The organism is Oikeobacillus pervagus (assembly GCF_030813365.1).
Taxonomy (GTDB): domain Bacteria; phylum Bacillota; class Bacilli; order Bacillales; family DSM-23947; genus Oikeobacillus; species Oikeobacillus pervagus.
Genome location: NZ_JAUSUC010000021.1, coordinates 1 through 57,671 on the forward strand (window position 1 = coordinate 1; position 57,671 = coordinate 57,671).

53 protein-coding genes, 1 pseudogene and 1 riboswitch (1 of these 55 running past the window's edge) are annotated in these 57,671 nt (G+C 37.9%); of the genes and pseudogenes, 46 read left to right on the forward strand and 8 right to left on the reverse strand.

The window, feature by feature from the left end:
* Positions 1-531: 531 nt before the first annotated feature.
* From J2S13_RS09360 to J2S13_RS09375, 4 genes are all read left to right on the forward strand, one after another.
* On the forward strand, positions 532-969 hold the full coding sequence (locus J2S13_RS09360) for an FAS1-like dehydratase domain-containing protein (RefSeq protein ID WP_307257486.1): 438 nt from the start codon (positions 532-534) through the stop codon (positions 967-969).
* Between the two features lie 17 nt (positions 970-986).
* Complete coding sequence (locus J2S13_RS09365) at positions 987-1,370, forward strand: MaoC/PaaZ C-terminal domain-containing protein (RefSeq protein ID WP_307257487.1); 384 nt, start codon at positions 987-989, stop codon at positions 1,368-1,370.
* A 129-nt stretch (positions 1,371-1,499) separates the two neighbouring features.
* A complete protein-coding gene (locus J2S13_RS09370) occupies positions 1,500-2,561 on the forward strand; it encodes a CaiB/BaiF CoA transferase family protein (protein WP_307257488.1) in 1,062 nt (353 codons plus the stop codon).
* A 126-nt stretch (positions 2,562-2,687) separates the two neighbouring features.
* The gene (locus J2S13_RS09375) at positions 2,688-4,304 is read left to right on the forward strand and encodes a long-chain fatty acid--CoA ligase (protein ID WP_307257489.1); all 1,617 of its coding nucleotides are present in this window, start codon (positions 2,688-2,690) and stop codon (positions 4,302-4,304) included.
* 49 nt (positions 4,305-4,353) lie between these two features.
* On the opposite strand, the gene J2S13_RS09380 is transcribed toward J2S13_RS09375, so the two are convergent.
* On the reverse strand, positions 4,354-4,599 hold the full coding sequence (locus tag J2S13_RS09380) for a YkuS family protein (RefSeq protein ID WP_307257490.1): 246 nt from the start codon (positions 4,597-4,599) through the stop codon (positions 4,354-4,356).
* A 252-nt stretch (positions 4,600-4,851) separates the two neighbouring features.
* Between J2S13_RS09380 and J2S13_RS09385 the strand changes: the two genes are divergently transcribed.
* The 21 genes from J2S13_RS09385 to J2S13_RS09485 all read left to right on the forward strand — a co-directional run bounded on the left by J2S13_RS09385 (position 4,852) and on the right by J2S13_RS09485 (position 28,048).
* A complete protein-coding gene (locus tag J2S13_RS09385) occupies positions 4,852-5,244 on the forward strand; it encodes a CidA/LrgA family protein (RefSeq protein ID WP_307257491.1) in 393 nt (130 codons plus the stop codon).
* Positions 5,219-5,905, forward strand: coding sequence for an LrgB family protein (locus J2S13_RS09390; RefSeq protein ID WP_307257492.1), 687 nt, complete (start codon positions 5,219-5,221; stop codon positions 5,903-5,905). Before J2S13_RS09385 ends, J2S13_RS09390 begins: the two co-directional genes overlap by 26 nt.
* Positions 5,906-5,958: 53 nt before the next feature.
* Positions 5,959-6,090, forward strand: coding sequence for a YuzL family protein (locus J2S13_RS09395; protein ID WP_307257493.1), 132 nt, complete (start codon positions 5,959-5,961; stop codon positions 6,088-6,090).
* A 348-nt stretch (positions 6,091-6,438) separates the two neighbouring features.
* A complete protein-coding gene (locus J2S13_RS09400) occupies positions 6,439-7,665 on the forward strand; it encodes an acyl-CoA dehydrogenase (protein WP_307257494.1) in 1,227 nt (408 codons plus the stop codon).
* Between the two features lie 35 nt (positions 7,666-7,700).
* Entirely contained in the window at positions 7,701-8,480 is a 780-nt protein-coding gene (locus J2S13_RS09405) for an SDR family oxidoreductase (RefSeq protein WP_307257541.1), read from the forward strand.
* A 141-nt stretch (positions 8,481-8,621) separates the two neighbouring features.
* Complete coding sequence (locus tag J2S13_RS09410) at positions 8,622-9,191, forward strand: TetR/AcrR family transcriptional regulator (protein ID WP_307257495.1); 570 nt, start codon at positions 8,622-8,624, stop codon at positions 9,189-9,191.
* 116 nt (positions 9,192-9,307) lie between these two features.
* On the forward strand, positions 9,308-10,366 hold the full coding sequence (locus J2S13_RS09415; protein ID WP_307257496.1) for a phosphotransferase family protein: 1,059 nt from the start codon (positions 9,308-9,310) through the stop codon (positions 10,364-10,366).
* A gap of 10 nt (positions 10,367-10,376) precedes the next feature.
* Positions 10,377-11,117 (forward strand): 2-phosphosulfolactate phosphatase, encoded by a 741-nt coding sequence (locus J2S13_RS09420; protein WP_307257497.1) that lies wholly within the window; start codon positions 10,377-10,379, stop codon positions 11,115-11,117.
* Positions 11,118-11,358: 241 nt separating this feature from the next.
* Positions 11,359-13,707, forward strand: coding sequence for a nitric-oxide reductase large subunit (locus J2S13_RS09425; RefSeq protein WP_307257498.1), 2,349 nt, complete (start codon positions 11,359-11,361; stop codon positions 13,705-13,707).
* A 117-nt stretch (positions 13,708-13,824) separates the two neighbouring features.
* Positions 13,825-15,324, forward strand: a complete 1,500-nt coding sequence (locus tag J2S13_RS09430) for a nitrate/nitrite transporter (protein WP_307257499.1) — start codon at positions 13,825-13,827, stop codon at positions 15,322-15,324.
* A gap of 133 nt (positions 15,325-15,457) precedes the next feature.
* The gene (locus tag J2S13_RS09435) at positions 15,458-19,141 is read left to right on the forward strand and encodes a nitrate reductase subunit alpha (protein WP_307257500.1); all 3,684 of its coding nucleotides are present in this window, start codon (positions 15,458-15,460) and stop codon (positions 19,139-19,141) included.
* The gene (narH, locus tag J2S13_RS09440) at positions 19,131-20,681 is read left to right on the forward strand and encodes a nitrate reductase subunit beta (RefSeq protein WP_307257501.1); all 1,551 of its coding nucleotides are present in this window, start codon (positions 19,131-19,133) and stop codon (positions 20,679-20,681) included. The genes J2S13_RS09435 and narH overlap by 11 nt, the downstream gene beginning before the upstream one ends.
* Positions 20,656-21,186: a nitrate reductase molybdenum cofactor assembly chaperone gene (narJ, locus tag J2S13_RS09445; protein ID WP_307257502.1), complete on the forward strand. Its 531-nt coding sequence runs from the start codon at positions 20,656-20,658 to the stop codon at positions 21,184-21,186. The genes narH and narJ overlap by 26 nt, the downstream gene beginning before the upstream one ends.
* 27 nt (positions 21,187-21,213) lie before the next feature.
* Positions 21,214-21,918: a respiratory nitrate reductase subunit gamma gene (gene narI / locus J2S13_RS09450; protein WP_307257503.1), complete on the forward strand. Its 705-nt coding sequence runs from the start codon at positions 21,214-21,216 to the stop codon at positions 21,916-21,918.
* 86 nt (positions 21,919-22,004) lie between these two features.
* On the forward strand, positions 22,005-22,433 hold the full coding sequence (locus J2S13_RS09455; RefSeq protein ID WP_307257504.1) for a hemerythrin domain-containing protein: 429 nt from the start codon (positions 22,005-22,007) through the stop codon (positions 22,431-22,433).
* Positions 22,434-22,493: 60 nt separating this feature from the next.
* A riboswitch (TPP riboswitch) is annotated at positions 22,494-22,603 on the forward strand.
* A gap of 73 nt (positions 22,604-22,676) precedes the next feature.
* Positions 22,677-23,282, forward strand: coding sequence for a thiamine phosphate synthase (locus tag J2S13_RS09460; RefSeq protein ID WP_307257505.1), 606 nt, complete (start codon positions 22,677-22,679; stop codon positions 23,280-23,282).
* A 4-nt stretch (positions 23,283-23,286) separates the two neighbouring features.
* On the forward strand, positions 23,287-24,417 hold the full coding sequence (thiO, locus tag J2S13_RS09465; RefSeq protein ID WP_307257506.1) for a glycine oxidase ThiO: 1,131 nt from the start codon (positions 23,287-23,289) through the stop codon (positions 24,415-24,417).
* A 5-nt stretch (positions 24,418-24,422) separates the two neighbouring features.
* On the forward strand, positions 24,423-24,617 hold the full coding sequence (gene thiS, locus J2S13_RS09470; RefSeq protein ID WP_307257542.1) for a sulfur carrier protein ThiS: 195 nt from the start codon (positions 24,423-24,425) through the stop codon (positions 24,615-24,617).
* Positions 24,618-24,621: 4 nt separating this feature from the next.
* Entirely contained in the window at positions 24,622-25,389 is a 768-nt protein-coding gene (locus J2S13_RS09475; RefSeq protein ID WP_307257507.1) for a thiazole synthase, read from the forward strand.
* The gene (locus J2S13_RS09480) at positions 25,386-26,411 is read left to right on the forward strand and encodes a thiazole biosynthesis adenylyltransferase ThiF (RefSeq protein WP_307257508.1); all 1,026 of its coding nucleotides are present in this window, start codon (positions 25,386-25,388) and stop codon (positions 26,409-26,411) included. Before J2S13_RS09475 ends, J2S13_RS09480 begins: the two co-directional genes overlap by 4 nt.
* A 236-nt stretch (positions 26,412-26,647) precedes the next feature.
* Positions 26,648-28,048 (forward strand): PAS domain S-box protein, encoded by a 1,401-nt coding sequence (locus J2S13_RS09485; RefSeq protein ID WP_307257509.1) that lies wholly within the window; start codon positions 26,648-26,650, stop codon positions 28,046-28,048.
* Between the two features lie 58 nt (positions 28,049-28,106).
* On the opposite strand, the gene J2S13_RS09490 is transcribed toward J2S13_RS09485, so the two are convergent.
* Positions 28,107-29,288, reverse strand: a complete 1,182-nt coding sequence (locus tag J2S13_RS09490; protein WP_307257510.1) for an LL-diaminopimelate aminotransferase — start codon at positions 29,286-29,288, stop codon at positions 28,107-28,109.
* Positions 29,289-29,895: 607 nt separating this feature from the next.
* Between J2S13_RS09490 and J2S13_RS09495 the strand changes: the two genes are divergently transcribed.
* The 9 genes from J2S13_RS09495 (at position 29,896) to J2S13_RS09535 (ending at position 36,060) form a co-directional block, all read left to right on the forward strand.
* Positions 29,896-30,036, forward strand: coding sequence for a YrzI family small protein (locus J2S13_RS09495; RefSeq protein ID WP_307257511.1), 141 nt, complete (start codon positions 29,896-29,898; stop codon positions 30,034-30,036).
* A 647-nt stretch (positions 30,037-30,683) separates the two neighbouring features.
* Positions 30,684-32,135 carry a degradosome RNA helicase CshA gene (gene cshA, locus J2S13_RS09500; RefSeq protein WP_307257512.1) on the forward strand — a complete coding sequence of 484 codons (1,452 nt, stop codon included), beginning with the start codon at positions 30,684-30,686 and terminating at the stop codon, positions 32,133-32,135.
* A gap of 194 nt (positions 32,136-32,329) precedes the next feature.
* Positions 32,330-32,476: a hypothetical protein gene (locus tag J2S13_RS09505; RefSeq protein WP_307257513.1), complete on the forward strand. Its 147-nt coding sequence runs from the start codon at positions 32,330-32,332 to the stop codon at positions 32,474-32,476.
* A 192-nt stretch (positions 32,477-32,668) separates the two neighbouring features.
* The gene (locus J2S13_RS09510; RefSeq protein ID WP_307257514.1) at positions 32,669-32,872 is read left to right on the forward strand and encodes a DUF1657 domain-containing protein; all 204 of its coding nucleotides are present in this window, start codon (positions 32,669-32,671) and stop codon (positions 32,870-32,872) included.
* 85 nt (positions 32,873-32,957) lie between these two features.
* The gene (gene spoVAC / locus J2S13_RS09515; protein WP_307257515.1) at positions 32,958-33,434 is read left to right on the forward strand and encodes a stage V sporulation protein AC; all 477 of its coding nucleotides are present in this window, start codon (positions 32,958-32,960) and stop codon (positions 33,432-33,434) included.
* Between the two features lies 1 nt (position 33,435).
* Positions 33,436-34,455 carry a stage V sporulation protein AD gene (spoVAD, locus tag J2S13_RS09520; RefSeq protein ID WP_307257516.1) on the forward strand — a complete coding sequence of 340 codons (1,020 nt, stop codon included), beginning with the start codon at positions 33,436-33,438 and terminating at the stop codon, positions 34,453-34,455.
* Entirely contained in the window at positions 34,452-34,658 is a 207-nt protein-coding gene (locus J2S13_RS09525; RefSeq protein ID WP_307257517.1) for a DUF1657 domain-containing protein, read from the forward strand. Before spoVAD ends, J2S13_RS09525 begins: the two co-directional genes overlap by 4 nt.
* A gap of 17 nt (positions 34,659-34,675) precedes the next feature.
* A complete protein-coding gene (locus J2S13_RS09530) occupies positions 34,676-35,533 on the forward strand; it encodes a DUF421 domain-containing protein (protein WP_307257518.1) in 858 nt (285 codons plus the stop codon).
* Positions 35,534-35,700: 167 nt separating this feature from the next.
* Positions 35,701-36,060: a replication termination protein gene (locus J2S13_RS09535; protein ID WP_307257519.1), complete on the forward strand. Its 360-nt coding sequence runs from the start codon at positions 35,701-35,703 to the stop codon at positions 36,058-36,060.
* Between the two features lie 117 nt (positions 36,061-36,177).
* On the opposite strand, the gene J2S13_RS09540 is transcribed toward J2S13_RS09535, so the two are convergent.
* Positions 36,178-37,041: a cation diffusion facilitator family transporter gene (locus tag J2S13_RS09540; protein ID WP_307257520.1), complete on the reverse strand. Its 864-nt coding sequence runs from the start codon at positions 37,039-37,041 to the stop codon at positions 36,178-36,180.
* A 597-nt stretch (positions 37,042-37,638) separates the two neighbouring features.
* On the opposite strand from J2S13_RS09540, the gene J2S13_RS09545 reads away from it, so the two are divergent.
* From J2S13_RS09545 to J2S13_RS09570, 6 genes are all read left to right on the forward strand, one after another.
* Positions 37,639-39,201, forward strand: a complete 1,563-nt coding sequence (locus tag J2S13_RS09545) for a Na+/H+ antiporter NhaC family protein (RefSeq protein ID WP_307257521.1) — start codon at positions 37,639-37,641, stop codon at positions 39,199-39,201.
* A gap of 389 nt (positions 39,202-39,590) precedes the next feature.
* Entirely contained in the window at positions 39,591-40,745 is a 1,155-nt protein-coding gene (locus J2S13_RS09550; RefSeq protein WP_307257522.1) for a saccharopine dehydrogenase family protein, read from the forward strand.
* Positions 40,746-41,328: 583 nt separating this feature from the next.
* Positions 41,329-43,359: a hydantoinase/oxoprolinase family protein gene (locus tag J2S13_RS09555; RefSeq protein WP_307257523.1), complete on the forward strand. Its 2,031-nt coding sequence runs from the start codon at positions 41,329-41,331 to the stop codon at positions 43,357-43,359.
* Between the two features lie 15 nt (positions 43,360-43,374).
* Positions 43,375-45,348, forward strand: a complete 1,974-nt coding sequence (locus J2S13_RS09560; protein WP_307257543.1) for a hydantoinase B/oxoprolinase family protein — start codon at positions 43,375-43,377, stop codon at positions 45,346-45,348.
* 128 nt (positions 45,349-45,476) lie between these two features.
* Positions 45,477-45,641, forward strand: a complete 165-nt coding sequence (locus J2S13_RS09565; RefSeq protein WP_307257524.1) for a hypothetical protein — start codon at positions 45,477-45,479, stop codon at positions 45,639-45,641.
* 488 nt (positions 45,642-46,129) lie between these two features.
* Positions 46,130-46,786, forward strand: coding sequence for a nitrous oxide reductase accessory protein NosL (locus J2S13_RS09570; RefSeq protein ID WP_307257525.1), 657 nt, complete (start codon positions 46,130-46,132; stop codon positions 46,784-46,786).
* Positions 46,787-46,832: 46 nt separating this feature from the next.
* On the opposite strand, the gene J2S13_RS09575 is transcribed toward J2S13_RS09570, so the two are convergent.
* The 4 genes from J2S13_RS09575 to nosD are packed head-to-tail and all read right to left on the reverse strand — an operon-like array spanning position 46,833 to position 50,105.
* Positions 46,833-47,528, reverse strand: a complete 696-nt coding sequence (locus J2S13_RS09575) for an ABC transporter ATP-binding protein (RefSeq protein WP_307257526.1) — start codon at positions 47,526-47,528, stop codon at positions 46,833-46,835.
* Entirely contained in the window at positions 47,525-48,346 is an 822-nt protein-coding gene (locus J2S13_RS09580) for an ABC transporter permease (RefSeq protein ID WP_307257528.1), read from the reverse strand. The genes J2S13_RS09575 and J2S13_RS09580 overlap by 4 nt, the downstream gene beginning before the upstream one ends.
* A complete protein-coding gene (locus J2S13_RS09585) occupies positions 48,343-48,792 on the reverse strand; it encodes a nitrous oxide reductase accessory protein NosL (protein ID WP_307257529.1) in 450 nt (149 codons plus the stop codon). Before J2S13_RS09585 ends, J2S13_RS09580 begins: the two co-directional genes overlap by 4 nt.
* Positions 48,789-50,105 carry a nitrous oxide reductase family maturation protein NosD gene (gene nosD / locus J2S13_RS09590; protein WP_307257530.1) on the reverse strand — a complete coding sequence of 439 codons (1,317 nt, stop codon included), beginning with the start codon at positions 50,103-50,105 and terminating at the stop codon, positions 48,789-48,791. The genes J2S13_RS09585 and nosD overlap by 4 nt, the downstream gene beginning before the upstream one ends.
* Positions 50,106-50,544: 439 nt before the next feature.
* Here nosD and thiT point away from each other — a divergent pair, with 439 nt between their 5' ends.
* From thiT to J2S13_RS09615, 5 genes and pseudogenes are all read left to right on the forward strand, one after another.
* A complete protein-coding gene (gene thiT / locus J2S13_RS09595) occupies positions 50,545-51,105 on the forward strand; it encodes an energy-coupled thiamine transporter ThiT (RefSeq protein WP_307257531.1) in 561 nt (186 codons plus the stop codon).
* 129 nt (positions 51,106-51,234) lie between these two features.
* Positions 51,235-51,804, forward strand: coding sequence for a plasmid pRiA4b ORF-3 family protein (locus J2S13_RS09600; RefSeq protein WP_307257532.1), 570 nt, complete (start codon positions 51,235-51,237; stop codon positions 51,802-51,804).
* 15 nt (positions 51,805-51,819) lie between these two features.
* Positions 51,820-52,666, forward strand: a pseudogene (locus J2S13_RS09605) (MFS transporter).
* A gap of 343 nt (positions 52,667-53,009) precedes the next feature.
* On the forward strand, positions 53,010-53,591 hold the full coding sequence (locus tag J2S13_RS09610) for a YdcF family protein (RefSeq protein WP_307257533.1): 582 nt from the start codon (positions 53,010-53,012) through the stop codon (positions 53,589-53,591).
* Between the two features lie 106 nt (positions 53,592-53,697).
* A complete protein-coding gene (locus J2S13_RS09615) occupies positions 53,698-54,372 on the forward strand; it encodes a YetF domain-containing protein (protein ID WP_307257534.1) in 675 nt (224 codons plus the stop codon).
* Positions 54,373-54,692: 320 nt separating this feature from the next.
* Here the strand turns inward: J2S13_RS09615 and J2S13_RS09620 are convergent, their stop codons facing one another.
* Positions 54,693-56,312, reverse strand: coding sequence for an ABC-F family ATP-binding cassette domain-containing protein (locus J2S13_RS09620; RefSeq protein ID WP_307257535.1), 1,620 nt, complete (start codon positions 56,310-56,312; stop codon positions 54,693-54,695).
* 207 nt (positions 56,313-56,519) lie between these two features.
* Between J2S13_RS09620 and bcbE the strand changes: the two genes are divergently transcribed.
* A protein-coding gene (gene bcbE, locus J2S13_RS09625; protein WP_307257536.1) for a bacillibactin exporter BcbE crosses the window boundary here: on the forward strand, positions 56,520-57,671 show its 5' portion. The gene runs 108 nt beyond the window's last position; only the first 1,152 of its 1,260 coding nucleotides appear in the window; the start codon lies at positions 56,520-56,522; its stop codon lies beyond the right edge, outside the window.

The following is a 57,671-nucleotide window of genomic DNA, read 5'->3' on the forward strand; positions in this document are numbered from 1 at the left end:
AAAAATTTAATTCAAAGTCAACTTAAGCAGTGGATCTCTGGCCTTCCTAGTTATATCAAGGGTTATTTGTCGATTTCACTCTGCGAAAGTTGAGTAAATAATAAAAGGAAAAATTAAATTAATATATAAAAAGATAAATTAGCTAAAAGGAATTTAAATGTTCATGTCGAACTTATTTGCTTAGGAGATTCATCCCCTTCTTCACCCCAAATGATCCTTTTATCCCAAGAGTTCACAACATTGAATGATGATACTAACAAGGTATGAACCTTTCATACTGGATTTCCCATGCTTATCTCATTTACTAATCGATGCAAAGGATAGGTAAAATATAATATAACTGAAAATTCTGATTAGTTTATCTATTCATCTAGAAAGTGAAGGCATTCCTTTTGGTTTTGGAGATAGGGAAGTAGTTGGCTACTCTTTCTGATAAATTTAAATGAACACATTCAGTCATTGGGAGAAGAAGGTCATTCATTGGGAGGAAGGCTCCAATTTCAACAAAAATATTTGTAAGAGGTGATGTTTTTGAAAACGGATGCAGAAAAAGCCATCCAACCCATTCTGTCTTATTCATTTACCGTAGAAAAAGGCAAAATCAAAGAATTTGTCCAATCGATTGGGGATTCTCTTCCTATTTATTACGAGGAGGAAGAAGCGAACAAGGCAGGTTATAAAGGGATCCCTATTCCACCAACTTTTGCAACTGTCGTTGATTTTTGGGGTGGGTTGGATTTTGAGACTTTAATGAAGGCATTAAAGTTAAATCCATTAAAGGTGTTGCATGGAGAACAAGAATATCAATATTTTGCACAAATTTATGCAGGGGATCCATTGGATGTTACAGCAAAAGTGTTGAAACAAATTGAAAAAAAGAATATGAGGATGTTTGTCATAGAAACCGAATATGCCAGAGTTGGGGAGAAGGTGCTAGTCGCCCGCTCAACCATCATCGAAACAAAATAGATAGGGAGGGGAAGTTTTTGATTTTACAGCCTGTAAGGAAAGAGGAAATCACCCATACTCAATTGGTGAAATATGCAGGGGCTAGCGGAGATTTTAATCCCATTCATACCGTTGTTCCCATTGCTCAAAAAGCAGGATTTAAGGATGTGATTGCTCATGGTATGTTAATCATGGGAATAGCTGGAGAAGCATTGGGAAAATGGGGTTTACAAAAGCAGTTAAAGCAATTTAAAGTGAGATTCCAAGCGATGACATTTCCCGGCGAGAAACTGATTGTAGAAGGTAAATTAAATGATCCATTGATTGAAAATGGGGAAGTATTTAAAACCGGTGAAATCATCATCAAAAACGAACAAGATGAAGTGAAATTAAAAGGGTCATTTCGATTATCCCATATGTAAGGGAACAATAAACTTATGAGTAATAGAGGGCTATATAACGAGGAAGGAAGATCTGGCATCTTTTATTTAGCTCCCCGCTGTAAAATTTACAAATGATCAAGTACTTCATATTAATGGAGGTTAGTATACATGATGCTAGCGAATATTGTCATACTCGATTTTACTCAGTACTTACCTGGTCCATATGCCTCTTTACGGTTAGCAGATCTTGGGGCAGACGTCATTAAAATCGAAGGACCCAATGGTGATCCTGCCAGATATTTAAGTGGTGGAAAAGTATATGAGGCAAATAATCGTAATAAAAAAAGTCTTAGCTTTAACTTGAAAGATAAACAACAAGTGGAACAAGTATGTGAACTGATCAAGAAAGCGGATGTGATCATGGAGAGCTTTCGACCTGGTGTGATGGCGAAACTTGGTTTAGGCTATGACCAAGTTCGTACATTGAAAGAAGACATCATCTATTGCTCATTAACAGGGTTTGGCCAACAAGGACCATTGAGTACGCTAGGAAGTCATGATTTAAATTATATGGCTTTGGGTGGTGCCTTATCCCAATTGAAAGATGAAAATGGCAAACCTGTTCATCCATCGATTACATTTGCTGACTTAATTGGGGGAATGATGGCTTCAGAAGCGATATTAAGTGCATTAGTTCAAAGAGAAAGAACGGGTGAAGGGAAGTATATTGATTTAGCTTTGGCTGACTCTATTGTTTCATTAATGACAACACATGTTTTATATAAGGAAGGAAGGGGGATTCCTAGCTTGGATGGCTCTCTCATTTGCTACCATCTATATGAAACAAAGGATGGACGTTTCATCAGTTTAGCTGCCCTTGAATTGAAATTCTGGCAGCAGTTTTGTCAAGCAGTAGGTCATGAAGAATGGATCCCTCATCATGTTTCAAAAGCAGATCCACTTAACCCCATTTATAAAAATGTCAAAGAGCTTTTTCTTTCTAAAAGATTGACTGAATGGTCAGAATTTAGTAAAAAAGTCGATTGTTGTATGGCTCCAGTATTAGAAATGAATGAAGTCATTGACCACCCGTATATAAAGGAGAGAAATTTGATCAGGTCTTCACCATGGGATGAACTTCAAGTGATGACGACCAATCGTTCAGCAGAATTAAGAAAGCCCCCAGCACTAAACGAACACTCAGTACAAAATCTATCAACTAATCAATAAATGAAAATTTGAATATGGAACTTTGGACATTCATTCTATCAGAACGCTTTTTACCAAATGGATATGAATAAGTAATGGGTTGACTTAGTCAATGATAAAAAAACAAAATTGGGAGGACTGGTCCTTATGATGAATACGCCACTATTATTATCTTCTATGATTGAGAGAGCTGAGCAATATTTTCCAGGAAAACAAGTCATTTCACGTACTCTTGGAGGGATTCAACGTTTCACCTATAAGGAAATTGCTGAAAGAACAAGAAGATTAGCAAGCGCTTTAGAGAAGTTAGGTATGCAAAAAGGAGATAAGGTTGGGACGTTCGCATGGAATCATCACCGCCATTTAGAAGCCTACTTTGCGGTCCCATGCCGCGGTGCTTTACTTCATATGGTGAATATTCGATTGTCACCTGAACATTTAGTATATGTGATCAATCATGCTGAAGATAAAATATTATTAGTGGATGAAGATTTACTCCCTTTAATTGAAAGAATCCAGGAACAATTAGAAACGGTTGAATGCTATGTTATTATGAGTGATCAGAAAGAAGTTCCTAACACAACCCTACCAAATGCTTTTTCCTATGAAGCTTTATTAGATGTTGGGGATCCAACAATGCCTTTCCTTCACGATTTAGATGAAAACACACCTGCAGGTATGTGCTACACATCCGCAACGACGGGCATGCCAAAAGGAGTGATCTATACGCACCGAAGTCTTGTTCTTCATACATTATCATTAGGATTGGCGGATTCATTTGGAATTCGTGAAGAGGATGTCATCATGCCTGTAGTCCCAATGTTTCATGTAAATGCTTGGGGAATGCCTTATGCAGGGACGTGGTTCGGTGCAACACAAGTATATCCGGGACCAGGATTATCACCAGCTGTCATCGCCCAATTAATCGAAGAGGAAAAAGTGACTGTAACAGCTGGTGTCCCAACGATCTGGTTAGGTTTATTAAAAGAGTTAGAAGAAAATCCGCGGGATGTAAGCTCCATTCGAGGTCTTGTTTCAGGTGGATCGGCTGCACCAAAAGGAATGATACGTGCTTTTATTGAAAAACATCAAATTCCATTTTATCAAGGATACGGAATGACGGAAACAAGTCCACTTGTCAGTCTATCAAAACTAACAACCACTCGAGCTGAAAAGGAAAAGGACCAGGCAATCGATATTATTGCTACTCAAGGGTTGGTGGTGCCTGGTCTTGAGGTCAGGGTTGTAAATGAAGATGGAGATGTCCCTCGTGATAGCAAGACAATGGGGGAATTAATCATACGAGGGCCATGGATTGCGGACTCCTATTATCGCGATGATCGTTCAAAGAATACCTTTAAGGATGGCTGGTTATATACAGGGGACATTGCAGTTCAAGATGAACACGGGTATATTCAAATAACAGATCGAACAAAAGATTTAATTAAGAGTGGGGGAGAATGGATTTCTTCCGTTAATTTAGAAAATGCGCTTATGTCACATGAGGCAATTTTTGAAGCGGCCGTAATTGCGGTCCCTCATGAGAAGTGGCAAGAAAGACCAGTTGCGTGCATTGTATTAAAAGATGCCTATAAACAGAAGATCACGAAAGAGGAAATCATCGATTATTTAAAGCCTCAGTTTGCAAAATGGTGGTTACCGGATGAAATCATCTTTATGGATGAAATTCCGAAAACATCTGTGGGCAAATTTTTAAAGCGGGAATTAAGAGAACAGTTGAAAGATTTCTTTGTTAAGCCGTAATATATATGACTGAACGGGGATGTCCATTGGGACGATCCCCGTTTTTGCGTTAAGAATTCAATCTACTTTCCACTTCTTGACAGACTTCATCAGCATTTCTACCGCTTGCGTCGATAATAGAATTCGCTGAACTTGTATCATGGATCCCCATGAAATTGGAATCCATTCCAGTTACGACAAAACAGTCACATCCGTTCACATCAGACGCACTTTTTAATTCCACGACATCATGCCCTTTTTCCTTTAACACTTGAGCAACATTTTGTAATGATTGTTCTACTCCTACCTTTGCCATATGTAACACCTCCTGAGAATATTTTCTACATATTATTGGTTTTTATCCGAAAAAATAAAGAGAAAATATTTCGATTTCCGAATGAAATTCCGATTAGAACTTTCCTATCTTGTGATAATGTGATTAAATATACACTATATTTTAAATTTCCATCACCATGTATGATCAGGAAATGTTCTTTAATAGAGGTAGGTGGTCGAAGCCTAATGTTTATTAAAGACTGTTGCTAGATAGTCTAAAGGGGTGGTAACCATGAAAAAAATAGTTTTTTTTATTTTGCAAATTATAGGTTTATGTCTGATTAATAAGCTTGGGATGATCATCGCCGAGCGGTTTCATTTACCGTTACCTGGGAATGTATTAGGGATGTTGTTGCTATTTATTTTTTTACTCACAGGGGTGATCAAAATCCAATGGATCGAGGAAGGTGCCCAATTTTTAAATAAGCATTTGTCTTTTTTCTATATTCCTATTGCGGTTGGGTTAATGAACTATGGTGATTTTTTCTTAAAAAATGGAGTGGCATTAGCCGTTATATTGTTTGGCAGTTCCATTATCGGACTTTGTGTAACAGGTGGGGTCACCCAATTTTCAGCAAAAGGAAAGGAGGAAATGGTTCATGGAAAACATCATCACACCTTATAGTATCATCGTGACGATCGCGGTCTATATTTTTTCGCTATTCCTTTCGAAAAGATTTCCTTCTCCATTAACATCACCTGTATTTATTAGTACGGCCATTATTATATTCATTTTAATCAAGTCTGGCATCACTTTTGAGGAATATACACCAGCAAAAGATATTATGACCTTTTTATTAGGTCCTGCCACAGTCGCATTGGCTGTTCCTATTTATCATAATAAGGAAGTAATTATGAAAAAAATGTTTCCAGCTGTAACGGGTTTATTGCTAGGGACCATTTCGACCATTGTTTCTGCATTAATATTTGTCAAAGTCTTTCAATTATCAGATATGATTGCAGCTTCCGTTGCCACCAAATCGGTCACAACCCCGGTCGCGATTGAAGCGACAAAATTAATCGGTGGAGACCCAGCTCTTGCAGCAGCTTTTGTAATGGTAACCGGTCTTTTCGGTGCGATGTTAGGGCCATGGATCATGAATATATCAAGAATTACAGATCCATTTGCCCGCGGATTAGCGACAGGAACCGTCGCCCATGGGTTTGGAACAGCGCAAATTGCCATGGAAGGCCCTCTTCAAGGAGCTGTATCAGGAGCAGCGATGGGGTTTGCGGCCATTATTACATCCTTCATCTTACCTTGGCTATTTCCATTGATGTTTTGAACCAATGAATAAAAGGGTAAAAATAAGCCATAGTAAGTTTGAGGTGATCTCATATGGGCAAAAGAAAAAAAGATCCGACAACAATTGGCTTAAATTCTTCACAAGTAGAAGGACAAGGAACAACGGAACAAGAAACAGGTCATAAAAGCCGTTCGTCTTCTCAAAAAAAGCAAAATAGAATGTAAAATCAAGACCATGATAGGGACTATCCTAAAATCAGTTTTCACCGATTTTAGGATAGTCTTTTTATTGTGAAAAATGGTGCATATCCTGATGCGAGAGGGTAGATTTTGTCGAAAAATCGATATATGGCAAAAGTCGATGATAAATACCTGAAACCCGATCATATAAGGCAAAAGTTGATGATAAATCCTAAAAGTCATTCAAAATCGCTCATCAATAAATCCTGAAATTCTTTTACAGTACTTAAAATATTTAGAAAATTCAAAAACGGTATTGATTAATTACTTAACAAAGTTTATGATAGGAACATACCAACCGGTTAGTTAAATTTAAAAAGGGGGTAGTTCGAAATGGATTTTTCTTATTCAGACAAAGTGAAAGCACTTCAATTAAAATTGAAAGAATTTATGGATGAACATATTTACCCGAATGAAGGCAAATATGAAGGACAATTGAATGAACAACCATCACGGTGGTCCGCTGTTCCACCCATTATGGAAGAATTGAAGGAAAAGGCAAAGAAGGCTGGACTCTGGAACTTATTTTTGCCAGAAAGTGAATATGGTGCTGGGCTCACCAATCTAGAATATGCCCCATTGTGTGAAATTATGGGAAGAAGCATGATTGCCCCGGAAGTATTTAACTGTAATGCTCCAGATACAGGAAATATGGAGGTTTTAGTTCGTTATGGTAGCGAGAGTCAGAAACAACAATGGTTAGAGCCGTTACTTTCAGGAGAGATTCGTTCTTGCTTTTCGATGACAGAGCCAAATGTCGCAAGTTCAGATGCGACCAATATTGAGGCTAGTATTATACGAGATGGCGATGAGTATATCATTAATGGCACAAAATGGTGGTCATCAGGTGCGGGGGATCCCAGATGTAAAATAGCGATTGTAATGGGAAAAACGGATCCAAATGCAGAGCGACATGTCCAACAATCAATGATTCTTGTTCCCCTTGATACACCAGGAGTTAAGATCGTCAGAATGTTACCTGTATTTGGATATGATCATGCTCCACATGGTCATGCTGAGATTCAATATGATCATGTTCGGGTGCCAGCTGAAAATATCATTTGGGGCGAAGGGAAAGGTTTCGCTATTGCTCAAGGCCGACTTGGACCTGGAAGGATTCATCATTGCATGAGATTGATCGGTGCAGCAGAACGGGCGTTAGATGACCTTTGTGAGCGTGTTCAAGATCGAGTGGCTTTCGGAAAACCACTAGCGGAACAGGGGGTAATCCTTGAATGGATCGCTGAATCACGAATTGAAATTGAACAAGCAAGACTGTTAACTCTCAAGGCTGCCTATATGATGGATACAGTTGGAAATAAAGTGGCGAAAAAAGAAATTGCCATGATCAAAGCGGTTGCCCCAACGATGGCATTGCGTGTGTTAGATCGTGCCATCCAAGCATATGGTGCAGCGGGTGTCAGTAATGATACAACTTTAGCTTCTCACTGGGCGAATGCTCGTACTTTGCGATTGGCAGATGGTCCAGATGAAGTGCATAAAGCTCAAATTGGAAAGCTTGAATTGCGTGAACACCAGAAAAGACGAGCGATGGTATGAGTTCATTTAAGGGAGAGGAAAGGGGAATTGGAGAAATGCATGTAAAAGAATTATTTGATCTTACTAACAAAACAGCGGTTGTGTCAGGCGGGGGACGTGGCTTAGGGAAACAAATAGCAAAGGCTCTTGCAGAGGCAGGAGCGAACATCGTTTTATGTTCCCGTCGAGTTGAGAATTGTGAAGAAGTGGCGGAAGAACTACGATCCACATTAGGGACTAAGACACTAGCTTTAAAATGTGATATTAGTTGTCAGGAAGATGTGCAAGAGGTTGTCACACAAACGGTTCGAATGTTTGGAAGCATTGATATTTTAGTGAATAATAGTGGGGCCACATGGGGAGCACCGGCTGAAGAGATGCCATTAGAAGCATGGAATAAAGTCATAAATGTCAATGTCACGGGTACATTTCTAATGTCACAAGCTGTTGGAAAGCAAATGATGAAGCAAAAGTCAGGGAAAATTATTAATATGGCATCGATTGCAGGACTTGGAGGGACGGATCCCAATTATATGGATACGATTGGCTATAATACAAGCAAAGGGGCAGTATTGACCCTAACAAAAGATTTAGCTGTTAAATGGGGGCAGTATAATATACAAGTTAATGCGATCGCACCGGGCTTTTTCCCGACAAAGATGTCAGAAGTATTAATTGAGAATGGCAGGGACTTCTTTTTAGGTCTAACTCCTCTAAAAAGACTCGGCAATGAGAATGATTTAAAAGGGGCAGCTGTTTTCCTTGCGTCAAAGGCATCCGATTATATGACTGGGGATACGATCATCATCGACGGGGGGACACATGCTTCAATATAGAAATGTACTTAAAAAGTTCTAAACAGGATGAACACACGAAATAGGGGAAGTAATGGTGATAATCATTTTGCCATTCATGAGAATATCACTCTCGTTCGTATGGTATAATTTTCTTAAAAAAAGAACTGAGAGGGTTTTGAAATGAAAGGCGCTATTATGGAACAGAGCATCGAACTTTTTGCGAATAAGGGATTTAAAGAAACATCGATTCAAGATATCATGGATGTTCTAAACGTAACAAAAGGAACTTTTTATTATTATTATAAAAGTAAAGAAGAAGTACTGATGGATATTCAATATCAATATATTAATCGTCTTTTGGATAGTCAGGAAAAAATTATCCATGATGAAGAAACATCCTATCAAGAAAAATTACATGAAATTATTTTTAAATTACTCAATGATATTGAAAAAGAAGGTCTGCGAGCAAAAGTATTTTTCCGTGAAATGCGACATTTAACAAATGAGCACTTAAATCAAATCATGGAGAAACGTGATCAATTTAAAGAAAATATTCAACTTGTCGTGGAAGAAGGAATCAAGAAAGGGGAATTTCGTTCTGATTTACCCCCTAATATTGTGACGTTCGGCATTTTAGGCATGGCCAATTGGAGTTATTTTTGGTTTAAACCTGAAGGACCCATCCCAGATGTAGAGGTGGCTAAAATTTTTTACAAAATGTTACTCGAAGGGATCGAGAAGAAAGAATAATTGATCGTATTGTACGGTCTTGCTTTGGTTTGCCTCAGGGATATTATCAAATACTATCCAGTTAGTAGGACAGGAAGGAAACATCTACTAGCGAAATGACGGAAAGGTGTGGTCAAATGGCACATATGATCCCTGTGCGTAAAGGGGAAGAATTAAATATAGAAAGGTTACAAGCCTACTTGCATCAAACAATAGAAGATTTACCTAATGAACCGTTAATCATTCAACAGTTTGGCACAGGTGCGTCCAATCTTACCTATTCAATTTCCATAGGAGACTTTGAGGTGGTCCTTCGTCGTCCACCGATGGGACCTGTTGCCCCAAAAGCACATGATATGGAAAGGGAATATCGTATTTTGAAGACGATTTCTGAAGTTCTACCCATCGCCCCAACTCCTTATTGCTATTGTGAAGATGAAACGATTATCGGAAAACCATTTATTATCATGGAAAGAAAACATGGGGTGTTAGTTGATACATCTTTTCCAGAAGGAATTACTCCCACCCCATTACTAGGGAAGCAAATATCTGAAATAATGGTCAATACGTTAGTAGAACTGCATGAAATTCCATACAAAGGAAGCGCTTTAGAGAAGATGAGTAAACCAGACGGATTTTTGGAAAGGCAAGTTCACGGGTGGTTAAAACGATATGATAAAGCCAAGACCGACGACATCCCTGAAGTAGAGCTTTTGAAAAAATGGTTGCTCATGCATATTCCACTTTCTCCGAGACCAACCATCATACATTATGATTATAAATTAAACAATGCTCTCTTTTCAGAAGATTTATCGAAAATGATAGGTCTTTTTGATTGGGAGATGACAACCATTGGCGATCCCTTAGCAGATGTTGGGGCAGCCATGAGCTATTGGATAGAGAAGAATGATCCAGAAGTTTTAAAAATGGGGTTTGGCAAACCGCCTGTAACGGTATATGATGGATTTTATACGAGAAAAGAATTCATAGAATCGTATAGTAAAAAGAGCGGCCGGGATGTCTCGAACATTCATTTTTATGTTACGTTTGCCTATTTTAAATTGGCTGTCATTTGTCAGCAAATATATGCCAGATATAAAAAAGGACAAACAAATGATGAACGTTTTGCCCGATTTGGTTCATTTGTCAAAATGTTAATTCAACATTCCTTGCATATGGCTCATGAAAAGTTTTGAGGTGTTTTAATTGTCAACAAAAATACAAGTCGTCATGAAAAAGGAAGATTTGGATTCGAAAAAATTGTCAGGAAATATTGCCGTTGTTTTCGATGTATTGCTTGCTACTTCCACGATCACAGCTGTATTACAAGAGGGAGCAAATGAAGTCATCCCTGTGTTTAATTGGGAAGAAGCATTAGAACAATCCCGTGCTTTTTCAACAGACAGCATCATATTGGCCGGAGAAAAAGAAGGGGAAACAATCGAAGGGTTTATTGCACCATATCCAAGTCTTCTGCGAAATCAAGTTCAAGGAAAGACCGTATTTCTATCTACAACGAATGGAACAGTGGCCATTCGTAAATCACAGACGGCGAAGAAGATGTACATTGCATCATTATTAAATTGTCAAGCAGTAAGTGAAATGCTAGTTCAAAAGCATCAAAATGAAACCATTGTACTTATATGTTCAGGTTCCCGTGGGCAATTTTGTATAGAGGATTTCTATGGTGTAGGTTATATGATTCATTGTTTACTAGAAAAATTACAAGCTGATTTGACCGATTCTGCCTTAGCAGCCCATTTATTTTATAAGCAGTATGAAAATGATGGCTATGAAATTTTACGGAATTCGAAAATCGGAAACATGCTAGTCGAATATGATTTTGGACATGAAATCACTTTCGTATCAAAAAAAAGTGTGTATGATATCGTCCCGATTTGGCAAGATGGAAAGATGGTATTAAAGGATAGCCATCTACAGAGATGAAGCAAGAAGGATGTCTCAAGAGATTTTACTTTTGAGACATCCTTTTTCATTTCAGTGTAAGTGATCCGATTGCTTTCTTTCACATAGAAAGCGTTTTTGGTAAATAGGAAATATAGGAAACATCATCGTACTTTTGAATGATTTTAAAATATTTACGGCTTATGTGATATGGCTCACCTACTGGCTCTTCCTTTTGTTTTATTTTAAATATGTAGTCAGAATGAAAGGAGGAGCATAGGGCATGAACGGGAATCAAACAAAACATAACAAATCGAAGAACAGCTTCTTAAAAGGAGTTCTGGTCTTCACACTCATTGTTAGTTTTTCCGTCTTATTATTAGGGGGATATTGGATATTTAAAGAGTTGGCACCTCGGCCATTAGAAGTTCAAACTGAAAATGGTGAAGTGTTAATGACGAAGAAATCGATTCAAGGAGGGCAAGCCGTTTTCCAAAAATATGCCCTCATGGATTACGGTACTGTGCTGGGTCACGGATCTTATATGGGCCCTGATTATACAGCCGAATCATTAAAAATCTATACAGAAGGAATGCAAGATTTTAAAGCACAAGCAAAATATCACAAAGACTTTCGTAAACTATCAGATGATGAAAAAACAATCATCCGTAAAGTGGTTATCAAAGAAATGAAAAAGAACCGCTATGATAAGAAAATGGACCAACTCGTACTAACAGATGCACAAGTGAATGGATATAAAGAAGTTCAAAAATATTATCGCGACATTTTCACAAATGGTGATGGTTGGGGATTAAAAGCCGGCTTAATCGATGAGAAAGACATGCCAAAAAATAATCGAAGCTGGGTAGATAATCAAGACCAACTAAAACAGGTTTCAGATTTTATTTTCTGGACTGCATGGCTTTCTAGTACCAAACGACCGAATGATGATATTACGTATACAAACAACTGGCCATATTTTGAGGATGCCGGAAATTCGATGTCATTTTCAGCAGTATGGTGGAGTGGGGCTAGTGTAACTCTATTAATCTTCTTTATTGGAGTCATTTTATACTTTTTTAATCGTTATCGCTTGGGGATGGAGGAAGCCTATTCGAATGGACAGTTTCCATCCTTTAATTTAAATAACCAGCCTGTGACGATTTCGCAAGTGAAAACAGGGAAATACTTTGCGGTCATTGCCATCCTTTTCCTTGTGCAATCACTTCTAGGTGCTTTACTTGCACACTACTATATTGAGCCTGATAGCTTTTTCGGAATCCAATGGATCGCAGACTTATTACCATTTAGCATTGCGAAAGGTTATCATTTGCAATTAGCCATCTTTTGGATCGCCACTTCTTGGTTAGGGATGGGAATCTTTATCGCTCCACTTGTTGGTGGAAAAGAACCGAAAAAACAAGGGTTGCTTGTAGATATCTTATTCTGGGCATTAGTCTTTTTAGTAGGTGGAAGCCTTGTTGGTCAATGGTTAGGTGCTAACGGATATCTTGGAAATATGTGGTTCCTATTCGGTCACCAAGGAATGGAATATCTTGAACTTGGGCGTGTTTGGCAGTTTATTTTGGCAGCTGGAATGGGGATTTGGTTGTTCATCGTATTTAGAGGAATTAAGCGCAGTCTAAAAAAAGAAACTGATAAAGGTGGATTGGTCCATCTACTCTTCTATTCAGCCATTGCCGTACCAGCATTCTATTGTTTTGCTTTTCTATTTAACCCTGGAACAAACATTACAATGGCCGATTTCTGGCGCTGGTGGATCATTCACTTATGGGTAGAAGGAATTTTTGAAGTATTTGCTGTTGTTGTCATCGGTTTCCTACTCGTACAAATGAATTTAGTCACAAAGAGATCAACCGTTCGTTCTTTATACTTCCAACTTACCTTATTACTTGGAAGTGGTGTACTTGGAATTGGACACCATTATTACTATAATGGATCGGCAGAAGCTTGGATTGGTTTAGGGGCTGTGTTCTCTGCTTTAGAGGTTATTCCATTAACATTATTGATTTTAGAAGCCTATGAACAATACAAGATGATGCGCGACGGCGGTGTTCATTTCCCTTATAAATCTACTTTCTGGTTCTTAATTTCGACCGCTATTTGGAATCTAGTTGGAGCAGGTGTCTTAGGATTCTTAATCAACTTGCCTGCAGTAAGTTATTTTGAACATGGACAATTTTTAACTCCAGCACACGGACATGGATCAATGATGGGCGTATACGGAATGTTTGCGATCGCCGTTGTTTTGTTCTCCTTAAGAAATATTGTAAAGCCTGAAGCTTGGAACGATAAATTATTAAAGATTAGCTGCTGGTTATTAAATATCGGGTTGGCTGGAATGGTCTTTGTATCACTTTTACCAATCGGTTACCTACAATTGAAAGAAGGATTTAAAAACGGGTACTGGGCATCTAGAAGTCCTGAATTTTTGCAACAAGATATCGTGCAACATTTATTACTCCTTCGTTCAGTACCAGACACCATCTTTTTACTAGGAATAGTTCCATTCGTCTACTTTTGTGTGAAAGTGTTATTTAACTTAAGAAAACCGACACATAAAGAAAACGAAGAGCTACCTGTAAAAGATTTGACAAAAGACGAAGAATAACCATTCATTCTCCAGTTGAAATTGAGTTTTCAACTGGAGTTTTTTTGTCCTTTTTTTGAATGAAGGAACGTTTAAAGGGAAATGTATACATAAAAAATATCGCAGGAGGGGGATTAAGTGAATCGGCCAGGTTTACAGTTACTCTTACAAACAAGCAGTTTAGTTGTTGGATTTATGGTTTGGGTGATTTTATCGTCTTTAATGCCGTTTATTTCGAATGATATTCATTTAAATTCGGGGGATATTGCTTTAATAACAGCAGCTCCCGTGATTCTTGGATCTTTATTACGGGTCCCAATTGGCTATTGGACGAACCGCTTTGGAGCTAGAATTCTATTTTTCATTAGTTTCATCGTCTTGTTATTTCCAGTTTATTATGTGAGTAAAGCGAATTCAATGGCAGATTTAATGATAGGTGGATTATTAATTGGGGTTGGAGGGGCGGTTTTTTCGGTTGGAGTCACTTCATTACCTAAATATTATCCGAAAGAAAAGCATGGATTTGTGAATGGGATTTATGGAGCGGGAAATATTGGAACGGCGATCATATCTTTTGCGGCACCAGTCGTTGCTAATTTATATGGATGGAGAATCACTGTCAATCTTTTTTTAATTTTACTAGTGGCCTTTGCATTATTTAATTTTTTATTTGGAGATCGTAAAGAGCCTAAGGTGAACACTCCATTAATGGAACAGATCAAAGGCGTTTACCGTAACTCTACTTTATGGTTTCTTTGTTTGTTTTATTTTATAACATTCGGTGCATTTGTTGCGTTTACCATTTATTTACCGAATTTTCTCGTCAATCATTTTGAACTAGACAAAGTAGATGCAGGGATGAGAACAGCGGGGTTTATCGCAATCGCTACAATTCTCCGTCCTGTTGGGGGTTGGCTTGGGGATAAAATCAATGCCTTTTTCATTTTGATGCTCGTGTTTTTCGGTCTAACATTTTCTGGATTTTTATTATCATTTACTCCTTCCCTTACTATTTACACGATTGGTTGTTTGGCAGTGGCTATATGTTCAGGGATTGGAAATGGAGCGGTCTTTAAGCTTGTCCCGATGTATTTCTCGAAACAAGCAGGAATTGTCAATGGGATTGTCGCGGCCATGGGGGGTCTTGGTGGTTTTTTTCCACCCATTGTCCTTACGATTTTATTTGATTGGACAGGCCATTATGCGATTGGATTTATGGCTTTGTCCGAATTCTCCTTAGCAAGCCTAATTCTTGTCATCTGGATGTATTACAAAGAACGGCTATTTGTAGCAGATAATGTGTTGAATAATACAGCTGCTGGGCTAATACTGACGGATCCAAAAGGAAAAATCACTAGAATTAATCCAGCATTTACAGCTGTAACCGGATATACAGAGGAAGAGGTCATAGGGAAGACTCCTGGGGTCCTAAGATCAGGAAAACATCATAAAAGCTTTTATGATCATATGTGGAAAAATATTATGGAAAAAGGATTTTGGCAAGGGGAAATTTGGAATAAACGAAAAAATGGAGAGACGTATTTAGAATTGTTAACGATTAGCGCTATTAAAAATGAGGCGGGAGAGGTGAAATATTATGCTGGAATGTTTAATGATTTGTCCCGATCAGACGTGTAAGCAAGCAGGAGAAATTGTAAGTCTAATTTTTTGATCATTCCCGTACAAAAAATATTTACCATATTTAAGAATAAAGCCGTCATGATTAGTAAAAACCATACATAGTGGAAACAAAGAAAAGGAGAGGAAAAGGATGGGTAAAAACTTATCTCCATTTTGGAAAAAGTTCTCTTTTTTCGGAAAGACAGTGGATGAGACAGACCATAGTATCATTTCACCTGAAAATCGGGAAATGGAGAAAATTTATCGCAGACGCTGGCAACATGATAAAGTGGTGCGAACGACACACGGAGTCAATTGTACAGGTTCATGTAGTTGGAAAGTCCATGTGAAAGACGGGATTATTACATGGGAAACCCAGCAAACAGATTATCCGACAACAGGACCAGATATGCCAGAGTATGAGCCACGAGGATGCCCACGGGGCGCTACATTCTCTTGGTATACGTATAGCCCATTAAGGGTTAGATATCCATATATTCGAGGAACGTTGCTTCATTTATGGAGGGAAGCCCTTAATGAGACAAAAGATCCGGTTAAAGCTTGGAAATGGATCGTCGAGGATGAAGAAAGACAAAAGCAATTTAAAAAAACACGAGGAAAAGGTGGCTTTGTCCGATCCTCTTGGGATGAAATGTATACCCTCATTTCCGCATCACTTATTTATACTATTCAGGAATATGGTCCAGATCGTATTTTTGGCTTTTCACCAATCCCAGCTATGTCGATGATCAGTTATGCTGCGGGCAGCCGATTTTTAAATTTATTTGGCGGAAGTTTATTAAGTTTTTATGATTGGTATGCTGATTTACCACCAGCTTCCCCACAAGTTTGGGGCGAACAAACAGATGTACCGGAAAGTTCTGATTGGTACAATTCTAGCTATTTACTAGTTTGGGGGTCTAACTTACCTCAGACAAGAACACCAGATTCCCACTTCATGGTAGAAGCTAGATACCGTGGAACTAAAGTAGTCGCAGTTGCCCCTGATTATGCCGAGTACGTAAAATTTGCTGACAATTGGCTCCCTGTAGAGGCTGGAATGGACGCGGCTTTAGCGATGGCGATGACTCATGTGATTTTAAAAGAATTTTATGTCGATCAACAAGTGGATTTTTTTAATGATTATGTGAAAAAGTACACAGATCTACCTTTTCTGATCACATTAAAGGAAAGGGATCAATATTTCGTAGCTGATAAATTTTTAAGAGCGAGTGACCTTGGAATGTCTCTATCAGAAGCTGAATGGAAAACCGTTGTTTTTGATCAAAAGTCAGGAAAATTTGCAGTACCTAACGGAAGTATTGGTCATCGCTGGGAAGATACACAACAATGGAATTTACATCTACAAGACCATGGAAACGGTTTAGGTGAAATTGATCCACTTCTAAGTTTTTTAGGTGAAGAAGATGAAGTGGTGTTGGCTGGATTTCCCCATTTTGGGGATGAAAAGAAGGAGATTTTAAAAAGAGGGGTACCAGTAAAGCGAATAGATCAAAAAGGAGAAACGGTTTATGTGACGACCGTGTTTGATTTAATGATGGCAAATTGTGGGGTGGATAGAGGATTATCAGGGGATTATCCGACTGATTATCACGATCCTGTTCCATATACACCAGCTTGGCAGGAAAAATTAACAGGAATCAATCGTCATCTTTGTGCCCAAATAGCGAGAGAATTTGCCCAAAATGCGATTGATTCCAATGGTCGGTCGATGATTATTATGGGGTCTGGAATTAATCATTGGTATCATTCAGATGTGATTTATCGAGCGATCTTAAACTTGGTATTATTAACGGGATCACAAGGTAGAAATGGGGGAGGTTGGGCCCATTATGTCGGTCAAGAGAAGGTACGTCCATTAGAAGGCTGGCAAACGATCGCAATGGCAAGGGACTGGGGAGGACCACCTAGATTACAAAATGGAACCTCTTTTTTCTATTTTGTAACAGAACAATGGCGCTATGAGGATCAGCGAATGGAAGAATTAACATCTCCTCTTATTGAGAAAGGCCGATACACTCATCCAGGAGATTATAATGTGTTGGCTGCACGTCTTGGTTGGATGCCATCCTATCCGCAATTTAATGAGAATTCATTGAAATTAGCCGAAAAAAGCGGAAAGAAAACAAATGATGAAGTGATCCAATACATCGTGGATCAATTAAAGGATGGTCATTTAAAATTTGCCATTGAAAACCCTGAGGATTCAAGGAATTTTCCGAAAGTTTTATTCGTTTGGCGTGCTAATTTAATTGGAAGTTCTGCAAAAGGACATGAATATTTTTTAAAGCATATGTTAGGAACCCATCATGGCAACCTAAGTGAACAAAATAGTGAACGTTCAACGGAAGAAATTAGTTGGGTGAATGAAATCCCCGAAGGAAAATTGGATTTATTAGTCAATATGGATTTTCGAATGAGTGGGACGGGATTGTACTCGGATATAGTTTTACCTGCGGCCACATGGTATGAGAAATATGATCTTTCAAGTACTGATATGCATCCATTTGTCCATCCATTTAATCCGGCAATCACTCCTCCTTGGGAAGCGAAGTCTGATTGGGACACATTTAAAAATTTAGCGAAACGTTTTTCGGAAATGGTAAAGCATAATATTTCCTCTCCTGTAAAAGATGTGGTCGCAACACCATTACTACATGATTCTCGTGATGAAATCAGCCAGGCATACGGGAGAGTTCCTGATTGGAAAAACGGGAAGGATGAACCGAAACCAGGAATCAATATGCCAAGAATTCATATCGTTGAACGTGATTTATCAAAGGTGTATGAAAAATTCATCTCATTAGGACCGAATGTGAAAGAGTCGATAGGAGCGAAGGGGATTGGCTGGGAGGCAAAAAAAGAGTATGAAAAATTAAAGGCAATGCTCGGAACGGCCACTCAAACAAAAAATTACAAGGATTGTCCTAGTCTTTATACAGATCGTAATGCAGCAGAAACGATTTTAACGCTTTCCAGTACAACCAATGGACAATTAGCGATGAAAGCTTGGAAGGCATTAGAAAGGAAATCTGGTCAGTCCTTAACAGATTTAGCGAGTGAACGGGCTGAGGAACATATTTCATTTGCAGAGATTACCGCACAGCCACAAAAAGTAATCTCTTCTCCCGTTTTTAGTGGTTCAGAGACAGGGAATCGACGTTACTCCCCGTTCACAACGAATATTGAACGAATGATTCCATTTCGTACCTTAACGGGACGTCAACATTTTTATTTGGACCATGATCTCATGTTAGAGTTTGGCGAGGAACTCCCAACATTTAAAGCCCCCCTAAAAAAACTTGCTTTTTACGAGCACGATCGCCGTCCAGCAAGCGGGAAACAGGAGATTACATTAAAATATTTAACCCCGCATTTTAAATGGTCGTTTCATAGTACATATGGAGATACTCTCCCGATGTTAACGTTATTCAGAGGTGGACCTCATGTGTGGTTAAATAATCAAGATGCAGAAACAGTTGGAATTGAAGATAATGACTGGATTGAAATGTACAACCGTAATGGAGTAGTTATTGCTAGGGCTGTTGTGAGCCACAGACTTCCAAGAGGTGTCGCTTTTATGTATCACGTACAAGATCGTGTCATCAATGTTCCAGGATCACCCATAACGAAACAGCGGGGGGGAACATTTAATAGTCCAACGAGGATTCATATGAAACCTACCCAATTAATAGGGGGATATGCACAGTTGAGCTTCGGATTTAATTACTATGGACCAACAGGAAATCAGCGAGATGAGCAAGTGGTCATTCGGAAGGTTGAGCGGAATGAGGTGAATTGGCTTGAAAATTAAAGCACAATATGGGATGGTCATGAATTTAGATAAATGTATTGGGTGTCATACCTGTAGTGTCACTTGTAAAAACACCTGGACAAATCGTCCAGGTGCAGAATATATGTGGTGGAATAATGTAGAGACAAGGCCGGGTGTTGGATATCCAAAAGAGTGGGAGAACCAGGAAGAAAAAAAAGGTGGCTGGGAAATGCGCGGTGGGAAGCTGGAGTTAAGAGCAGGTGGACGCGCAAGCAAACTATTGAATATTTTTTATAATCCTAATTTAACGACGATAGATGAGTATTATGAACCGTGGACATATGACTATGAGCATTTAATCAAGAGCCCTGAAAGTGAACATCAACCCGTAGCTCGACCGAAATCTCAGTTGACTGGGGAATACATGGATCTTAAATGGGGGCCAAACTGGGAAGATGATTTAGCAGGAGTTTATAAAACAGGACAGCGCGATCCGAATCGAGACGGGTTAGAAGAACAAGTGAAGTTTGAGTTCGAACAAGCCTTTATGATGTATCTGCCGAGGATTTGCGAACATTGTATCAATCCTTCTTGTTTGGCTTCCTGTCCTTCAGGTGCGATTTATAAGCGTGATGAAGATGGGATTGTCCTAGTAGATCAAAATGCCTGTAGAAGTTGGCGTTTTTGTATGACGGGTTGCCCGTATAAAAAAGTATACTTTAATTGGAAAACCCATAAAGCAGAAAAATGTACATTTTGTTTTCCGAGAATAGAAGCAGGAATGCCGACTGTTTGTTCGGAAACATGTGTGGGACGTATTCGGTATATCGGCCTCGTCTTATATGATGCAGAGAAAGTGTCGACGATTGCATCGTTAGAAAATGACCAAGATCTTTATGAGGCTCAGCTTGGAATGTTTTTAGATCCGCATGATCCGGATATTATCAGAGAGGCGAAGAAACAAGGAATAGCAGATGATTGGATCGAAGCAGCACAGCGCTCACCTGTGTATAAATTAGCTGTAGAACAAAAAATTGCACTTCCTCTTCATCCTGAATACCGTACACTGCCAATGGTTTGGTATGTACCACCATTAAGTCCTTTCATGAATGCTTTCGGTGGTCAAGCAGATTCAATTGATCCAAAAGTCATTTTCCCAACGATTGAACAGTTCCGAATCCCAATTGAATATTTAGCTAATTTATTTACAGCTGGGGATACAGTCGTGATTAAAAAGGTTCTTCGTAAACTTGTGGCGATGCGCACGTATATGAGGCAAGTGAATTTAGGAAAACCTATTGACCACAGCGTTTTAGAAGCGGCCGATATGACGGAAGAGATCGCTCGTGATATGTATGAGCTATCAGCGATTGCTAAATATTCAGATCGTTATGTCATTCCTAGTGCTCATCGTGAAAGGGCTGGCGATATGTTTAAAGGTCAAGGAAGTGTCGGGTATGAATTTATGGAAAGTTGTGATGCTTGTGCAGTAGGGAGCTATGACCAACAAGATCCACTTTTCTATTACGGAGAACAATATTGGAGGGATATGGATGAATCAAAGACAGAAGGTATTTAGTCTCGTATCAAAGTTCCTCCAATATCCAGATGAAGAGTGGCGAAACCTTGGGGAAATTGAAAGGGAGATTGAACAATGGAAATCACTTAAAATTCGACAACCATTGTTAAATTTTTTCCGATATTTGCATTCTACATTATATGAAAAACTATGTGAAAATTATGTATATACATTTGATTTTCACGATAAAACGACTTTATACTTAACGTTTTCTGTCTTTCAAGACCAATGTGATCGCGGACCCGCACTTGTTCAATTAAGACGGCAGTATTTGGAATCGGGTGTCGATTTATACTCGGATGAACTTCCAGATTATTTGCCACTTGTATTAGAATTTGCAGCGATTGCACCGGAAAAAGCGGCAGGGAAATTATTAAAGTTACATTTTCGAGCAATTCGACAATTGCAATTGGAACTTCAAGCGATCGGCAGTCCATATAGCGATTTATTAATGGCTTGTATCGAAACGATTGAAAGTTTGAAGTCGGAGGAAAAAGTGTCTTAAATACAATACTTGAAGGGTGGGATGTTATTGAGCTACCTTGATTATTTTCTATGGGTGATCTTTCCCTATATCGCCTTAGCTGTTTTCGTTCTTGGACATATATATCGTTATAATACAGACCAATTTGGGTGGTCAGCCAAATCGAGCGAATTTTTAGAAAAGGATCGTCTGAAATGGGGGAGTATTCTTTTCCATTGGGGAATCGTCTTTGTCTTCTTTGGTCATGTTGGTGGAATTTTAATTCCAAAACTATGGTTTGAAAGGATTGGAATTTCAGAGGAAGCTTACCACTTTGGTGCAGTCTGGTTTGGTGGTGTAGCAGGAGTGATGACAGTCATTGGAGGATTTTTGTTATTTGTGAGAAGGGTGTCGGTTAAACGGATTTTAGTCAATAGTTCACCTAGTGATTTTGTCAGTCTTGTCCTTCTCGGGATGGTCGTTCTTGCTGGATTTACCAATACTGTTGGTTTCACCACATCTGGTGGTACGTTTGATTATCGTGACTCACTTGGCCCGTGGTTCAGGGGGATTTTAACTTTTCGCCCAAAACCTGAACTGATTGCCAATGCTCCTTTTGGCTTTCGCTTGCATACCTTTTTGGCCTTTCTTTTGTTTGCTGTTTGGCCATTTACAAGGCTCGTTCATCTGTTTAGTTTGCCACTTGAATACTTAAAGCGAAAATACATCGTGTATCGAAAAATGAATCCAGCTGAAATGCAACGGAAAAATTAACTAAGACTTGAGACACTATGATGATGGATAGTGTCTTTCTTTTATTTTTTTCGGCAACAATAGTAGAGAGAAAGGAAGTGAACATATTGTCGGGACCATCATTACGGCAACTCCATGCACATCGTTCCATCCATGATGGTGCATATTCGGAGGCGAAAAGTTTAACTGATTTATTACTCAATTTGGTAAAAGATCATAAAGAAAAAGAGGCACTTGAAGTAGCAGATGCGTTAGTTGAACATTGGGAACAGAGGGTGATTGGTCATGCAGATTCTGAAGAAGAAGGCTTTTACTTAGAAGTCACAAAAAATAACCCAAAACTTCACGATAAAATTATTATGTTAACAAGAGATCATGATATCATTCGGACCTTCGCACGTGAAATTCGTGAGGAATTAAAGAAAAACAAAGTAACGGAAAACATATTAGATCGATTTAAAGCATTACTACTCATAAACAAGCTACATAGTCGGGATGAAGAACGATTTGTGTTTAAAATGGAGGAGAATTCATGAATTCATCATTGACAAGATGAAGAAAAGTGATAAGATTAAATCGAAATTAATCATTGAATGAATGACCACTAGGGGTGCCTTTCCTTAAAGGCTGAGATTAAAGTGTAACTTTAAAACTCTTAGAACCTGATCTGGTTGATGCCAGCGGAGGGAAGTGGAAATTGAGAGCTTATTTTGCTCGCCTTTTCACCACTTTCCTAATGTTGGAAGGTGGTTTTTTTCGTGCAATTAGGGGGAATGCACTTGTATAAAATCCATGCAATCACAAATGATTGCCTTCCATTTGATCGTCTCGTTCAGATTATTTTAGATATTCAATCAGAGGTTGATTTGATTCAAATAAGGGAAAAGCGCCTTACTGAACAAGAGCTTATGAAACTTGTTCAATATTTGATTAAATCTGGAGTTTGTAAAGAGAAATTAGTGATCAACACTCATTATGAAATCGCAGTAAATTACGGTTTGGCTGGAGTCCATTTGCCTGAAAATAGTCGCCATGCAACGGCAATCAAAAAAGCCTACCCCCATCTTATCGTTGGGCGCTCGATTCATTCTCTATCAAGTGCAATTCAGGCGGAAGAAGATCATGTAGACTATATGTTCTTTGGACATATTTTCCCAACCGCATCAAAAAAGAACGTTGCGGCTAGGGGTGTGGAATCACTCCGGGAAATTGTACAACATGTACATACACCTGTCATTGCGATCGGGGGAATTACCCCACAAAACGTCGAAAGGGTAATCCGGACGAATGCTTGTGGGATTGCCATTATGTCGGGTATTTTCAATGAGCCAAATTGGAAGTCAAAGATTCGCCAATATCAGCTCTATGGAAGAAAAGGGGAATGAAATGATGATGTATGACATATTAGTGATTGGTGGCGGGGTAATCGGTTGTTCCATCGCTTATCATTTAGCCAAAAAAGGACATCGAATTGCCATTGTGGAAAGAGGAGAGCTCGGTCAGGAGGCTTCCAGTGCTGCAGGAGGAATGCTTGGGTCACAAAATGAATTTGATGAAGAGCACCCATTATTTCCTTTAGCACAAAAAAGCCGTCAAATGTACCCAAATCTACAAGCTGAGCTAAAAGAGTTAACAGGAATTGATATTGAACTAGTACAAGAGGGGTTATTAAAAATGGCTAGTTCATCCAAAGACCTTGAGGCAATCCATCGCCAATACCAATTTTTGTCGAGTCGGAATCCCCATATCACTTGGTGTGAAAGGGATGATTTACTTCAAATGGAAACAAATCTTTCAGAAGAAGTAGAGGCCGGCATCTACATCCCTGAAGACGGTCAAGTTTCAGCGCCAAAACTTTCTAAGGCACTTGCAACAGCTTGTAAAAAAATGTCTGTTTCAATTTATGAGCGAACAGAAGCCATTGATATGATCATCCAAAATGAAAAAGTCGTAGGCGTCAAAACCAATCATCACGAACTCTTTGGACATCAAACAATCATTGCTAGTGGGGCATGGTCCAATCAATTGCTAAAAAAAACGGGTAGGTCCATTCCGATGATTCCAGTGAAGGGTGAATGTTACTCTGTTATTTGCGACCAACCATTAATTCGTAAAACGCTTTTCAATGTAAATGGATGTTATATCGTTCCAAAATCAGAGAATCGTTTGTTAATTGGCGCAACCTCTACTCCCCATTGTGATCAACATCATGTGTCAGTGGCAGGTCTACATTCATTAATTATTCAGGCAACAGCGATGTTACCTAAAATAAAAGAAAGTACATTTGAAAGAGCATGGGCAGGAATTCGCCCACAAACAGGTGATGGAATGCCGTATATGGGCGAACATCCTGAATTAGAAAATCTATATATTTGCACAGGCCATTATCGAAATGGAATTTTACTTACACCTATAACCGGAAAGCTCTTTTCAGACTATATTACTGGAAACAGGGAAGCGAGTGAACGATTAAAGCCGTTTTCACTCGATCGGTCATTCGTTGGAGGTGAAATCAATTGAAGGTCATGATTAATGGGAATGAAATGACATTTTCAAGTGAAATTCAAACAATAGAGGACGTGATCACTCATTTACAATTGAAAAAAGAATTTTCAATTGTAGAAGTCAATCAAACGATTCTCCAAAAGGGTGATCATGCGAAAACCCCTATTGCTGATGGAGATCGGATTGAGATCGTTCATTTTGTAGGAGGAGGATGATAATATGTTAAAAATTGGACCCTATTCTTTTCAATCTCGTTTATTATTAGGTACTGGAAAATTTGAAAACTTTGATATTCAAAAACAGGCAGTGATGAAGTCAGAAACTGAAATCTTAACATTTGCTGTGAGAAGAATGAATATCTTTGAACCGCAACAACCGAATTTTTTGGAAAAAATTGATGTAACCAAATATAAATTACTACCGAATACAGCAGGGGCGAAAACAGCGGAAGAGGCTGTGAGAATTGCTAAACTGGCAAAAGCATCAGGCCTATGTGATATGGTGAAGGTGGAGGTCATTGGTTGTGATCAAACCCTACTTCCAGATCCAATTGAAACATTGCGTGCAACCAAATGGCTGTTAGATGAAGGATTCATCGTCCTGCCATATACTTCAGATGACGTCGTATTAGCAAGAAAATTACAGGATTTAGGTTGTCATGCAATCATGCCAGGTGCCTCCCCAATTGGCACAGGTCAAGGGATTTTGAATCCATTAAATTTAAGCTTGATCATTGAGCAAGCGAAAGTACCTGTCATTGTCGATGCTGGAATTGGTTCACCAAGTGATGCTTCGTTAGCAATGGAACTTGGGGCTGAAGGGGTGCTATTAAATAGTGCTGTTTCAGGTGCTAATCATCCAGTTCAAATGGCCGAAGCAATGAAATATGCGGTTATCGCAGGTCGACTAGGTTATGAATCAGGAAGAATTCCAAAGAAACGGTATGCGAGCGCTTCAAGTCCACAAGAAGGAATGAGCATCATTTGAACGATCGGTATTCACGGCAACAATTATTTACACCTATCGGAAAAACAGGACAGGAGAAAATTCGCCGTAAGCATGTATTATTAATTGGGGCAGGGGCACTTGGAACGGCCAGTGCCGAAATGCTTGTGCGCGCTGGAATTGGAAAAATAACGCTGGTCGATCGGGATTATGTAGAGTATTCCAATCTTCAACGTCAACAGCTTTATACAGAAAAGGATGCCGAAGAAGCACTTCCTAAAGTTATTGCCGCAAAAAGAAGACTTCAAGAAGTGAATTCAGAGGTAGAGATCGAGGCCATTTTAGCAGATATGGATCGGGAACAGTTTGAATCCTTATTACAGAATGAAAAAATCGATGTGATCATGGATGCGACAGATAATTTTGATATTCGGTTATTGATCAATGATATTTCACAAAAATTTCAAGTTCCATGGGTATACGGAGCATGTGTTGGGAGCTATGGGGTTTCATTTGTGATCATCCCAAATAAAACCCCCTGTCTTCATTGTTTACTCGAACAGATTCCGCTCGGAGGGGCCACATGTGATACAGCCGGAATCATTAGTCCAGCTGTTCAAATCGTTGCTTCTTTTCAAACAGCGGAGGCATTGAAAATTCTGACTGAACATGAGGAAGCGATTAGAAAGACGCTACTTTCTTTTGATTTATGGAAAAATGAATGGAGTCAATTAAATGTTGCTTCATTAAAAAAAGCAGATTGCCCTTCATGTGGTGAGAATAAAATCTATCCATACTTGCAATATGAAAATGAAACTAAATTTGCCATCCTATGTGGACGAAATTCAGTGCAAATTCGACCAAGTACACCATTTTCTTATACTTTGCAGGAATTATCATCAAGATTACAAGCGAGCAACCATCAAGTGAGGGTTAATCCTTATCTTCTCTCATTCTCCTATCAATCACATCGAATCGTCGTATTTAAGGATAGTAGAGTGTTCATCCATGGATGCAAAAATCTTGCCGATGCTAAAAAAATTTATTATGAAATTTTCACTTAAATGATTTGAAAATAAGCGATCCCTGTAAATGTTTGTTTTGTGTAGATCACTATATATAGTATTTTTGATGAGGGCATATACTATATATAGACGAATGATCACTTACTAGTTTACGATAGGGATGGCTTATTTTTTTAAAAGATTCAAATATTGGAAAAATTTAAACCCAAATCTTACATTTTTTTGTATAATAGAGTGTAGAAGACAATGACTACGTTGGTTTAAGGAGCATAATGATGAAGAAAAAGGAACTTATACCAGTTGAATTATCTCTATTCGAAGATTTAATCAAGGACACTAATAATTTATTTTCACAAGTAAGTCTTGATGGGATTATTACATATGTTTCGCCAACAATATTAAACATTCTTGGGTATGATCAAAAAAACTTAATCAACACTTCAGCCTTTAATATTATACACCCTGATGATCATCAAGCTATCCATTCATTTTGTACAAATATAACAGAACCTCTTACCTTTCGAATTCGAAGAAAGATAGGTGACTATATTTGGCTTGAAACTAGTTGCATTATGGTGAATCATCACGAATATATTTTTATTTCACATGACATTACGGAAAGAAAAGTATATGAGGAAGAATTACGTGAAGAAAAGGAAAAATATCGATTGCTAATCGAGAATTCCGAAGACACGATTGGAATTATTACAAATACAGGTTTTTTTATTGATATAAACCAAGCTGGCAAAAGATTACTAGGAGCATCAAGAAAAGAAGAAATCATTGGAAACTCTCTTCTTGATTATATCGTTCAGGAGGATCACGAATTACTTTGCCAATACTTAAGCAACCCTACCCAGCCAATGGAAGACCCTTTGGAAGTATCTATTCAACGTGTGGATTTTTTACAAAAGAATGTCGAAGTGAAATTAATTCCACTATATTATAAAAAACGTTATACATATCAAATTATCATACGTGATATAACGAATAAAAAAGAAGCAGAACAAATGTTGCAACAAGCGGAGAAATTATCGATAGTCGGTCAACTTGCTGCTGGGATTGCCCATGAGATTCGCAATCCATTAACAGCCATTAAAGGATTTGCCCAACTTTTAAATAATATGGGGCAGAAGGAATATACAGATGTCATATTAACAGAACTGAACAGAATTGAAAAAATAGTTAGTGATTTATTGGTTTTAGCAAAACCGCAGTTGTCCAATTTTCAAACCATTGATTTACAAGAGTTAATTGATAGTGTCGTAACGCTATTGAATACACAGGCAATCATCTATAATATTGAAATCACTTCCCTATTTCAATTAGCGAATCCACTTGTTGAAGCTGAAGAGGATAAATTAAAGCAAGTCTTTATTAATATGATTAAAAATGCGATTGAGGCAATGCCTGATGGGGGAAATATTCGAATTATTACGAAGGAGAACTCTGAAAATCAAGTCGTCATTCAAATCATTGATGAAGGAGTTGGGATCCCTGAAGAGCGAATTTCCAAAATAGGGGAGCCTTTTTTTAGTACGAAGGAGACGGGGACGGGTCTCGGGTTTATGATCTGTCAAAGAATTATTAAAAATCACCGGGGTTCTATTCAAATTGAAAGTGAAGTCAATCAAGGTACAGTCATCACGATTATCCTCCCGCAAAATATAAAGTGAAACTTCATTCATAGTGGGGGTATTTTTCATCCCCCACTATGTCTACTAATTGATTGAATTAAACAACTGCTGGAGTAAATAACCCGCTACTTTTTAAGTTTTCCACGGCTTGCTTCATGATTTCTTCTTTTTGCACTAATGCGATCCGAACATATCCTTCACCTGATGGTCCAAAAGCAACCCCAGGAACAACCACGACATTGGCTTTATCCATACAAGCATAGGCAAAATCAGTGGAATTCCAGCCATCAGGAATTTTTGCCCATACGAACATTCCTGCATCAGGAGAATCTACCTTCCAACCAATTGAATGTAAACCCTCGATGAATAGATCCCGGCGCTTTTGATAGATTTTTCTTGCCTTTTCTGTAATCGACTCTGCCAGTTGTAATGCGACGATTCCAGCCTGTTGAACGGGAAGAAAAACGCCGTAATCCACATTTGATTTGAATTGTAGAACAGCTTGAATCATTTCACTATTTCCTGCCAAATAGGCAATCCGAGCACCAGCAAGACTAAAACTCTTGGAAAGCGAATTAATCTCTAGTCCGACTTCCTTGGCACCAGGTAATGATAAGAAACTGATTGGTTTTTGGTTGTCAAAATACAATTCAGAATAGGCTGCATCATGAAGAATAATGATATGATGTTTTTTAGCAAATTGAATGACATCTTCAAAAAATTCCTTCGAAGCGATCGTAGGAACAGGATTCCCAGGAAAGTTTAATATCATCAATTTGGCCTTTTCGGCAATATGTTCAGGGATTTTTGTTAAATCTGGAACGAACTGATTTTCTTCTTTTAATGGCATGAAATAGCATTCAGCTCCAGCCATTGCGACTCCTGTTGCATAAGCGGTATACCCTGGATCTGGAACTAATACAATGTCCCCAGGGTTGGCGAATACCATCGGCAAATGGACAAGACCATCTTGTGACCCCATTAATTGAAGGATTTCACTTTTAGGATTTAGGGTAATTCCTTTCGTTTTTCTGTAAAATTCGGAAACGGCTTGCAAAAAAGGGTCGATTCCCGTCATGGAATAACCATATTGGTTCTCATCATTCGCATATTTTATTAATTCATCCATTACTTTTCTTGAAGGTGGAATATCAGGACTTCCTATACTTAAGTCGATCATGTTGCATCCAGCAGCAATTTTTTTTAACTTGTATGCTTTTAATTCCCCAAAAATAGATGGACCAAAATTCTTCATTCGCTTCGCTAATTCAAACGGCATATCTTTCCCCCCAAAGTTGTATAATTATGTAGGATATGGATAATATCATATCATAATTTTTTGCAGGAAGTTGAAGATTGTAAAAATTCATTTAACAGAAATTGTATGGAGAATCAATGATGGTCGAGTTATTCAAATTAAGGCTGTGTAAAAAGCCAATGTCGATAAAACGTTCATTGGAGTGGATGCCGCCAAGACTCCGGGGACAGGACAGGGAAGGGAAGGGAAACCCTGTAAATGCTAAAGCACCGAGGAGGCTTGCTTGTAGTGGAAATCGACAGCCAAGTTTAATAGGCCCTAAATGCAAAATAAAAAATGAAAAAAATTGTTTACAAATAAAATTCTTTTGGTTATACTTACCACACAAGGTAAAAAATTCTAAGGAGGTCGAGCAAAATGAACAAATTAGCCATGCACAATACACACCATACAACAGTATATTTTGAACATTCGACCTGTATTAGAATATATCTTAGCTTATCTTAGAATTCTTAACTCTATACTCTAAGCCGCAGGATGAGTGTCTTTCCTGCGGCTTTTTTCGCATGCCGCAAGGAGTACTTCTCTATGCGGCTTTTTGGGTTCAGATTGAAAGGAGGTGAGGACATTGACATTAAATATTTACTTCGTGAAAATAACGATTGAAAGACGGAAAAAAACAGCAGAAGAATACGAACACGAGAAGAATATTGAAAAAATATTTGAAGAAAACAGATGCAAGTATTATGACCTTTATAGAATTATGTAAGGAATGGTCACATCACTAATTTAGATAATGGAGGGATGAATATGTTATATGTACAAAAGAAAAGACTAAATTCAATGTGGAAAATGAAAGATTCCGCGTAATGAAGTGAAAAGAGAGAAAATGCTAGCCATTTTTGCCTCATGAATTTTTTAAAATTATGAGGAGTGAATTGTTGACAATTTCTGATGGATGGCTTAGTATTAAAACCATTGTAATGTACGTTATCATTCTTTTAGGATCTCATTAGCCATATCTTGAAATAGAGTGGTAGGCCATTTAGTATCCTCCCATTCCATGAAGATATGGCTTTTCTTTTTGGCATTGCACATTTTAGACGATGTTTCATAATAAATGGAAGGTTTTAAAAGAATGAAAGGAAATCATTCCTTTCATTTAGCGAGCCATTTTTTGGCGATCATTACATTTGATTACCTTGAGAATGAATACGCAAGGTGATGCTTGGACGCATCACCTTTTCATTTTTACAAAATAATTTTCCATTGTATAGAAATCTTTATGGATCTTTTCATGATTTTTTACAATAAAGGCAAGAATATATACCGTATGTCTGAATTTCTTATTTAAAGAAATAAAATCTCATCCTCAAGGTATTGGATATTACCATAATATAGAAGGAGAATGAAAATTTGAGCACATTTTCACAATTTCAATTAAGTAGTGAACTACAACAAGCAGTTTCGAATATGGGATTTGAAGAAGCAACCCCAATACAGGCAAAAGCGATCCCTATTGCTTTAACTGGGAAAGATGTCATTGGGCAAGCGCAAACAGGTACTGGAAAAACGACGGCATTCGGATTACCAATGATCGAGAAAGTGGATCGTCATGATCGATCTATTCAAGGGATTGTTCTGGCTCCAACTCGTGAATTAGCGATTCAAGTGGCTGAGGAGTTAAATCGACTTGGACAAGTAAAGGGAATTCGTACATTGCCTATTTACGGTGGTCAAGAAATTTCAAGGCAAATTCGTGCATTAAAAAATAAACCACAATTAATTGCTGCAACACCAGGACGCCTTCTCGACCATATTTCTAGAAGAACGATTCGTTTAAATCAGATTCAAACGGTTGTATTAGATGAAGCAGATGAAATGTTAAATATGGGATTCATTGAAGATATTGAGAAAATTTTAGACAGCATCCATTCTGAATACCAAACCTTATTATTTTCTGCCACAATGCCAGAACGAATTAGAACATTGGCTAATAAATTTATGAACGATCCAGAAATCGTCAGAGTGAAAGCGAAAACGATGACAGTTAGTAATATTGACCAAACCTATATTGAAGTCCGAGAAAAGCAGAAATTTGATGTATTTTGTAGCTTACTCGATATTCAATCACCAGAATTAGCGATCGTTTTTGGCCGGACGAAAAAAAGAGTAGACGAGTTAGTGGAAGGATTAATCAAAAGAGGCTACTCAGCTGAAGGAATTCATGGGGATTTAACTCAGAAGAAAAGGGATCAAGTGATACGAATGTTTAAACAACAACGTATCGATATTATGGTAGCGACTGATGTGGCTGCACGTGGGTTAGACATCAGTGGCGTATCTCATGTATATAATTTTGATATTCCTCAAGACCCAGAAAGCTATGTACATCGGATTGGAAGAACAGGTCGGGCTGGAAAAACGGGGATCGCTGTCACTCTCGTCACACCAAGAGAGTTAGATCATTTAAAAACGATTGAACAAGTCACAAGAAAAACAATTGTTCGTAAACCGATTCCGACCATTGAGGATGTTGTATTCGGGAACAAAAAAGCAACGATTCAACAAATTATGAACACGATTGATGAGGGAGATTTTCAAGCTTATAAGAAATCGGCTGAAAATTTACTAGAAGATATTGATTCTGTCACATTGCTATCAGCTTGTTTGAAAATAATGACAAAAGAGCCAGATCATACTCCTGTTGTATTAACAGAAGTACCCCCTTTACATGTGAAAAAGAAAAAAAGATTTTCGGGTGGCCAAGGTCGTCGCAAGGATTCACGTAACAATCAAAAACGTTATGATGACAAACCAAAATACGGGAATCGCAAGCGGAGTAATCGACGTAGAAAAAATGGATAAAGTGAAACTTCATCAGTGGGGGTTCTTCATCCCCTCTGTATGTTAGTTGATATAGATAAAAAGATCGCATTTATGCGATTTTTTTCATTATTTCATTAAATCTTATACATAAATTTACATAAATTCCATAATTCTATGTTTAAATTAGAAAGAAAGGGGAAATATTCTAGGGAATAAGAGGAGGGGAAGGGTACATGAAAAAAGGATCAACCGTTCTTTATAATGGTGAAGAATATACAATTTTTTGGATGTACGATAATGAAACCTTCGAGATCAAAAAGAAAAACTCTTTATCAAAATTTAGACTAGTTACAAAATCAGATATACAAATATTGGAATAAAGGGGATATATGTCTATTTTTACCTATATGTTGATATATAAACAGCAATGGATGCGCCTAAATTTTTAAAATGTAGTGAGCTTTCAACTTTGAGGGCTCTTTTTTTTTTTTTTGGATACAAGTGGAAAAATATTATTATCGAAAGAATGACATTATAACAATGTAGCCTATTAACTAGGGAGGAAGATGGATATGACAGTCATTACGAATATTAGACAAACGATTACAGGACTTAAGAGTGCACAAGCAAGTCTAGAGGGATTTGCTTTAGATACAGACAATAAACAAGCAAAAAAAGTATATCAAAATGCTGCACAGCAAACACAAGCTGTAATCGATCTATTACAACCACGCCTGCAGCAAGTAGAACAAGAAGAACCACAGTATAAACAGTAAAAAACATTCAATGAAAAAGGGTGATAACATCTATCATCCTTTTTCATACGAAAAAAATTCATTTTAAATTTAAAGGATGAAGGATATGGCAAATAAGAAAAAAAATCTAACTCCTGTACAACAGCAATATCAAGTATTAGCAAACGAAAGGGAAGTTAAAAGGCCCGTTTTAAAAAATTGTATAAAGGCTTTTTTTGTCGGGGGATTTGTATGCTGCATCGGTCAATTCATTTCGATTTTATATATGAACTATTTTAATTTTACGGAACAAACAGTTGGGAATCCGACCGTTGCCACGATGATCTTTATTTCGATGTTGTTTACAGGATTTGGATTATATGATCGACTGGCACAATTTGGAGGTGCAGGGACAGCTGTTCCTGTTACAGGATTTGGAAATGCGGTCATTTCCGCCTGTATCGAACACCGGTCAGAAGGGTTTGTGCTTGGAGTCGGGGGAAATATGTTTAAATTAGCAGGGTCTGTCATTATTTTTGGAGTGTTTTCCGCCTTTGTTGTCGCTTTAATCAAAACGATCTTGATCCAGTTGGGGGGATTTTAATATGAAGCAACATCGAACATGGGTGTTTGAAAATAAACCTGTTATTTTGTCAACTGGAGTCATCGGGGGACCCTTTGAATCAAATGGGAAAATCCCTAATGATTTTGATGCATTTCACGGTGACTTATGGATGGGACAAGATTCATACGAAAAAGCTCATCGTGTTCTCTTTGAAGAGGCAATGATGCGCGCAACCGAAAAGGCAAATCTCCAAAAGGAAAATATTGAATATATTTTGGGTGGTGACTTAATTAATCAAATTACACCAACTAGCTTTGCCTGCCGATCCATGAGTGTTCCGTATTTAGGACTTTTTGGAGCCTGTTCCACCTCTATGGAAGGTTTAGCATTAAGCGCTTTTATTATTAACGGAAAAGGAGCAAAATATATTTTAACTGGCGCATCTAGTCATAATGCAGCAGTTGAAAAACAATTTCGTTATCCAACTGAATATGGAGGTCAGAAGCCTCCAACAGCTCAATGGACGGTGACAGGTGCAGGGGCGGCTCTTGTAACGGATGAAGGGGTTGGACCCGTTGTAACATCTGCAACGATTGGACGAGTCGTTGATATGGGGGTAACGGATCCTTTTAACATGGGAGCAGCGATGGCTCCTGCAGCAGTTGATACGATAGAGGCCCATTTTTCTTCTAGAAATTTAGATCCATCCTATTATGATTTAATTGTCACAGGAGACCTAGCTCATATAGGTCGAGAAATCGCATTAGACCTTTTTTCCAAGCAAGGTCTTCGGATTAAGGAATCACAGTTTCAAGATTGCGGATTAATGATTTACCGTAAAGACCAGCCAGTCTTAGCAGGAGGCAGTGGAGCAGGATGTTCAGCGGTGGTGACATATGGTCATTTATTAAATCGAATGAAAAAGGGGGAAATCAAAAGACTCTTAGTCGTAGCAACTGGTGCTCTCCTTTCGCCTTTATCTTTTCAGCAAAATGATACAATCCCATGTATTGCTCATGCGGTTTCGATTGAAATGAATGAAGAGGTGAAAAAAGGATGACAGTCGCATCAAATGTAAAAACAACTTTGGCCAGTTTAAAAAGTGCCCAAGCAAATTTTAGCAAACTGGCCCTTAATACGATTGAAGAGGACGCGAAACGTATTTTTCATGAATCCATGATGGAAACGAGTTTAATCATTCAAGATTTAGAAAAAAGATTGGCTGAGTTGGAACGCGAAGAGCCACAATATAAAGGATTTTAAGAAAAGGAGTTTAAACTATGCCAGAGTGGTTAGATGTCGCCGTTCGATCCTTGTTATTTATTATTGTATTGTATTTAATAACGAAAATAATTGGAAAACGGCAAATAGCACAGCTATCTTTCTTTGAGTATGTAACCGGGATTACCATCGGAAGTATTGCGGCGGAAATATGTGTTTCCCCCAATATTGCGATCCCAAATGGGCTAATTAGTACCGTTATTTGGGGGCTTATTCCATTATTAGCAGGGTACTTAGGAATGAAAAGCAAAACCGTTCGCGATTTAATTGAAGGAAAATCGACCGTACTCATTAAAGATGGAAAAGTTTTAGAAGAGAATTTGAAAAAAGAGAAATATACGATTGATGAGCTTTTAGCCTTATTGCGGAAGAAAGATATATTTAAAGTGGCAGATGTTGAATTTGCCGTTTTAGAAACAGATGGAAATTTAAATGCTCTATTGAAAAAAGAACACCAACCCGTTACACCAAAAGATTTGAAGATGAAGATGCCTCCTGTGAAAGAAACCCAAACGGTAATCATGGATGGAAGAATATTAGATGATCCACTTAGAACGAGTGGAAAAACGAGAAGTTGGTTACATGGAGAATTGGATAAATTAGGTGTGACTTTAGAAAATGTTTTTATAGGGCAGATTGACTATTACGGGGAATTAACCGTGGACCTCTATGATGATAAAATTCAAGTCCCTTCTCCACAAGAAAGACCTCTTCTTTTAGCATCCCTAAAAAAATGTCAAGCAGATTTAGAGTTGTATACATTGCAAACCGACTCCATTCCGTCTAAAAAAATGTATCAACTAAATGCAGAAAGATTGAGCAGAATCATAAAAAACACAGGGGAATTTTTACAATAATATGGATAATAAAACTAAAACACCCTTCACCGTATTAAGGGTGTTTTAGTTTATTAACTTTCATCACTATGTGCAAAATTCACTACGTGGGGAAATTATTGGTTTTCCCCCCATATATTTGCTACAATTTTATCTAGAGAGGCAACGTTGATTAAGGGGGAGCAGTCATGGGAAGAGGAGAAAGTAAATTTTTAGTCAAACAAAGAGCTTTTTTAAAGCTATATATGATCCGTCTAGTGGAAGAAAATCGATTATATGGCATGCAAGCATTAGATGAATTAAGACAAACCTTTCAAAACTTCGGGTATAGTCCAAATCATTCTGAAATATATCGTGCGTTGCATGAATTAATTGATGATGGAGTATTAAAAAGAAAAAAAGTCATTCAGGAGGGGGCAAAATATAAGGAAATTGTGATTTATCAATTCCAGGATTATGAACAAGCTAAATTGTATAAAAAGCAAATGAAAGTAGATTTGGATCGTAGTATAGGATTATTAAAAAGTGCCATGTCTGAAATTTATTGATGAATGGGGGATGATTTTTTTAAAAAAACGTCTCATTTTTTATGAATTTTATTAAAAAAGGGGAGCACTCATTATATAATATAGGAGTGGCTCCCTTTTTTAATAGTGTATATACCACTATTCGCTTGGTTCAATATGGACATGGGCATCAGAAACAGCCCCTTCATCCTTTAACGCTTTTTCTACTTCATCTGAAATATGATGGCTTGTACGGACATTAAGATCTGGATTGACAAATATAACTAAATCAACCACTACTCGATTCCCGTATTTTCTTGCCTTAATGGAGCCCAATTTTTTTACCCCTTTCACCTTTAAGACGATTTGTTCAAAATGATGAAGTTCTTCTTCGTTGAAACCATCCGTTAAATCATGGGATGCTTCCCAAAAGATTTCCCAGGCAGTTTTACAAATGATTAGACCAATGATGACGGCGATGAAAGGATCAAGCCAAGGCAATTGAAATTGGGCTCCGATGATTCCAATCGCTGTACCAATACTTACGAGAGCATCTGATAAATTATCTTTTGCAGCAGCTTTGACTGCTTGGCTATTGATTTGTTTCCCAAGTTTCAAATTGAAACGATAGACAAAAAACATGATAACGGCGGCAAATAGGGCAGTCCAAGCCGATAACAAATCAGGAGTTTTTGCCTCATTTGAAAAAAACGAAATAATCGACTGGAATAAGACACTGACCCCAACCGTCATCATAATAAAAGATGCAACGAGAGAAGAAACAGTTTCCGCCCGCCAATGTCCATAACGGTGATCTTCATCCGCTGGTTTTTGAGAAACCCTTAATCCAATTAAAACGGCAACAGAAGCAATAATATCTGTCGAATTATTCAATCCATCCGCTTTTAACGCTTCAGAACCACTCATATATCCAACGACTAATTTCAATATGGATAGTATAATATAGGCAGAGATGCTTATAATAGCACCGCGTTCACCGAGCTTTAGATCATGTTCAGCCATTAAACATTCCCCTTTTTTTATCCTATTTCTTTCCTATGCAAGGCGATATGGCCTATAGGGAGGGAAAGAATAGATTTGTTCAACAAAATTAGACTTACATTCAAGCATCAATGCTTGAATGTATATATTACCAAATGGAAGTTGAGTGGGTCTATAGCAACCTTTTTTAGTGTACACAGTAAAATAGGAAATTATAAACAATGTTTACTAAAGGAAACAAAGCGAGAAATATGTAAATTAGGAAAAGTTGATAAGGGGTAACTCATTCGAAGTAGCGTACTAACTCATAGGAAATATACTTATATAGTGGGAAATATTCAAATATACGAAGAACAAACGCAAAAAAGCAAAAGAGTAGCGCAAATCCTCGTGGGAAATGATCAACCCCCCTTAGGAAATAGGCAAAAGTAAAAATCAATCTTTCTCACTATTTTACTTTACACGAAAATGCCATGAATATTTGCCCATCTTTTTTTAAATCTTTTTAAAAGAACTAAAAATTATGAACAATTTATGAAAGATAGAAGGAATGAGGAATATAATGAAATATAACTACAGCGTGTTATTTCTGTAGAAAAAGGGTAGGGAGGGGAAAAAGTGGAACAGACCATTTTTTCATTGTTGCCACCGTTCATCATTGTCGTGATGGTTATTTTCACTAAACGGGTTCTACTTTCTTTAGGTACAGGAATTGTGATTGCCGCTCTTTTTTTAGCCAATTTTTCGGTAGGGAATACATTTTCGATTTTATGGAGTACATTTAAGGGGGTGTTTGTTTTAGAAGGAACCCTTAATACGTGGAATATTTTTATTTTACTTTTCATTATTTTTCTCGGAATTGTAACCGCTTTCATTAATGTGTTAGGGGGAACTAAAGCTTTCGGTGATTGGGCAATGAAACGGGTAAAGACTCGAGCAGGAGCCCAAGTAATGACGGCCATATTTGGTTTAGTGATCTTCATCGATGATTATTTTAATAGTTTAGCAGTCGGGCAAATTGCTCGACCGATTACCGATCGACATCGAGTTTCAAGAACAAAATTATCTTATATTATTGATTCTACTTCTGCCCCCGTATGTGTTGTCTCTCCTATTTCAAGTTGGGGGGCCTATATCATTGGGATCATTGGTACGATTTTAACACTGCATCAAGTGACTGAATATTCTGCACTTCTTGCGTTTATCAAAATGATCCCGATGAACCTATATGTTTGGTCTACCCTTGGTCTAGTCTTTTTGGTTGCCTTGCGAGGGATCGATTTCGGTCCGATGAAGACCCATGAAGTAAGAGCAATTGAGACAGGGGAAGTAACGGATCCTCATCAACCAGTAAGCGGTGATTTTACACGTCCATTACCTAGTAGTGAACACGGAGAAGTAAGTGACTTGATTTTGCCAATTTTGAGTTTAATCATCGCAACAGTGGCTGCCATGATGTGGACAGGAGTATCAGTCATTGATGAGAAAGTGACGCTCTTAAAAATTTTTGAAAATACAGATGTAGCAAAATCATTAGTTTACGGAGGGCTAGGTGGACTCTTCATGACCTTCCTTCTCTTTATTAGAAAAAGATTCATAAAGAAACAACTTGCCCCTCGGCTTTTTCTTGTAGGGGTGAGAGCAGGCGTAAAATCCATGATTCCTGCTTGCCTTATTTTAATCTTTGCATGGGGAATTGTCTCATTAATTGATCAATTAAAAACAGGAACCTATTTAGCTGGAATCGTTGAAAAATCCAATTTGGATATTTCCTTTCTTCCTTTTCTATTGTTTATCGTCGCAGGGGTCATCGCTTTTGCGACAGGAACTTCCTGGGGATCATTCGGGATTCTTCTACCTATAGCAGGAGAAATTGCGGCCGTTTCTGATATAGATTTATTACTGCCTGCGATGGCTGCCGTATTGGCTGGGGCTGTGTTTGGGGATCATTGTTCCCCTATTTCAGACACCACTATTTTATCGTCGACAGGAGCGGCTTGCCATCATATTGATCATGTCATAACGCAGCTACCATATGCTTTAGTTGCCGCGGGGATTTCAGCCATTGGGTATATAATCCTAGGACTAACAGGGAGTGCATTAGCCGGTTTAGCAACTGTGATCGTCTGTTTATTCCTTATGGCGATGAAAAGGAAAAATAAAACAGTAGAAGTGAAATAGATGTTCCGGTGATGATTATTTCTGAAAAGGGAATGTGGGGAATGTCGAGTTTATTTTAAGTGATGATGTTGAAAAATGAATGAAACAATAGACCATGTGAATATGTTATCAATAAGGGTAATTTATTTTGAACACGGGAAACGTTGAACTTTCCTCCCTTTTAACCGAAGTAAATTCCCTCTCCATCAGAAAGGATCCGGACGGGTGGGGAATGACCTGTAAAGATTTTATAGAGGACTTGGTGTCAATGCAGGGAAAAGCAACAGAACGGTCGTATTTTGTGTAGCAAGTTTGTACGAAAAAGTTCCTTCTGAATGATGTTTTACTTAAAGACGAGTTTTTATGGAAACAATCTAAGTCTATAGTATTAAAAAAAGGAGGAGTTGAATATGAGAGTACTAGTATTAGGATCGGGGTTGATGGGAAAAGAGGCTGCTAGAGATTTAGTTCAGAGTGATAATGTTAGAGAGGTGACATTAGCAGATGTTGATGTCGATAGAGCCGGGAAATTCTGTCATTCTCTTCATTCTAGTAAAATTCAGGCTGAGTTTGTTGATGCGACGAATAAGGAACAGCTTTTTGCGCTTATGTGTGAGCATGATGTCGTTATAAATGCCTTATTTTATTCCTTTAATGAAGTGGTTGCTGAAACTGCCATTGAGGCGGGGGTGCATTCTGTAGATTTAGGGGGGCATATCGGTCATATGACGGATCGAGTACTTCAGCTTCATGAACAGGCAAAAGAAAGAGGGGTAACAATTATTCCTGATCTTGGGGTGGCACCAGGAATGATAAATATATTAGCAGGGTACGGTGCGAATCAACTGGACGATGTGAAATCGATAAAATTATACGTTGGGGGTATTCCTGTAAGACCTGAGCCACCATTAGAATATAATCATGTTTTTTCAATGGAAGGGGTTTTTGACCATTATACCGATCCTTCTCTCATTATCCGCCACGGTAAAATTCAAGAAATTCCCTCTTTATCGGAAATCGAAACAGTGTATTTCGAAAAATTCGGTCCATTAGAAGCGTTTCATACTGCCGGAGGGACATCGACCTTATCCTATTCTTTCCCCCAATTAGAAACATTGGAATATAAGACGATTCGTTATCCTGGTCATGCAGAAAAATTTCAATTATTAGTCGACTTGAATTTAACAAGGAAGGATTTTGAGGTTGAAGTTAAAGGTCAGGCGATTAACCCACGGGAAGTTTTACTAAAAGTACTTGAGCCTATTGTCGATTTAAAAGACAAAGAAGACGCCGTATTATTAAGGGTGCTAGTGGAAGGGGTCAAAAATAAGAAAAAAACCATTCATGAATATGAAATGGTCACATACAAAGATGTAGTGAGCAATATTACGGCGATGGCGAGGGCGACAGCTACGACCATTTCAGTTGTTGCTCAGCTTATTGGGAACCAAATAATTGATCGGAAAGGTGTGTACCCACCAGAAGTAATTGTTCCTGGGAAAATTTATATGAAGGAAATGGCTAAAAGGAATGTCATCATTAAAGAAAAACGGTATGTGGAATAAATAGGAATGGAGCAAAAAAAAACAATGAATGACTAAAGTGAATTTATACACAATCAAAATTGAATAAAAAGACCAAATTGAAGAGTGCTTAGATCGCTCGACATGGACGTGAAATGTGAAATAAATTTATTATCTAAAAAATGATGAACATCCTTTTATCGAAACATTACAGCATGAAGATCTTTCATCCTATATTAAATAAAAGAAAAACCTGTTCTATCCATGGATGGAACAGGTTTTGAAAAAAGAACTGGCATTGAAATCTCATTTTTTTAAAAGGCTACATAAATTATGAAAGAATGAAAAAATTAATAGAATATTCAAAAATATTTGACAATTAGATGAACTTTATATAAAATAAAAAGCACAAAACTAAATGAGTTGAAAAACTGTGAAGTCTATGAAAATCGTCTTTGCCGACGAACACCTCAATAGACAAGGGCCAGTTTAATCATTACAGAATATGTAATGATTGGCTGGCCTTTATTATGTTTTTTTACTAGTTTAGTGGATTTTTGAATACTTCAATGAATTGACTATAGATTTTGGTTTACAGTGAACAGAATTAAAGGAGGAAGATCGAATGAAAGAATATCGTGTGGCAGTCGATGTTGGAGGGACATTTACCGATGTATTTGTTTTTAATGATCAAACGAAAGATATGTTTGTGACGAAAACATCTTCAACTCCCTCTCATCCTGAAAAAGGGATCTTAGCTGGTTTAGAAAAGGCAGGGATTAATGGCAGCGATATTAAGACATTTTCACATGGGACAACAGTTGGTACAAATGCTTTAATCGAAAGAAAACTTCCCAAAACAGCCTTAGTCACAACGAAAGGATTCCGTGATGTTCCTGAAATTCGTAGGGGGACAAAACTTGAATTATGGGATGCTTATGATGATGTTGCTCCGCCTTATATTAAAAGGCGTGATCGTTTTGAACTAACAGAGAGAGTAGATTACTCAGGGAAAGTCACGCAAAGTATTATCGACTCCGAAGCAAGAGAGTTAGCTAGAAAGTTAAAGAATCGTGGAGTGGAGTCTGTCGCAATTTGCTTTATGAATGCTTATATGAATAATGAAAATGAATTAGCTGTGAAGAAAATTTTCGAAGAGGAACTTGAAGGAGTGTATATTTGTACTTCAGGTGAAACATTACCAGAAATTTTTGAACATGAGCGAATGAGTACAACGATTGTGAATGCAGTACTTGGCCCTATCATTAGTCGCTATATTCAAAAACTAGAAAATGAAATGAAAAAGAAAGAGTACGACGGGGATATTCTAGTCATTCACTCTGGTGGAGGAGTAATGACAAGTGAAACGGTTCCGAGATATTCTGCGAGATTAGCAAGTTCTGGTATTGCGGCTGGAGCGATTGCCAGTAAATATATTGCAAACTTATGTGGTTTCCAAAATGCGATTGGACTTGATATGGGTGGGACTAGTACAGATATCTCCCTCATGTATGAAGGGGATTTACGTGTGACGAAAGATTGGTATATCGAATATGGATATCCGATTGGATTTCCATCGATTGAAATCCTAACGATTGGAGCAGGTGGTGGAAGTATCGCTTGGGTCGATCAAGGGGGATCATTAAGAAATGGTCCGCACAGTGCGGGGGCTGATCCTGGTCCTGCATGTTATGGACAAGGTGGGGAAGAGCCTACGAATACGGATGCCAATCTTGTACTTGGACGACTTAGCACGAAATTGTTAAATGGACAAATGCAGTTAGATAAAAGTCAGTCTATTCAATCTATCAAAAAAATTGCAAACGTTTACAATTATAGTGCAGAAGAAGCAGCTAATGCGGTATTAAAGGTTGCCAATGCTAATATGTGTGACGCCCTCCGCCTTATTTCTGTTCGTCGTGGGTATGACCCCCGTGATTTCGCACTCGTTTCATTTGGAGGAGCAGGTGCCTTGCATGGCGCTTACTTAGCGAAAGAAATGGAAATTCCAACGGTGATTGTGCCTCCACATCCGGGAGTTGCGGCAGCGATGGGGTGTCTTTTAGTGGATGTTCAGCATGATGTAACGAAAACTTTCCTAGCAGATTGTGACTCGGTTTCAATTGCTGACTTGGAACAGGAGTTTTCTGCAATGGAAAAAGAGGCGAACGAGCTTCTTGAAGAAGAAGGTGTGGATATAGAGAATCGCCATTTCGTTCGCTTTATGGAAATGCGTTATGCAGGGCAATGGCGTTCCTTAGCAATCACCACATCACGTCCGATAACATTGATCGAGGCAGAGTTGGAGAAATTCCATGAAGAACATGCGCGCGAATTTGCTTTTTCCAATCGTGACCAAAAGGTAGAAATATTCGGTTTGCGCGTATCAGCAATTGGTACAGTTCCTAAACCAACTATCCCTACTTATGAATCAACAGGAAATTTAGAAGAAGCATTGAAAGAAAACCGCCCTGTATATTTTGAAGAAACAAATGGATATGTTGAAACTCCTGTCTATTTCCGTCCGGATATTCCAGTGGATACAGAAATCAATGGTCCTGCTATTATTGAACAATTAGATTCAACGGTTGTTATCCCACCAGGCTTCCGTGCAGAAATCGATCAATATCAAAATATATTAATTCATACGAAATAAGGAGAGGAGAATTTGATGGAAACTAAAACGGTTCAAACGTTTAAAAGTAAGTTGGATCCTGTTACATTTGAAGTGTTAAAAAATGCTTTTGTGAACCTTGTCGATCAAATGTCTGAACAAATTTTGCGTACGTGTTATTCTTTCGTTATTTACAATCGTGATTTTAGTTCCTCTTTATGTGATGCAGAAGGCAATACTATTATGCAGGGGACGCAAGATATTTCTGTCCATGTCGGTACTTTGCATTTAACAGCTAAAGCAGTGATTGAAGACTTTGGGGAGGATATTCATCCTGGTGATGTTTTTATCATCAATGACCCATATCGTGGGGGGACCCATTTCAATGATACACGCCTTATTCGACCTGTCTTCTATCAAGACCAATTGATCGCCTTTATGCAGTGTAATGGCCATTGGGCGGACATGGGGGGATCTGTACCGGGATCTTTTGATATCCAATCAAAGGATCATTATGGGGAAGGAATGAGAATCCCACCACTTCGGATTTATTCGAAAGGTGTGTATTTAAAAGACGTTGGAAACATGCTTGTAGCGAATATGCGTGTTCCGGAAGAAAGACTGGGGGATTTAAGATCACAAGCAGAGGCAACAAAAGTGGGAGAGCAACAACTGCTTGCACTTGTGAAAAAATACGGAATCGATACAGTGTTAACTGCATTTTCCGAAGTACAGGATTATGTAGAACGCTTAACAAGAGCACGTATTGGCGAACTTCCTAACGGAACATGGGAGACAACGGATTATATTGATATGGATCCCGAAATCGGCGATGGATTGATCCCGATTCAAGTGAAAATGACCATTCGTGGAGATGAGATTGAGTACGATTTAAGCGGGAGTCATCCTTATATAGGTTGTTTCTTGAATGCAGGATTTGGGGCTTCACTATCCTCTTGTTATGCAGGGACGAAAACATTTTTTCCAGATATTCCGTTGAATTCAGGTTTTTATCGTGTCGTAAATATTCATTTGCCAGAAGATTCCGTTGTAAATGCACCATGGCCGATTGCAGTTACAGGGTTTTGTTCAGGAGCCTATGAAAAAATCTTAAATTCTTGTTTTGAAATCTGGTCACATATTATGCCAGAAAGAGCGTTGGCCTGTTCCTTTAATCTAGAGTATTTATTAATTGGTGGATGGGATAGAAGAGCTTCAGGAAATCAGTATTTTATGTGGTATGACTGGATGGCTGGTGGTCATGGGGGCCGTTCAGATCGGGATGGTGCAAATGTGATGTCACCTGTATTCGGAGTTGGACTTAGTATCCAACCATGTGAAGGGCAGGAACGACTATCCCCTGTTTTAACGACCAAACATGAAATCATCCCAGATTCAGGAGGACCTGGTAAATTCCGTGGTGGAGTTGGATTAGAAAAAGGCGGGATTATTTCAGAGGCAAAAGATGTTGTAATGTCTTACTGCTGTGACCGTGCACGATCTGTCACTTGGGGAATATTCGGTGGATTGCCGTCCAATCCACATGGGGCAGTCTTAAATCCCGGAACCGAACAGGAGCAATATTTGGGAGCCATCTTTTCCAATGTAAAAATCAAGTCAGGAGATATGTTCACCCGTCCATCTGCTGGAGGTGGGGGTCTTGGCGATCCATTAGAGCGTGACCCCAAATCCGTTCTTGAAGATGTCATTGATGGATATGTCACGATCAAGCGGGCTGAGAAAGATTACGGGGTTGTGATAGAGGAAATCGATCGCGATCTTGATTTATATCGGATTGACGAAAGGAAGACAATGGAAACTAAAGAATATATCCGATTAAATCGTAAAAAATGGTTAGAAGAAGACCCGGAAAAAATAGTTCAACGGTACGATGATGGGGAAATTGACCAATTAGATTTAATCCGTCGTTACGGAGTTATTATAGATTTTGCGACAAATCAGCTTTTACCGAAATCAACATCGCAATTTAGAGAAATGTTAAAAAAACGTTCAGTGCAGTATTGGAAATAAACCTAATTCTCTCCATTTAATATGAAACAGTATTCCATATGTTTTTTTCTTGGGATAATGAAAATTAGCCTTAACGAAAAATTCGCTCATGAATAAAATAATAATGTCGATGGAAGGAGGTATCGTTCATGAGTGAAAAAAATGTGAAGAAACAGGAAAAAGTAGAATCTTCGCAAAAAGAGACGTTGGAAGAACAACAGAAAAGATGGAATACTTTTTGGTGGGGCACTCCACGGAAGGAAGCGGAAGTGGATTCTAAAGAAGAAAACCGAAAAGGGATTCGGTGGATTTAGTGTTATGACAGGGGCCGGCTATTTTGGCCCTTTTTCATTGCGCAGGAAATACGCCGATGAACAAGGCGCATCCGCTTTTGAACCTATCCAGCTCCAGCGCCTATCGGCTAGCGAATTTCTCCGTTTTCTTCCTCCGATAAGTCAACATCAGCTCGTGGACGACCTCGCTGTGTTTCCTTTATCTCAGTCGTAACTTACGAAATTCGTACGCCGATGAACAAGGCGCATCCGCTTTTGAACCCATCCAGCTCCAGCGCCTATCGGCTAGCGAATTTCTCCGTTTTCTTCCTCCGATAAGTCAACATCGGCTCGTGGAGTACCTCGCCGTGTTTCCTTTATCTCAGTCGAAACTTACGAAATCCGTACGCCGATGAACAGGCGCATCCGCTTTTGAACTTTTTCCTTATTTTTTTCACTTATGTTTCACGTTTCTTTCACATTTGCTTGTTAAAATGTGTATGAAAATAAGGACAAATGGAGGAAAAAAGATGAAAAAGCAGATTCTTTTAGGGAGTATTTTAACACTTGCTTTAGGGGGATTGGCTGGATGTTCAGAGGATACAGCCAAGGAACCTAAAGATAACATGAAGGGCAATAAACAAGAAGTGGCACAAAAAGAAGAAACAACAAATAAAAAGACCGAAGCTGTACATGAACATGGTGAGCCAAATGAACATACAACATGTGCGTTTTGTGATATGAAAGTGTACATGAAAGACGAAGACATGGGTCAATTTACAGCAAAATTAGTAACAGAAGATAATGAAACCCTATTCTTTGATGATGTAGGTTGTCTATTAAACTATGAAAGAGACATGGAAGGGAAGGCAAAAGAAAGATATGTTCGTGATTATCAATCCACTGATTGGGTGAAAGTAGATGATTCAACTGTTGCGAAAGCCGACATCAAAACGCCGATGAATTACGGTTATGCTTTCTTTGCAAAGAAAGAAGATGGACAAAAGTTTATTGACGAAAACGAAAAAATTCATGCTAAAGAAGCCACATGGAAGGAAATTGATGAGGTAGCATTACAAAGATATATGAAGAAGAAACAAATGCAAAAGAATGGTGATGGACAAATGGATCACCATAACATGGACAATGGTAGTTCAAATGCGGAAGAAAAGCCGATGCAACATTAAAATACCAATAAAAAAACGACTCGAGAGCGAGAACGAGTCGTTTTTTTTATTGGTATTGTTGAAACAATGCTTCTTCCAAATTATTTCCCTTCTCAAGCAAACAGGGAACAGATTCATGAATAAACATTTTTCCGTCTTGAATAAATAATAAAGTATCCGCGATATCTTCCACAACCGATAAGATATGTGTAGAAAAAACAATTGTTTTTCCCTCCGCTTTTTTTGCTAACACGATTTCTTTTAATCGATGGACCCAATAGGGATCGAGTCCATTTGTTGGTTCATCTAAAATCCATATGGGGGAATCAGAAAGTAAACTCTGAGCAAATGCGATCCTTTGTTGCATTCCTTTTGAGTACACTTTTACTTTCTTTTTTCTTTCTTCATATAGTCCTACTAATCGTAATAAATCATCAACCTCAGAACGATTGGCTCCTTGTAAATCAGCGAAGTATTGCAACACTTCTTCACCTGAAAGGGAGGGAGGAAAGTAAATATTATCAGGCATATAAGCAAACTGTTTCTTATACTGATTCTCCTTTTTTGATACGTTGAAACCATTTAATGAAATCGATCCTGACGAAGGAGTATAGATTCCTGTCATCATTTTGATAATTGTACTCTTCCCTGCTCCGTTTCCTCCACAAAGAGCCAAACATTCCCCTGGTTGAACAGAAAAGGTGAGGGCTTCAATTCGATTTGTTTTTTGGAATGATTTCGCCACATTTTGAAAGTCTATCATACTTTATTCCCCCTTTTTAATAATATATTTGCCATTACGAGAGGGATCACAGTCCATAGGAGACAAGAAACGAAAAACATGAAAGTCCCCCAACCACTCTCTGCCCAAATGGTAAAATCGTAAATAGTTGGTCCAAAAACCGTTCCACTTCCTAAAAAAATAACAGTAAACACACGAATTAATTCAACAGGATTCAAAAAGACGGATATCGTTAAGATCGGTAATACACTATTGGGCGGTGCCATCGTTGTAAGGGCCATTATGATAAATTCATAGAATAAAACAAAAAATGCCCAACAGAAAATTCCTAAACCTAATGCATGTAAACGGCTGTTTGCCAATACCCCAATCAACATGGAAATAGATAAAAACATCATCGTTAAGAATAAGGATAAAAAGAAGAATAGTAGCAATAAAGAGAAGGCAGCCCCTCCAAAAAAGAGTAATAAAATCCCTGACACACTATAGCCAAGCAATAAGACAATGGAAAGCGACAAAAATAATCCTGTATACTTACCGGCAATCAGTGAAAAAGGAGAGATAGGGTACGTCATTAATAAGGCGAGTCTGCCATCTTCCTTTTCCCCTGAAAACAATAAGCTTCCAATCAATAAAGTAAGAAGCGGAATAAGAAACAAAGAGAGATTGAGAAGATTTGCCGTCATTCGACTAAACCCTTCATACCCACTTTTCGCTGTTTCATTTCCAAAAAATAAGATGATCGCAGCCAAAACGGTAAATAAAAAGGCGAAGATCATCATCCAGCGACTGCGCATCGACATTTTCCATTCATGACGGGTGACAGTAAAGAGGCTCATTGTTCCACACCCCAGCGATGTGCCCATAGTTCATCATAAGATATAATTCGTCCTGTTCCTTCATCTTGAATATACTTTTTTGCTTCATCTTCATTTCTGAAAGGGAGAACTCCATAGGACATGGGCGTCCAAAATTCGCGATCAAAAGCGAAAGAGGCCTTTTCTAATTCAATCCAATCACCACTTTTAGTCTCTTTGACATATTTTTTCGCTATTTTTTCATCCTTATGTTCTTTTACATATTCAATCATACAACCAAGATCATCAAATTTTTCTACTTTGCCATCTTCAAAAATCACCTCAGTAGCAAAATCAGTTTCGGTAATGCTCATATTACATACATGACAGACATCAATATCCGGATTAATCTCAACAGGATCCAAGGAAGCTTCTTTCCCACAAGCTACTAAAATAAACATAATGGGTATGATCCATAATTTTTTCAAGAGTGAACCCTCCGTTTCCATTGTAAAAATAACAAGATGACACTGAATACACTTAATACGATGATGGTACCCATTCCAAAGTTTCCTTTCCCTGAGGAGTCCGTGAGTGGATAACGATCCAGTCCAGTCGATTTGGCGATAGTCGGAAACATCTTCTCGACAGAATGCCATAAATTCATGGCAGGGCTTTCAAAATAAAATTGATAATGTGGGTATTTTTCTAATAAACGTTCATATCCAGAATTTGTTTGATAGGGAAGATCCCCAATCCCATTCCCATCTAAATCATAGGAGTGTTGGTCATCCCAATAATTCCCTATTTGTCCATTATCTAAATAGACCCCTTCCGTACTGATTTTGTTTTGCATAATATTCCCGACAAATTGGTTGTTTGAGATTAAATTATCCTTACTCTCACCCCTTACTTCTAGCCCGATAAAATTTCCAGCAATGGTATTTTGGAGCACTTTGACATTGCGGGCATCTTGTAAAGATATACCTGTATGATTATAGGTCACATTATTATTCCGCATCACAACATCATCGGAATCAAAAATTAGCGCTCCATATCCGCGATAATTTAAATTCTTTGATAGTTGGTTATGTTGAATGATTAACTTTTCGGAATTCATAATCATCAAACCATTGATATTCTCATTTAGTCGATTTTTCGTAACAGAATTATCTTTTGAAAACATAAAATGAAGAGCATACCGGGATCCTGTCACTTGGTTTTGAGTGATTTGATTTTCATTTGCTTCATCAAAATACACTCCGTCCTGAACCATGGTCATTTTATTGTTTTCAATTACATTTCCTGTTGTTCCAAGCAAATGAATTCCGTTTCCCCTTTTTGAAAAATGTTCATGTAAACTTGTGATCGTATTATTTTTTATATGATGATCGTGACCACCATTTACATAAATCCCATAATAGACTTGTTGGAGATGATTGTTCTTTATACTCGTTTTCTCTACTTGGTCAAGAAAAATTCCAGCATCCTTTGCATTTTTATTTGAGTGGATGATGGTGAAACCTTCCAACTTAACATCATTCGCTTTTATATGGATAACATGGCCTTGATGATTCCCATCGATCACGACTTTTCCTTCTGCTTTTAATTGAATGGGTTTGGTAATCGTTAAGGATTCTTTGTACGTTCCTTTTTCAACTTTAATAACTGATCCACTAGGGGAATTATCAATAGCCTCTTGAATCGAATGACCTTTAGGAATGTGAATAACTGTTTCTGCTTTCGTTGGATAAGGGAAGAAACAAGTAAAGATGACGATAAACAACACCCATTTTTTCATAAAATGCACATCCTTTTGGTTGCTATCCTCTCCTTTTTACTAAATGGTTGTGAGGAATGAGAGAAATAAACATGAAGAATTTGTGAAATCTAAGATAAATTCTGAATGGAACTTTATAGGAGGGTGAATATACGCGTACATGGGTGGAATAGATTATCATAATAACATTATGTAAACAAAATAAAAGTTTAACCTTTTCAATAGAAATAATCCTTTCATTCCTACATGATTATCGTTAAAATGGAAATGACAACATGATCAACGTTACCACAAGGGGAGCGCTCAGCTGAGAGTGAATGATGATTCGTTCAGACCCTATGACCTGCTAGATAATGCTAGCGATGGAATGTGGATATGAAGAAAGTTTATTAGACAAATAGACAACAAGTCTATTCGTTCTCCTAGGTACGTTGAAAACCATGACTTAGGAGGAGTATTGATGAGAAATTCAAATTTACAGGGAATGATCGAAGCAGCTATTTTTGCTGCCTTTGCTTTTGTACTTGACTTATTACCATCCATTGATATTACGCCAGCGATTTCAATTTCATTTGCAATGGTTCCTATTTTTATTATTGCCTTTCGCTGGGGTTTTAAAATGAGCTTTTTTTCCGGATTGCTTTGGGGAATTTTACAGTTATTACTCGGTGATGCCTGGGTTGTGACACCAATCCAAGTCATTATGGAATATTTTATTGCCTTTGCCTTTATTGGATTTGCTGGACTTCTAATGCCACAAATTCAGCGTGATTTAAATGACAACAAAAAAGGAAAAGCATTTGCTTGGATGGTATTGGCCACTTTGATCGGCAGTTTCGCTAGATATGTTTGGCATTATATTGCAGGAGTTATTTTCTTTGGGGAATACGCACCAGAGGGAGTCTCACCTAGTTGGTACTCGCTCACCGTAAATGGCCCAGCGATGTTGTTGAATTTTCTCCTTTGTGCTGCTGTACTTATTTTATTAGTTTCCACAGCTCCTAGATTAATGAAGAAATAATGAAGAACATAGATTGAAAGAGACGGACATTTTGTTTGTCTTTTTCTTTTACTCCAAGAAATAAGGTTCGGCCTATATTTTTTTCATGTGAACTTGTAATAATAGAAAAAACGTTAAAAGGGGATTGTGATGGTCCAAATAAAAAACTCCTTCATCTACCAATTTAAAATTTCACTACGCCATATTGAACCTATGATTTGGAGAATTTTTCAAGTATCTAATCAAATTTCATTTAAAACATTACATGAAGTGATTCAAACGGTTATGGGATGGGATGATGCACATCTCTATGAGTTCAAATATGGTCCTATTGTCATTGGTGTCCCTTTAGATGATTTTGTTGGAACGGAAGTACATAAGGATGCAAGTAAAATGAAAATATCATCTTTATCTTTAAAATTAGGTGATGTTTTACAATATCAGTATGACTTTGGGGATCATTGGCAACATCTTTTAGAATTGGAGGGGATTTTCCCTAGGAATCCTCAATCGGTTCTTCCTATTTGTTTGGGGGGAGAGAGAGCCTGTCCTCCCGAAGATATTGGCGGGGTTCCTGGGTATCAATATCTTCTTCATTTACTACAACCATCTTCAGCATCTGATCAATATACTGAATTGATTTCATCGATTGGAGAAATGTATGACCCAGAGTTTTTTCATTTGGACCAAGTGAATTGGAATTTAAAAAAGCTAAAATAGAAATGAGAGAAGAGTATGGGAGAAGCGCTTAAACAAAGATCTTTAGAAGTGAATACAGTTTATGGGGTTTTATTTGCAATTAGTGCTGGACATCTATTCAATGATTCCATTCAAGCAGTTGTTCCAGCTATGTTTCCGATTTTAGAGCACTCCTTACATTTGTCCTATGCCCAAATTGGTTGGATTGCGTTTATGGTGAATATGACTTCATCTGTTATGCAGCCTGTTTTCGGATATGTTGCGGATAAAAGGCCGTCCCCCTTCTTACTACCTGTGGGAATGTTACTAAGTATGATTGGCTTAATCGGCTTTCCTCTTATTAATTTTCTTCGTGTTTGCTCGTTCATGGTATCATGCAGGAATTTCGAACTTTTATCAATTTTATTTAATGGAGGACTACGGAATTTCCATCAAAGAAGCCCAAATGTTTTTATTTATTTTTATGGTGGCGGGCGTTCTTGGAACTTTTTTCGGTGGGCCACTTGCTGATCGCTTTGGAAGAAGAAATATGATTGCTTTTTCCATGCTAGGGGCTGCACCGTTCACATTAGCTTTACCCTATATCCCATTATTTTTAGTGTTTCCTTTCTTTTTTATCATCGGCTTTATTATTATGTCGAGTTTTAGTGTGACTGTTGTCTATGCACAAGAACTAGTACCGAATAAGATCGGCATGGTTTCAGGTTTGATTGTTGGATTAGCATTTGGGATGGGGGCAATCGGTTCGGTTTTACTTGGGACGTTAGCAGACCTATTCAGCATGCGCTATGTTATGATATTTTGTAGCTTTTTGCCACTATTAGGTATCATTACATGGCTATTACCGAGTGATCAACAGGTAGGATCTTTAACGAAGGGATAGAGAAAAGTGAGACAGGAGAAACCAACCGGGCAATGGCTCTCCTATGTATGGGGAAAGGTAACTAACCCAATAGTGGGGGTTGCCTTTTTTGTTGAATATAAAACTGAGACAGGTTGTTCTACCGCCATTTATAGATCCTGTTTTGACTATGGAAAATAGAACTAGAGGAATCCTCGTTATGACTAATGCGTTGACAACAGATTTTTATATTCAATCATCAAAATGGAACGGATGAATTGATTGGTTCAAAGGGATATGAATAAGTGATTTTGCGAAAAAACCTTTGCCATAGGATAAGGTTTTTTTCGTCATTGCATCCACCTTCATGATATAATGGGGAAAAATGGATGGTGTAGAAGTGAAGAAAAAAATGAGCTTATACGCAATGCTATTCATTCTCGTTTCCATTGGGGGATTCGTCTTTTTACATAGCCAAATGAAAAATGTAGCAAAAGAGTCTCCACCTAATGAGGTTCCTTATATGATTGTTCTTGGGGCAAAAGTGAATGGGGAAGAAATGTCTCTAAGCTTACGTGAAAGAGCCAAAACCGCACTAGAATATAGTAAAAAAAATCCCTCCACTATGCTGATTTTATCAGGGGGCCAAGGAGATGGAGAAGATATTACAGAAGCTGAGGCCTTGCGTCGCTTTTTCCTTGAAAATGGTGTCGAACAGGAACGCCTTTTATTAGAGACAAATTCGACCTCCACTTATGAAAATTTAAAATTTACAAAGGAACTTTATCAGGTGGAGGAGGCGGTAATCGTGAGCAATGACTTCCATTTGTATCGTTCTGTAAAATTAGCTGAAAAATTAGGGATCAAAGCCTATCCTTTAAGTGCAAAAACGCCTAAAGTCGTCCAGTTTCAATTATATGTAAGAGAATATTTCGCAATTTTAAAAATGTATTTGCTCGGAAAATAATTTCATTTTAAAAGTTTTTTAAACTCATTATTCAATTGGTGAAAGAATGAAGTGAATGAATAGGGGGAAGATAAGAAAAAGGAAAGATTCGTAAGGAGTTTTCATCATGAATGTCTTTTATTTGACCATTGAAATTATCATTGGTTTCTTTTTCTTATTTATTGTCGTCAAATTTGTCGGGAAAAAAGTCATTAATCAAGTGACGCCCTTCACCTTTATCGCTTCCATCGTATTTGGCGAACTTCTAGGGAATGCACTATATGATGAGAAAATTAGTGTTTGGTATATCTTATATGCCATGACGATTTGGGGTCTGCTGTTCATTTTAGTTGAATATTTGGGACAAAAATTTCTATGGGCCAGAAAAGTATTTGAAGGAAAACCTTCTGCATTAATTGAAAATGGAAAAATTGATTTTAAGGCTTTAAAAAAAAATCGCTTGAATTTAAATCAATTGCAAAGTTTATTACGGCAAAGTGAAACATTTTCGATTAGAGAAGTGGCTTTTTGCTATTTAGAATCAAATGGATCGATTAGTATATTGAAAAAATCAAAATATCAAAAAACAACACGGGAAGATTTCAATTTATTGGATATGCCTGTTTTTGTACCAGTCACTATCATTCGCGATGGGGTTGTATTACGAGACGAGCTGATTGATTTAGGATTTGATGAAGAATGGCTGAAAATGCAATTAGCAGCGAATGGTGTGAAAGATTATAAAGAGGTACTCTTTGCTGAATGGTTAGAACAAGATGGATTGTTTGTACAAACGTATTAAATCCTTAAGTGTTGTCACAGATTAAACATAAATTGCATAAGCTAGGAAAAAGGGGAGATTCGAATGAAAAAATTCATCGAACTACTTGTCGCTGTATTTTATGCATTCATCGACCCAAAAAAAGTAGCTTGTGAGTTAAATGAATATTTTGAGACACAATATGATCATGGAGAATAAAAATATACGGTTACAAAAAGAGGGGAACATCTAACATTCACCCTCTTTTTTCATTATTTTGGAAACTTTAATATTTAGAACAGTGGATAACCTTTTAACTGCAAAATCCGTACGCCGATGAACAGGCGCTTGCGCATTTGTTCTTATTCATACATCGAAGCGACATGTTCTTGTAATTTCTCATCATCTAAATACTCATCATAAGTAATTGCTTTATCCACCATGCCACTTGGTGTCAATTCAATGATGCGATTGGCGATCGTTTGGATAAATTGATGGTCATGTGATGAAAAGATCATCGAACCTTTAAAATTGGTTAAGCCATTATTTAATGCGGTAATCGACTCTAAATCTAAATGGTTCGTTGGTTCATCTAACATCAACACATTCGCTCCGCTTAACATCATTTTGGAAAGCATGCAACGAACTTTTTCTCCACCAGATAAAACGGATGCTTTCTTTAATGCCTCTTCCCCTGAGAAAAGCATTCTTCCTAAAAATCCTCTGAGAAAACTTTCACTCTGATCATTTGGAGAATATTGGCGCAACCAATCTACCAGCGATAAATCTGAACCATCGAAGTATTTTGTGTTATCTTTTGGAAAATAGGATTGTGTTGTGGTAATTCCCCATTTGTATGAACCACCATCTGGTTCCATTTCACCAGCTAAAATTTTGAACAATGTCGTTTTGGCAATCTCATTGGAACCAACAAGCGCAATCTTATCATCTTTATTCATAATAAAGCTAATATTATCAAGGACTTTAACACCATCAATCGTTTTGGTTAAACTTTCTACTCTTAATAAATCATTCCCAATTTCTCGTTCTGGTTTGAAATGAACATAGGGATATTTACGGGATGATGGTTTTATATCATCTAATGTGATTTTTTCTAATAGTTTTTTCCGGGAGGTCGCTTGTTTTGACTTGGAAGCATTCGCACTAAAACGAGCAATAAAGTTTTGTAATTCTTTCACTTTTTCTTCTTTCTTTTTGTTAGCTTCTTGGGCCATTTTTAATGCTAGTTGGCTAGATTCATACCAGAAATCATAGTTCCCAACATATAGTTGAATTTTTCCAAAATCTAAGTCTGCAATATGTGTACATACTTTATTTAAAAAATGTCGGTCATGGGAAACAACGATCACAGTATTCTCAAAGTTGATTAAAAATTCCTCTAACCAACGAATTGCTTGAATGTCCAAATGGTTAGTAGGCTCATCAAGAAGGAGGACACCTGGTTTCCCAAACAAAGCCTGAGCGAGTAACACTTTTACTTTTTCTGCCCCTGTTAACTCCGCCATTTTTTTCGTATGAAGATCTTCGTCAATTCCAAGACCTTTTAAAAGGATCGCCGCTTCAGATTCCGCTTCCCAACCATTTAATTCAGCAAATTCTCCTTCAAGTTCTGCCGCTCTCATGCCATCTTCATCGGAAAAGTCTGGTTTCATATAGATGGCATCCTTTTCTTGCATCACTTCATATAATCGAGTGTGTCCCATGATGACGACTTGAAGTGCCTCAATTTCTTCATATTGGAAATGATCTTGTTTTAAAACAGCTAAACGTTCACCAGGAGCCATATGAACATGACCCGTTTGAGATTCTAATTCCCCTGATAAAATCTTTAGAAAAGTGGATTTCCCTGCTCCATTTGCGCCAATCAATCCGTAACAGTTTCCAGGAGTAAATTTAATATTAATATCTTCAAATAATTTCTTATCACCAAATCGTAAACTAACATCTTGAACTGTAATCAATGGTTTCCATTCCTCCAATAATTCATAATTCCTAGAAATTATATCATTAATGAAGAGATAAAGGTAGATGAGGAATTGATCTGTTTGAACGTATTTTCTAGATGGATGTGGGATTTATTTCCCGCACTATTCTATAGGTTTAAGCTCATAATAAAGAATAAGTTTATTTGACTCGAAAATGAGAAATATTTAATAAGGAGAAGCTAAATGGAACATATTGAAAATCCAACCATTCAAAGAGAACTGGGTAAAACATCTTCATCTCATGCTAGTAATCGTAAAAGTCGATGGAGTATATTCGCAATCGCCTCTATCCCACTCATTATGACATTAGGAAACTCCATGCTTATTCCCGTATTGCCCATCTTGGAGAGAGAACTGAATATTTCAGGGTTTCAATCTAGTTTAGTTATTACCGTATATTCAATCGTCGCTATTCTTCTTATTCCCATAGCTGGTTATTTATCCGATCGCTATGGCCGAAAAATCATTATTATCCCAAGTTTATTCATTTCCGGTGCAGGTGGACTTATTGCAGGGTGGGCTTCCTGGAAGGTGGAGGATCCTTATTATGTCATCTTGCTCGGGCGGATGCTTCAGGGGATAGGGGCAGCAGGTGCATTTCCCATCGTACTCCCATTAGTTGGGGATTTATTTAAGGATGAGAAAGAAGTCAGTTCATCCCTTGGAATTATCGAAACATCCAATACACTTGGGAAAGTTTTAAGTCCGATTCTTGGCGCGTTTCTCGCAGGATTTATTTGGTTTTTACCTTTTCTTTCATTCCCAATATTATGTATTATTTCAGCAGTACTTTTACTTGTTTTTGTAAAAAAACCAAAAGGGAATGAAACAGAGCCCCAGACAATTTCAGCTTTCTTGCAAAAAACGAAGGCAATCTTTAAAGAGCATGGACGCTGGTTATACGCCGTATTTTTTATTGGTATCGTCGCAATGTTCGTCTTATTTGGTGTGTTATTTTACTTATCAAGTATTTTAGAAACTAAATATGATATGAATGGGATAAAAAAGGGCTTTCAGCTTGCTATTCCTTTAGGCGCATTATGTATTGCTTCTTATATTACTGGAAAAAAGATCAATGGTCAGAAAAATATGATGAAATGGGTCACTGTAATCAGTTTTATAATAGCAGGTATTTCAGTCACCATCGTCTCATTGAGCGACCAATTAATCTTCCTGACGATCGCTTTTTTAATTTGTGGAGTTGGGATTGGGGCTAGCTTGCCTTGTATGGACGCAATGATTACTTCAAGCATTGAAAAAAAGCAGCGGGGTACGATCACATCTATTTATAGTTCGATGCGCTTTCTTGGTGTTGCTTTAGGCCCGCCCATTGTT

What these genes read in the sequence shown, in the direction of transcription:
- J2S13_RS09600 (WP_307257532.1), top strand. Translation starts at nt 51,235, where the DNA reads ATGGTCCAAATAAAAAACTCCTTCATCTACCAATTTAAAATTTCACTA.
- spoVAD (WP_307257516.1), top strand. Translation starts at nt 33,436, where the DNA reads ATGAAGCAACATCGAACATGGGTGTTTGAAAATAAACCTGTTATTTTG.
- J2S13_RS09570 (WP_307257525.1), top strand. Translation starts at nt 46,130, where the DNA reads ATGAAAAAGCAGATTCTTTTAGGGAGTATTTTAACACTTGCTTTAGGG.
- thiO (WP_307257506.1), top strand. Translation starts at nt 23,287, where the DNA reads ATGATGTATGACATATTAGTGATTGGTGGCGGGGTAATCGGTTGTTCC.
- J2S13_RS09485 (WP_307257509.1), top strand. Translation starts at nt 26,648, where the DNA reads ATGAAGAAAAAGGAACTTATACCAGTTGAATTATCTCTATTCGAAGAT.
- J2S13_RS09565 (WP_307257524.1), top strand. Translation starts at nt 45,477, where the DNA reads ATGAGTGAAAAAAATGTGAAGAAACAGGAAAAAGTAGAATCTTCGCAA.
- J2S13_RS09410 (WP_307257495.1), top strand. Translation starts at nt 8,622, where the DNA reads ATGAAAGGCGCTATTATGGAACAGAGCATCGAACTTTTTGCGAATAAG.
- nosD (WP_307257530.1), bottom strand. Translation starts at nt 50,105, where the DNA reads ATGAAAAAATGGGTGTTGTTTATCGTCATCTTTACTTGTTTCTTCCCT.
- J2S13_RS09575 (WP_307257526.1), bottom strand. Translation starts at nt 47,528, where the DNA reads ATGATAGACTTTCAAAATGTGGCGAAATCATTCCAAAAAACAAATCGA.
- J2S13_RS09550 (WP_307257522.1), top strand. Translation starts at nt 39,591, where the DNA reads ATGAGAGTACTAGTATTAGGATCGGGGTTGATGGGAAAAGAGGCTGCT.
- J2S13_RS09610 (WP_307257533.1), top strand. Translation starts at nt 53,010, where the DNA reads ATGGATGGTGTAGAAGTGAAGAAAAAAATGAGCTTATACGCAATGCTA.
- narJ (WP_307257502.1), top strand. Translation starts at nt 20,656, where the DNA reads ATGAATCAAAGACAGAAGGTATTTAGTCTCGTATCAAAGTTCCTCCAA.
- J2S13_RS09400 (WP_307257494.1), top strand. Translation starts at nt 6,439, where the DNA reads ATGGATTTTTCTTATTCAGACAAAGTGAAAGCACTTCAATTAAAATTG.
- J2S13_RS09580 (WP_307257528.1), bottom strand. Translation starts at nt 48,346, where the DNA reads ATGAGCCTCTTTACTGTCACCCGTCATGAATGGAAAATGTCGATGCGC.
- J2S13_RS09380 (WP_307257490.1), bottom strand. Translation starts at nt 4,599, where the DNA reads ATGGCAAAGGTAGGAGTAGAACAATCATTACAAAATGTTGCTCAAGTG.
- J2S13_RS09505 (WP_307257513.1), top strand. Translation starts at nt 32,330, where the DNA reads ATGAAAAAAGGATCAACCGTTCTTTATAATGGTGAAGAATATACAATT.
- J2S13_RS09435 (WP_307257500.1), top strand. Translation starts at nt 15,458, where the DNA reads ATGGGTAAAAACTTATCTCCATTTTGGAAAAAGTTCTCTTTTTTCGGA.
- J2S13_RS09425 (WP_307257498.1), top strand. Translation starts at nt 11,359, where the DNA reads ATGAACGGGAATCAAACAAAACATAACAAATCGAAGAACAGCTTCTTA.
- J2S13_RS09510 (WP_307257514.1), top strand. Translation starts at nt 32,669, where the DNA reads ATGACAGTCATTACGAATATTAGACAAACGATTACAGGACTTAAGAGT.
- thiS (WP_307257542.1), top strand. Translation starts at nt 24,423, where the DNA reads ATGATTAATGGGAATGAAATGACATTTTCAAGTGAAATTCAAACAATA.
- J2S13_RS09415 (WP_307257496.1), top strand. Translation starts at nt 9,308, where the DNA reads ATGGCACATATGATCCCTGTGCGTAAAGGGGAAGAATTAAATATAGAA.
- J2S13_RS09555 (WP_307257523.1), top strand. Translation starts at nt 41,329, where the DNA reads ATGAAAGAATATCGTGTGGCAGTCGATGTTGGAGGGACATTTACCGAT.
- J2S13_RS09390 (WP_307257492.1), top strand. Translation starts at nt 5,219, where the DNA reads ATGGAAAACATCATCACACCTTATAGTATCATCGTGACGATCGCGGTC.
- J2S13_RS09535 (WP_307257519.1), top strand. Translation starts at nt 35,701, where the DNA reads ATGGGAAGAGGAGAAAGTAAATTTTTAGTCAAACAAAGAGCTTTTTTA.
- J2S13_RS09385 (WP_307257491.1), top strand. Translation starts at nt 4,852, where the DNA reads ATGAAAAAAATAGTTTTTTTTATTTTGCAAATTATAGGTTTATGTCTG.
- J2S13_RS09370 (WP_307257488.1), top strand. Translation starts at nt 1,500, where the DNA reads ATGATGCTAGCGAATATTGTCATACTCGATTTTACTCAGTACTTACCT.
- J2S13_RS09395 (WP_307257493.1), top strand. Translation starts at nt 5,959, where the DNA reads ATGGGCAAAAGAAAAAAAGATCCGACAACAATTGGCTTAAATTCTTCA.
- J2S13_RS09475 (WP_307257507.1), top strand. Translation starts at nt 24,622, where the DNA reads ATGTTAAAAATTGGACCCTATTCTTTTCAATCTCGTTTATTATTAGGT.
- spoVAC (WP_307257515.1), top strand. Translation starts at nt 32,958, where the DNA reads ATGGCAAATAAGAAAAAAAATCTAACTCCTGTACAACAGCAATATCAA.
- J2S13_RS09560 (WP_307257543.1), top strand. Translation starts at nt 43,375, where the DNA reads ATGGAAACTAAAACGGTTCAAACGTTTAAAAGTAAGTTGGATCCTGTT.
- J2S13_RS09375 (WP_307257489.1), top strand. Translation starts at nt 2,688, where the DNA reads ATGATGAATACGCCACTATTATTATCTTCTATGATTGAGAGAGCTGAG.
- J2S13_RS09525 (WP_307257517.1), top strand. Translation starts at nt 34,452, where the DNA reads ATGACAGTCGCATCAAATGTAAAAACAACTTTGGCCAGTTTAAAAAGT.
- J2S13_RS09490 (WP_307257510.1), bottom strand. Translation starts at nt 29,288, where the DNA reads ATGCCGTTTGAATTAGCGAAGCGAATGAAGAATTTTGGTCCATCTATT.
- J2S13_RS09540 (WP_307257520.1), bottom strand. Translation starts at nt 37,041, where the DNA reads ATGGCTGAACATGATCTAAAGCTCGGTGAACGCGGTGCTATTATAAGC.
- J2S13_RS09615 (WP_307257534.1), top strand. Translation starts at nt 53,698, where the DNA reads ATGAATGTCTTTTATTTGACCATTGAAATTATCATTGGTTTCTTTTTC.
- thiT (WP_307257531.1), top strand. Translation starts at nt 50,545, where the DNA reads ATGAGAAATTCAAATTTACAGGGAATGATCGAAGCAGCTATTTTTGCT.
- J2S13_RS09405 (WP_307257541.1), top strand. Translation starts at nt 7,701, where the DNA reads ATGCATGTAAAAGAATTATTTGATCTTACTAACAAAACAGCGGTTGTG.
- J2S13_RS09530 (WP_307257518.1), top strand. Translation starts at nt 34,676, where the DNA reads ATGCCAGAGTGGTTAGATGTCGCCGTTCGATCCTTGTTATTTATTATT.